Origin of the sequence: Eubacterium sp. MSJ-13, assembly GCF_018918235.1 — a bacterium.
Taxonomy (GTDB): Bacteria; Bacillota; Clostridia; order Lachnospirales; family Lachnospiraceae; genus Butyribacter.
In genome coordinates this window covers 1-45,851 of the sequence record NZ_JAHLQE010000031.1, presented here as the reverse complement: position 1 = coordinate 45,851, position 45,851 = coordinate 1, and the positions used below count along the sequence as shown (strand labels likewise).

Below are 45,851 nucleotides of genomic sequence, written 5' to 3'. Positions count from 1 at the left end.
TGTGCTATCGAAAGTGCAGGCTTGTTCAATGTATCAATTATTAATTATTCATTGTACTAGATTTTCAAATCCACAATCACAATATTTTTATCATAATACATCAACAAACTATACTTTTATACATGGCTTCTTCAACTATTTTCTCCATATATATTTATAACTGTATTAATATCCACAAACTTACAAGCGAAACTGTCGATAACCTACGCTAATGTTACATCGTATAATAAATAATGTAAGCAGGCATTCTTGTCGCCGTCAGTACTTAAGGGTGGTTTTTTCACCCTTTATGTACTGCTACGAGCGACATATAGCGAGAGCGTGCCTGCGTTATTATTTATTATACGATGTAACATTTCACAGCCTACAACAGTTTCGCCCACACAACTTACGCAAACTGACTATTATAAAGATTATAATAAAATCCTTTTTTCTGCAGCAGTTCATCATGATCACCCTGCTCTATTATATTTCCATCTTTCATTACAAGTATGATATCCGCATTCTGTATCGTCGAAAGCCTGTGTGCAACTATAAAACTTGTTCTTCCCTCCATCAGCTTTCCAAATGCGTTCTGTATCTTTATCTCAGTTCTCGTATCTATTGACGATGTTGCCTCATCAAGTATGAGCATTGGCGGTTTTAAGAGCATTACTCTTGTGATACAGAGAAGCTGCTTTTGTCCCTGCGACAATGTATCTCCGTCCTCTTTTATCACTGTGTCATAACCATTTGCAAGTCTTTTTATAAAGCTGTGTGCGTGGGTTGCTTTTGCCGCCGCTATTACTTCCTCTTTTGTCGCATCCGGTTTTCCCATCACGATATTTTCAAATATAGTACCGTCTTTAAGCCATGTCTCCTGAAGCACCATTCCTATATTTTTCCTGAGACTTGCCCTTGTTAAGTGTCTTATGTCTGTTCCGTCTACTTTTATGCTTCCCTCATTTACATCATAAAATCTCATTAAAAGATTTATAAGCGTTGTTTTTCCACAACCCGTAGGTCCTACTATGGCAACTCTCTGTCCCGGTTTTACATCAAGGTTAAAGTCGGTGATGAGTTTTTTATCCTCGACATATGAAAAGTAAACCCCTGAAAGCTCCACCTCTCCTTTTACTCCGGTAAGTTCCACGGCATCATCATCTTCCGGTACCTGAGGTTCTTCATCGATAAGTTCAAGAACTCTCGCCGCACACGCAATGGCATTCTGAAGTTCCGTTACTACGCCTGAAATCTCATTGAACGGCTTTGTATACTGGTTAGCATAACCTAAAAAGCATGATAACATTCCTACTGAAAGATATCCGTTTAATGCGAAAAATGCTCCAGTCACTCCTACTCCTGCATACACGATATTGTTTACAAATCTTGTTGCCGGATTTGTTATTGATGAGAAGAATGTTGCCTGAAGTGAATATTTTTGAAGTCTCTTATTTATATCGTCAAATTTATCAAGTGCTTCTTTCTCATGTCCGTATGCCTGTACGACTTTCTGATTTCCTACCATCTCATCTATAAGTGCTGTCTGCTCTCCTCTTGTTGCCGATTGCAATTTAAACATAGTGTATGTCTTTCTCGCGATAAAACTTGCAACAAAAAATGATAACGGTGTTACAAGTACAACGACAAGTGTTATCCATACATTGAGGCTTAACATAAAGATAAGCGTTCCAAGTATCGTAAGCACTCCCGTAAATGCCTGTGTAAATCCCATAAGAAGTCCGTCTGCAAACTGGTCGGCATCTGCGATAACCCTGCTCACCACATCGCCTGACGGGTGTCCGTCAATATATTTTAATGGAAGTATCTGAATTTTTTCAAATGCATCTTTTCTTATATCCCTTACAACATTGTAAGTTATCTTGTTGTTGCAGATGTTCATAAGCCACTGTGCAAGTGCCGTAAATGCTATTATAACTACCATTCTCTTTAAAATAGCCATAAGTCCCGTAAATTTGACAGCACCTTTTCCGAGCATCAGGTCAACGGCATTACCCGTAAGTATAGGAAGATAGAGTGTAAGCACTACCGTTACCGCTGCGAGTATCAGTGAAAAAGCTATATAGATGTTGTATTTCTTTGTGTATTTCAAAACGCGTTTTATCGTTTCCCACTGTGATTTTTTCTTTTCCATTATGCTGACACCTCCCTATCTGCTTTTTTATCTTTAAACTGTGACATATATATTTCATGGTAAACTTCACAATTTTCAAGAAGTTCGTCATGAGTTCCTTTTCCAACAACTTTTCCGTCATCAAGTACAAGTATCATATCAGCGTGCTTTATTGATGATGTTCTCTGCGATACAATAAATGTTGTCGGCTCATAGCCAAGCTGTTTAAGCGATTTTCTGAGTTTCGCATCAGTTGCAAAATCAAGTGCCGAAGCACTGTCATCTAATATAAGAACTTTTGGCCGTCTTACAAGTGCTCTTGCAATCGTGAATCTCTGTCTTTGTCCGCCTGAAAGATTGCGTCCGCTCTGCTCTATCATATAGTCAAGACCGCCCTCTTTGCCTGCGACTATCTCTGCTGCCTGTGCATTTTCAAGTGCAAAATTTATCTCGTCATCGGTTGCCTTATCATTTCCCCACTTCATGTTTTCTCTTATGCTGCCCTTAAATAACACTGCTTTCTGCATAACGATACCGACAAGATTTCTTACCTCCGACACTTTATAATCTTTTACATTTTTTCCATCAATAAGAACTTTTCCTGCGGTCGCATCGTAAAATCTAGGTATAAGATTTACAAGTGAAGATTTTCCGGAGCCTGTTCCGCCTATAATACCTATAGTCGAGCCAGCCGGAGCCGTAAACGATATGTTCTCAAGTGACTTATCTCCGGCACCTTTATATATCAGGTCTACATTATCAAATACAACCTCCGCACCTTTCACACTGCTATCTGCTGCTCTATTATCTAAATCTTTTACCGAACCTAAGACATTTTTTTCATCATTGTTCACATTATCAGTTGAATTTCCATTCACAATACTATCTGATTTTTCGATGACTTCATTATCCGATACAAAATCATCCGTAATCGACGGTTTCATCTCAAACACTTTCTGTATTCTGTTTCCGCAGGCAACAGCTTTTGTTGAAACAACGATGGTATTAGCAAGTTTTATAAGCTCTACAAGAATCTGTGACATATAATTAACGAGTGCAATGACTTTTCCCTGTGTGAGAATTCCTCCGTCAACTCTTATCGCACCGACATATAAAAGTACGACAAGTGCGACATTTAAAAAGATATACGTCACCGGATTTGTAAGTGCTGATATTTTTCCGACAAGAAGCTGAAGATTTGTAAGCATCTGGTTTTCATTGTTGAAATCTTCTTTCTCCGCTTCCTCTTTGTCAAATGCCCTGATAACTCGCACACCGGTAAGATTTTGTCTTGTCCTGCCAAGTATCTTATCAAGACCAGCCTGAACTTTTCTGTAAAGCGGCATACTGATAGCCATTATTCCAAGTACAACAACGGCAAGGATTGGGATAACAACTGCAAACACTATTGCAGCTTTCACATCAACCGTAAATGCCATGACCGCCGCGCCGAACACTATAAATGGTGAACGCAGGAACAGTCTAAGTGCCATATTTACACCTGACTGCATCTGGTTTATATCACTTGTCATTCTAGTGATAAGAGTTGAGATACCGACCGTATCCATCTCCGTAAATGAGAGTGATTCAATATGTTTAAAAAGTCCATGTCTTAAATTTGTGGCAAATCCGACTGCCGCCTTAGCCGCAAAATACTGTGCCGTTATCGAACTTAAAAGTCCAACTGCCGCTAAAAGTATCAGGACACCCCCGTACACAAGTATAAAATGAGAATCACTCTTTGCAATTCCATCATCGATTATCTTAGCCATCACGATAGGCACCGTAAGGTCAAAACAAGCCTCTAACAGCTTGAATAAAGGACCGAGGACACACTCTTTTTTGTAGTCCTTTATATACTTTAGTAACTCCTTCATATTTTCCTCCATCTTTAAAGTTTTGTGGATTGCTGTATTGCTACGCAATTTATTTATTGTCGCACAGGCTGACAGATTATGTCAAGTTTGTGTGTGCCGGTAAACAATATCTATTATAAGGATTAAGCCAATCTATTCGCTAATTTCTCCCATCTTATAAGTAATATATCCGTTACTGCTCACACCTTACGGTGCAATCAGCAACGATTTCAGCCCATATAAAATGCATCTTCGATGCATGGGGCTGAAATTCTGTAAAATTCAATTATTAGCGCATAGCTTGACAGCTTGTGTCAAGCTTGCGATTGAATAATAACTATATCCTTCATAATAATAACTATTGTCAATACCCTTCATATAAACATCCCTATCATTTATTTTATCCGTCAAGGCATTCTTCAATATATACTTTATCTCTATATCCTTTATCGGACTTCTCTCCATTGCAAGAAGATAATCGTCTTTATCTACACGGCTACAGTCGATTACCTGACCAAGTTCTGTTTTTAATATATTATCAAGCCATATTCTTGTGCTTCGCCCATTTCCATCCCTAAAAGGATGTGCTATGTTCATCTCAACATATTTTTCTATTATCTCATCAAAATTACTCTGTGGCATTTTTTCAATATTTTTCAATGCCTCGTCAAGATACATGAGCGGTGCAAATCTGAAATTTCCTTTTGCTAGATTTACATCCCGTACTTTTCCTGCAAATTCATATATATCTTCAAAAAGATACCTGTGAATGGCTGCAAGTGCCGAGAAAGAACCTGCTTTTAAACTGTCGAAAAAATCTGTTTCAAACATCATAAGAGCTTTTTTCTTGCTTATTTTTTCTTCCTGCCTTGCAAGCTCTGCCGAATCTGTCATGCCTAATTTATTTTCTAATGCCATAAAAATCTCCTCTAATTGTTACTATAATACTCAAAAATTCCATTCCGAAAGTAACCGTTACACCTAAAAACAATATTTTAGGGAACTTCTCTTTAATAAAGTTCCCTAACCCGTTTAATTTTATATACTTTTCTCCCTATTCTCATTATGTCTTCTCGGCGGCTTCGGTCCCATATACTGATAAAAATATGTTTTCATCATGCCGTTATATATCTTGCGGTTTTTATCCGCTTTCCTGCCGATGTATTTTTCAGCCTGCTCATAAGCTGTTATAAGATACATTGACCATGAGTCGAGACTTCTGTAGACATTTCCTATCTCTTTATAAAGTGATGGCATCTCGTCCGGCTCATCAAGTCGTCTTCCGTATGGCGGATTTGTTATGATAAAACCGTACTTCTTGCGGTGGCTTGTCTGGTTTAACGGCCGTCTCTGGAAATGCACAAGATGGTCTACCTCCGCATTTCTCGCATTTTCCATTGCAGCTTTTATCGCATTTTCACTTATGTCATAGCCCTGTATATCCATCTCTATATCTCTCATTATCATATCCTCAGCTTCGTTGATGGCATCATACCACTCTTTTTTAGGAATAATATGTGTCCATTCCTCTGATATAAATGAACGGTTCATGCCCGGTGCGATATTTGCCCCTATCATTGCCGCCTCAATAGGGAAAGTACCACTTCCGCAGAACGGGTCGAGCAGTATGCGGTCTTTATTCCACGGTGTGAGCATTATAAGTGCCGCCGCAAGTGTTTCAGTGATTGGTGCTTTTACAGTAGCAAGACGATAACCTCTCTTGTGAAGCGACTCCCCTGATGTGTCAAGTCCCACTACAACTTCATCTTTCATTATCGTTACTCGCACCGGATAACTTGCCCCGTCCTCCTGAAACCAGCTTACATTATATTTGGATTTAAGTCTGTCAACCATAGCCTTTTTCATAATTGACTGTATGTCTGACGGACTAAATAACTTACTTTTTATCGATGTAGCTTTTGTAACCCAGAACTTTCCATTCTCCGGAATGTAATCCTCCCACGGCAGAGCCTTTGTTCCCTCAAAGAGTTCATCAAATGTCGTTGCCTTAAAGCTTCCTATCTTAAGCAGTATTCTTTCTGTTGTTCTTAAAAATATATTTGCACGGCAGATTGCATCCGAATCTCCCGTAAATGTCACTTTTCCATCTTCTACTTTTACTATTTCATAGCCAAGTTTTATTATCTCTTTCTTTAAAACCGCCTCAAGTCCAAAATGACACGGTGCGATAAATTCATATTTTCCCACGATTATCTCCATTTCTGTACAATTTTTTGTACATACTAAATTTGCGTAAAACAACTTTTAAATATTTATTTTTTAAAACATATCTTCATCTGAAATCGAATAAAGATAATCAACTATCTGCTTTATAGACTCAACAGTTTCTCTCTGGTAAACCGTCTCTCTCTCCAGTTCATGCGATACATTGTTTACTTCAAATGAGGTATTGAGCAATTGATTAAGAATATCTTCTACTCCCTTAAATGCTTCCTGCTTCTTTTCTTCATCGTCTGATTTAAGCACAGTAAGAAGTTCTCTTGCATCACTTAGCAATGTCACTATATGATCGGTTATATTTATCGAATCATATGACATCTGCTCAAGGTTCAGCATTGTATTTTCCATTCTTTCCAAAACAACTTCTGTGGTATTTTCAGTCTCTTTTAACCCCATCTACATTACCTCCAACAATTCATATATACTCTTAACTCCGACAAGTTTCATCCCTTTTAACTGTTCCTTATCAATACTTAAACTATCACGATTTACCTTCGGCATAATACATCTGTCAAATCCCAGCTTCGCCGCTTCAAGCACTCTTTGTTCGGCGTGGTTTACGGCTCTTACCTCACCTACAAGTCCCACCTCACCAAAACATATAGTTTTGCTGTCGATAGCTATATTTTTATAACTTGAAAGTACCGCAAGAACTATTCCCATATCAAGTGCGGGTTCATTTATCCTCATACCTCCCGCAACATTTATATAGGCATCACAATCACCAAGATGCAGCCCTATCCTTTTTTCTATTACCGCCATAAGAAGATTTACTCTATTATAATCAGTACCCGCTGACGTCCTTCTCGGCATATTAAAATTGGTACGGCAGACAAGTGCCTGCACCTCCACGAGTATCGGTCTTGTCCCTTCGATCGAACATGCTACGACTGAGCCTGCTTCATTCTCCGGCTTTCCCTGAAGCATATATTCAGAAGGATTTAAAACTTCTCTCAGTCCATCAGAACGCATTTCAAAAACACCTATCTCATTAGTCGAACCAAATCTGTTCTTTACGCCTCTTAAAAATCTGAATGACGCACCGCCATCACCTTCAAAATAAAGAACTGTATCTACCATATGTTCAAGCACTCTTGGTCCTGCCACGACACCTTCTTTTGTCACATGACCGACAATAAATACAGATATATGAAGTCCTTTTGCTATTCTCATGAGAATACTGGTAGCTTCCCTTACCTGGCTTACACTTCCCGGTGCCGAACCGACATCTTCTCTGTACATTGTCTGTATTGAATCTATAATTACAACATCCGGCATCATTTTACTTATACTTTCAGATATAATATCAAGATTTGTTTCACACAAAATGGACAGATCCCTTGTAAATTTCCCAAGTCGTTCTGCCCTCATCTTAATCTGACGAAGCGATTCTTCACCAGAAACATAAAGAACACTTTTTCCTTCATCTGAAAGATTCTTACACATCTGAAGCAAAAGTGTCGATTTTCCTATACCGGGATCTCCACCGACAAGTATAAGTGAACCGACAACTATACCTCCACCTAATACTCTGTCCATCTCCGATATTTTCGTACTTATCCTGTTTTCATCATCTGTGGTAACTTTGGAAAGCAATGTTGGAACTACCTCTTTTTTAGTAGAAGAGACGGCACCGGAAACTACTCCCGGTACCGCCCTTGCAACGGTTTCTTCAACAAACGAATCCCACTCGTGACAAGCCGGACACTGTCCAAGCCACTTTGATGATTCATATCCACACTGCTTACAGAAAAAAACCGTTTTATTTTTAGATTTTGCCATACTTATAACTTAATAACCTTAACCTCTGATTTCTTTTCAGGCTCTATTTCTATACTTATATTTATCTTGCCTGCAAGATTTGTTTTCATCTTACCGATATTTGTACCATCAACAAATACTTTATACTCTGTATCAGGCTCAAGTTCCACTGTAATAGAACAGTCTTCCCAGCCCTCTACAAAAAAGCTCATCTCATTTTCTGTGTTTTTCATCTCGGTAACAGTAGTTCCCGGTACTGACTCATAAACAAACATTCCATTTTTTTCAAGCTTTGTAATCTCTTTAAAAGTCTTTACTTTATACAGATCTCCTTCGTACTCAAAATCAGATAATTTCTGCTTTGTGTCAAACTCATAATTTCCAAAGCTTAATGTTCCGTCACTTTCTTTGCGAATCAATTCCTTTATAACTGCCATGATTTTTCCTCCTATGTCCTTTTATAATTTGACGAAGTATCCCGCCCACTATTCGATACTTTTAAGCAGGACTTTATTATTATTGTTCACGACTGCAGTGTGAACAGTAATCTTTTATTTGTCATTAGAATATCACATTTTGTCGTATTTTGCAAAAAATAAGTAAACTTTTTAAACATTTTTTAGTAATTTTTTTAACAATAATTACGATTTTAGTAAATAAATAATACCTGATGACATTATTCATCTATTTAGCAGCTATCGTAATTTTTTTTACCTCACTGTCATAGTCAACAGCTACATTATCTCCGGCTTTTATCTCATCCGCAAGGAGTTTGTCTGCAAGAAGATCCTCTATCTCTGTCTGTATCGCTCTCCTTATAGGTCTTGCCCCATAATTCTTATCAAAACCACTCTCTGCTATGTGATCTACGGCAGCCTGTGATACATCCAGATTTATATGCATCTGTGCTTCCGTTCTCTTGTTGAGATTTTTCAAAAGTATTCCCACTATTTCCTTCAGATTTTCCTTAGTGAGCATATGGAATACAAGAACCTCATCTATCCTGTTGATAAATTCAGGCTTGAATATCCTCTTTACCTCTTCCATAACACCATCTTTCATCTTCTTGTAATCTGCTTCTTCACTCTCATCAGTTCCAAAACCGAGATGCTTTGGTGCAACGATACTCTGTGCACCTGCGTTTGATGTCATTATTATGATAGTATTCTTAAAACTTATCTTCCTTCCCTGTGCGTCAGTCACATGGCCGTCCTCAAGAATCTGAAGCAGGATATTGAATACATCAGGATGTGCTTTCTCTATCTCATCAAAAAGTATTACTGAATAAGGATGTCTCCTTACTTTTTCACTAAGCTGACCGCCTTCTTCATATCCTACATATCCCGGTGGTGAGCCAATCATTTTTGACACACTATGTTTCTCCATGTACTCAGACATGTCAACCCTTATTATCTCATTTTCCTTGCCAAAGACGGCCTCCGCAAGGGCTTTTGAAAGTTCTGTTTTTCCGACTCCGGTAGGACCTAAGAACAGGAATGAACCTATAGGTCTGTTAGGATCTTTAAGTCCTACTCTTCCTCTTCTTACAGCCTTAGAAACTGCTTCTACTGCTTCTTTCTGACCTACAACCCTCTCATGCAATATCTGTTCGAGTTTTTTAAGTCTCTCCGTTTCTGCCTCCTGAAGCTTCTGAACCGGAATCTTTGTCCAGTCAGCTATAACTGCCGCAATATCATTATCATCAACGCAGATGCTTTGTTTTTTACGCTCATTATCAATCTTTTGATGTAGCTTTTCAAGTTTTTCAGAAGCCTTTGCCTGTTTTCGCTTTAACTCTCCGGCAAGTTTATAATCTTCACTGCGTATTGCATCTTCCTTTTCTTTTTCCCATTTTAATATATTCTCTTCAAGTTCTCTGAGTTCAGGAGTAGAAAGATACTGACTTAAACTGACTCTTGCACATGCCTCATCAATAACATCTATTGCTTTATCAGGAAGGAATCTATCATTGACATATCTCTCCGACATCTTAACTGCCGACACAATTGCACTTTCACTTATCTCTACTCCATGATGCTCTTCATATTTCTCTTTAAGTCCTGACAAAATAGCTATAGTTTCCTCTGTATCAGGTTCATTTACATCAACAGGCTGAAAACGTCTTTCCAAAGCGGCATCTTTCTCTATATACTTACGATACTCATCCAGCGTTGTTGCACCTATAAGCTGCAGTTCACCTCTGGCAAGTGATGGTTTCAAAATATTCGCTGCATCAAGTGCCCCCTCTGCTCCGCCTGCTCCTATGATAGTGTGAATCTCATCAATGAAAAGAAGGATATTTCCCGACTGCGTGACTTCTCTTATTGCTCTCTTTATCCTCTCCTCAAACTCACCTCTGTATTTTGAACCTGCTACCATACCCGAAAGGTCAAGTGTAAGTACCTTTTTATCTTTTATTATATCAGGAACATCACCAACCGCTATCTTCTGAGCAAGTCCCTCAACAACCGCCGTTTTACCTACTCCGGGTTCACCCACAAGACAAGGATTATTTTTTGTTCTTCTGCTGAGTATCTCTATAAGCCTTGTAATTTCACGGTCTCTGCCTATAACGGGATCTAACTTTCCTTCTTTTGCATATTCGGTAAGATTTCTGCTGTACTGGTCAAGCACAGGCGTTGCAGACTTTCCTCTTCTGCCTTTCTGCATCATATATTCATTTTTGGCACTGTTTACATCCTGACCTGTTGCTGTGAGAAGATCCACATAAAGCTTCTGAACATTTATTCCTCTTGTATTAAGCAGCCTTACACCAAGACAGTCTGTCTCTTTTAATAATGCTATAAGTATATGCTCTGTTCCTGCTTTACTCGAACCCAGTCTTTCAGCTTCGCTTATGCTATTCTCAATAATCTTTTTTGCTCTCGGTGTATACTGCGGTCTGTCTGCAACAACGACATTGCCTTCTGACTCAAGCATCTCCTCTATAAGAATCTCAAGTTTTTCTTCTTCAACACCATTTTCACGCATCACCTCTGCCGCAACGCCCTTAGTTTTCACAAGGGCTATGAGCAGATGTTCTGTTCCAATATAATTATGTCCGAATGATTTCGCAACATTTAACGAATTGTCAAGAGCTTTTAAAGCACTCTTTGTAAATTTATTTCGCATATGGTTAAAAATCCTCCATTTTATTAGTATGTACTCTCAGAATCTTCTGAACGAAGAATTCTGAGAATACATTAGTCTCTTTTCCAATAATGAACAACATTTCTGTTATCTTCTATGATAACACTTTCATCCTTCACACTTTCGCTTTCAAAATTTTCTTCATATGAAGGCTCATGCTCATCTGTTTTTTTATTATCCTGTGTCAATTCATCTTCTGCTTTTGTATATGATTTTTCTTCTTCAAAATCATCATGTACATCTATAATATTATTATTTTCACGATAATGCAAATAGATTGTCAACATACCTATAAGCATCAGCAGACAAATTATGACCATTATAGCTACAATATATTTCATAGTCTTTATTTTAGTCTCATATATGGAATCCGAGCCGACAACTGCATTGCCTACTGCACCTTTATACCATGATTTTACCTTATCGTAAGGCATAAAACTGTCATTTTCTGTATCATAAAGATAAAACTGTGGTTCCTGCCTGCCCCTTTTACAATATATCAGTACATATGTATGTTCTATATCATTCTCCGTTGCATATGCCGTTATCACATGACCACTTAACACAATTTCTGTTTTCCCAAATCCGGCTGGAATATCTTTTTCATTCTCTACATCAGTCACTGTGTACTCATCATAAAAATGAATCTTTGTAATACCATTCTGATATGTAGCCGTAACACTGTCACTCGTTTTCTTTTCTTCGATATCATATGTCTTGCCACTGCTTTTTTTATTATTCTTGTCTTTTTTATCTTTTTTGGGTGTAGCAGACGGCTCTGGTGTTTCTGTTATATCAGGTTCTGCTGTCGGTATTTTTGTATCCTCCGGTTGTTTATCTTCTGGTCTTGCAGACACTTTGATTTCTGCACTATCAGCCTTTTTCACGGAATCTGCCACTGTGATATTCAATGTATCGGAAGATAGTGACATTTTAGATGAATCCTCTGAACTATAGACAACACTTGGCTGTTTAAGTTCTATCGAAGTAGTTCCTGTTTTTCTTGCAACAAATTTTACTGAATACCTTAATGTACTTACACCGCTTTCTCTCCCGGTATCCGATATCTGAAACTTATCATCATTGCCATTTGTAACATTTCCTCCCGTAATGTACTGGAGCACTCTGCTGTCATATGAAAAATATCCCTCAAATCCACTCATTGTATCAGAAGAGCTTACTGTAATTATAACATATACAATGTCTCCTTTTACAACCTGTTTTTCCGATGATTGAATAGATACTTCTGCACTTGCCGCATTTACATTATAACTTCTGAGTCCGCACAAAAATATCAGCGTAAAAGTGAGACATAAATATTTCAAAATACTGCTTAAATTACAACTCTTCTGCACTTTTCTTTCCCCCTTTGCAACTATATACCAAACAGAATACATTTAATGTTCCCATTCTATAAACATTAACCCGATATAACTATTTTCTTGTAACAATAATCTTATATTTTCTTGTTTTTCCACTTTCAGACTTCACCTTTACATAAAAAGTATTTTCTCCTACCTGAAGATTTTTTACTCCTGTGCCTGTCATTGTAGAATACTTACTTACTTTTGTGGCACATATCTTTACACTTGCAACACTGTTATTTACTGTAAGCGTATATGTTTTAGTACCATTGTCACCAAGAACAAATTTAGAATCAAATGCATAATCTTTTATATAAAGTGTCTTAAGATAATTATTAGGATTCTTTCCACCAGATGGCACATCACATGGCTTGTCAGGCATATCCTCATATATCGGAATCGAAAATACCATTGGCATATTTTTATCTATTGCTCCATATGCTGCCACGGTTTTTGTAGCCTCATTATTTGGTGCTTCTATATTTCCCATATACTGATGATTATATCTGTTCTTTGATGTTACATTAAACTTCTCAAGGTATAATGTATTCTGGCCAATATTTATATAATTCTTTCCAATATATTGTGCACCGCCAACGATGGATTTATATCTGTTATTCCACGGACGCAGATATGTATTTCCTGTCTTTGCCCATCTCAAACCGTTTGCAACAGCCCCGCCTGCGACAACACTATTATTCGCACCGATATTGTAGAAATTATATATTCCCTTATAACCTGATACCGTACCTGACACTGAACTACTCATCTTAACCGCACTTATAACTACCTCCTGCTTGACTCTCGATGCAAGATGATACGGACTTACTTTTGACTTTTTAGCCGCAGTCATAAATGTCTTAGAATATTTAACACTCACGGTTTTTCCGTCACTTGTATATGTGTACTTTTTATTATGCATAGGTGTATTATTCAAAATATTTTCAACACCGCTCTGTGTCTGGCTGTCACTCTGATACTCCAGACTCTCAAACTGGAAAATACCTCTTTCATCAAGGAAATTTCTCGGGTCCATATAATATTTTACTGCTTTTTGTGATGCTGTCACCCATGTACTCCCATCATATGGTATATATTTATCGGTTTTCCAGTCATAAGCCTTTGCAGCCGTAGACTTCCATGCATACGATTTATTTATACTTAGCAGGTTAAGACCAACTTTTGATTCATTCTTTATAACATCTGACCATTTAAGGCCTGTCTTATATGGTTTAAACTGCCAATATGGATATTTTTCATGCAGCTTTAAAAGCTCCGTTATATAATCATCTGGAAATCCATTCTTCTCAAGATCTTTTTTAAACTCTGCCGCCGTTTCCGGCTCACTTGTGCCCGCAGGTTTCTCAGTCTCTGCCGGCTTCTCAGTAGGTTCTGGTGTAGCTGTAGGTTTTGCGGTCTCCTCTGGCTTTGCTGTAGCCGCAGCCTTTTCATCTCTTACAAGCTGAAAATAAACATTATCGGCAAGTACATAACCTTTATATGTAACATTTGAAGAAATGACTTTTATACAAAAATATTTTTTCTCATCAAAAAACTTCTGCTCTGTTATGACAAACTGTGCTCCTTTTTGTACAAGCACATTTTTTCCTGATGCATTTGTAACAGTCGTCTTTTTTGAAGGATCTTTATACAAAGTAAGTGCCGTACTGCTCTTTGACATTCCCGGAAGTCCCGTTCCATAAGTGACCTCTATTTCATCAGCCTCAACATATCCCTTATAAGATGTTCCTTCATATACAAACTCAGCATAATACCATCTTTTCTTCTCTGAATATTTTTCCGAATATATCCTTACCTTTTTCTTTACAGGAAGTTTAATCTTCTCATTGTCATGTGTAAGATATACCTTTGAAGTATCCATATTCTTTCTGACATTTATTTCAGACACAGTATAACCGACTATAGATGAATATGTTTTTCCTGTTTTAAATTTAAGATAACTGCTTTTTACATATCCATTTAAACTTTTGCTGTTCTGTGTAAATTTCACATGATACCAGCCCCCGTTCTTTCCTATAACCGTAACCCTCTGCCCGTCAGAAAGCACAACTCCCGTACCACCGGATTTAAGCTTAGAATAGTATGTTCCGGGACCTGTCCTTACATTGAGATACCCCTTTACGCTTACTACTCCTATCCCTTCTGCCTGCAATGTTTCATGCCTGCCTGTAATTCCTGACATTAGCAAAACACAAAATACCGTAACTATAATAAATACATATCTTTTCTTCTTCAAAGGCATATAAACTTTATCTCCTTTTTAACGTTTTTTGTGTATCATAATGCACCAATGTGTCATTTCCTTGCTTAGTGAACTATTATTATTTTAAATCTATTGGCATACAGCCTGACACCATATGCCTGTCATATATTTATACGGTAACCTCCATTACTTCATAAGAGCCTTCAGCTGCTCCGTATCAAATTTATAATGTGAACCGCAGAACTGACAATTTACCTCGACAGGCTCACCGTCATCTATCATTTCCTGCAAATCTTTCTTTCCAATACTTGCTATCGCCTTTGACACTCTCTCCACCGAACAATTACATTTATACTGTGTAGGAACTGTCTCAAGTATCTCCACATCCATACCATCAAGCACATAATTTAAGATGTCCTCAGGAGTCATACCTTTATCGAGCATCTCCGTAACAGAATGAACTTCGCTAAGCCTTGCCTCAAGTTTGTCAATAACCTCATCATCGGTATCTGGCATAACCTGAATTATAAACCCACCTGCCTGACGCACATGGTTGTCCTTATCCATCAGAACTCCAAGACCTACAGAAGAAGGAACCTGCTCAGATGTTGCAAAATAGTATGTCAAGTCCTCCGCAATCTCTCCTGATACAAGATGTGTCTGTCCGTTGTAAGGCTCTCTAAGACCTATATCTTTTATAACATTCAAAAATCCTGGTCCGAGTGCACCAGAAACATCAAGTTTCCCTTGTGCATTTGGAGGGAGTATGACATTCGGATTGTTTACATATCCCTTTACATCTGCATTTGAATCTGCCGTAACAGTTATCCCACCGATAGGACCGCCACACTCTATCTGAAGTGTAAGCACATCTTTCTCGCCCTTCATCATGCTCCCCATCATAGAAGCTGCTGTAAGAAGCCTGCCTATAGCCGCTGTTGCAACAGGACTTGTATTGTGAATAGCTCTTGCTTTCTCAACAATATCCTTACTTGTAACCGCAAATGCTCTAAGCTGATGGTCTGCCGCCGTTGCTCTAACTATATAATCTTTATATTCACTCATCGTTAATCTCCGTTTCTTTTTATATTTATTTTAATTGTAACAATTCAGCCATAAAAAGATAATTAGCAGTACAATGAGCCTGTTCATTTATGCCAAACTCTCTTTTTATGGTATCACAGTTTATAACTTTTCAGACATATCAGGCCGCTGTGCCACAAAATAAATCCTCTCGCTATCCTCTTTTGCCGCATTTTCCGTAAAAGCATCATAAACCTCAAGACATGAAAACCCCGCCTTTTCAAGACAATCTCTCACCAGCTTAACATCATATGCCCTCTGGTGATGTATCTCTTCCGACCTCTCAAAAAGATCGTTATCATCATCAACAAGACTGTATATCGTAAGCAGATACTCATTAATACCCGTATCACTATGAAATTCATTCTCCCAGATAAAACTTGCGTCCTCCCTGTTTTCCGCTATCGTCCTGTTGCCAAGTATATCTTCATAAAAATGTCTCGTTTTCATGTCAAAAATAAAAATTCCTCCAAAATCAAGAAAAATCTTCACCTTTTCAAAAACCCTAAGCAGATCATTTTCATCTGTTATATAATTCATCCCGTCACAGACACACACCATAGCAGCAGCAGTACCATAAAGGTCAAGCTCACGCATATCCTGATTTAAGAACAGAATCCCACTTTTATCTTCACTCACTTGTGCAGATTCTCGAGAATACTCTGAAAAATCTTTTAAATCATCAGACTTATCTTCATTTTCATCTGCCATTTCATCAGAACTCTGACAACAATACTTCTGTCTTGCCACCTCAAGCATCTCATATGACATATCGACACCTATCATATCATACCCGTCATCCGCAAGCATTTTTGTCATCGTGCCAGTACCACAGGCAAGGTCTGCCACTATACCATCTTTAACACCATATTTTATCAATAATCTATGAAGATAATCATGCCACTGTCCATATGGAATGTTGTCCATGAACTCATCATAGACATAGGCAAATTCTCCATATATCTCATCCTGTTCCATAATATACCTCATTTTCCCTGTTTTCATGAAACTTTTTTCACATCAGAAGATATGCTCTGCATAAATCCGTTGTCTGTCCACAACGCAGATGTAAACAGTAACTTAAATCCTGATGCTTTAATAATGCTTTTATATGTTAGCACAACATGACATTATGTGCAAACGCAAACATTACATTTAAATATATACACAAAAAAATAAAAAGCTAAAAGAATATGATAACATTTTTCTTTTAGCTTTTTCTTACTCAATCATTCAATCAGACGGCATTTCTGTTCATATTTTTCCAAAAATTCCTGTTTTCCAATAGTATGTATTTCCTTATATAAAAACCCCTTAAATTTTTCCAATCCAAACAATATCCTTGTTTCTGTGTCTATCTTTGCCAACTCTCCTATCTTATTTTTAAATTTTGAAAAACCTTTACTAGGATTTTCTTTATTTTCATCACTTATAACATCATCATTATAAACTACGAACAATATAGCTTTGCTCTTCAATTCATCAATCGAATACTTTTGATTCAGAAAAAAATAAGCAGTATACATACTATCATACGCTTTGGGTGGCAAAGATTTTTTGGGTAATTGCGATTTTCTTGCATTTTTGAACTCAATAAACCAAAAATCACCATCATCCGATAAAGCAAATGCATCTACAGAACTTAGACTCTTTTTACTTCTATATTCTTTACAAACATCTTCCGTATAAGCATCAAAATCGTAAACTTTTACTTCACTTTCTATAAAATCTATGTTCTCATCACTTTTTGATGTTTCTTTTATTGTACTTTCATATTCTTTCATATATCAAAATGTCCTCATATTCTATAAGTAATCTAATGGTTTATACAACAATTCATAAACTTTATCAGTATTTTTCGTAACATCCTCCGTAGAAAAATAACCGTTTGCATCCTCGTTCATAACATAAAATCTCCCTTTTTCTTTAAGAGAATAATTTGCCAATGAAACTTCAATAGCTCTCATAAAATACGGACTGTGTGAATTTATGACTATTTTTATATTTAATTCTTTATTTAGCAAGACTAATATTTCCGCAAATTTCACCTGCCATTCTGGATGTAAATTAGATTCAGGTTCATCAATAAGCAAAATACTGTTTCTATTTAGAGAACCGTTTTGCAATAATTTTTGGATTACAAGCATATTTTTCATTCCAGATGCCACATTTTTAATATCAAAACTTGTATGTGCTTTTTCATCTTTATACAACAAGCCATTCCCTGACTCCCCGGTAATCAATTCACCATGTAATATTTCTTTTAAAATATTAGTAAAAGTATCTGTGTTTTCCTCAATATCACTAAACAGCTCATAAGAAATATCCATGCCAACTTCTTTATACAACGCTTTTCTAAGTTCACTGTAAAGTAACGATGATACTTTTTTGTCATTAATTATATCCGTAAAATGACAGGTATCAAGATACCATATTGAGTTTACAAAATTAGGATAACTTTTATATGAAATCAGTCTGTTATCATTAAACTCCGCAAAAACTTCATTTATATCAAACTCAATGCTTACACTTCCCTTTTTGTGACAGCCAAACGAATTAATATTTCCTTTAAAAATATTCTGAAAGTTTCTGGAAAATATAAAACGGACATATTCTGAATCATTTCTTTTTAAAATTGTTACTATTTGTTCATATAACGGTTTAAATCGTATTTCTTTTGATGTATTAGCTGTATCACCAAATTCATCAAATCCATATAAGTAATCTATATTCAACCCCTTTTCTCTAACTACTTTTTCAATAACTTTGTTTAACTGTTCAAGTGTTAAACTCTGTTCTTTATCAAATATTTCCTTTACCTGCCGCCAAATTCTAGTGTCAGGCACGACATTTTCAAAAGATTCTGGAACGCCATATAAATTCTCAATAGTTTGAACATAACTTTTTTCCTTTTCTTCCTCAATTTTTTTCTTTATATCTGAATTTGAATATAAAAGAGAATATATCGCTTTTAAAATCGTGCTTTTGCCGCTGCAATTATAGCCGCCAATGACAGTTATTCCATCCAATTCAATATCGGCACGATTTATCAGACCTATGTTATTTACAGATATTTTCATAATTGACTCCTATCCTATATTGCTTCACATAATCAGATATATTATAATTGACTCAAATATAATCGTCAATCACCTTTCCATTTTCGGTTCAATTCAACATAACAGTTCAGCCTTTCATTTCTTACTTTCATAAACCTGCAAACACGCTGTCAACCGCTTCCGCATAGCTTATCCTCAATTCAACTCATCCAGCGTCTTTTCATACTCCGGCACAAACTCCTCGCAGAAAATCTCAGCCTCCCTGCATTCAAGTTCTCTTATCGCCTTAAAAGTTGACTCTTTCGCATGATTAAATTCCCTGTTTCCTGTCTTTTCTTCCTCTATGCACTTTATAAGTGCTGATATCTTATCTGCTGCCTTAACAAGTTTCATAACTGACGCATCCTCTTTAGGCAGCAGATACTTTTCATACTCCGAAGCCATATCCTCAGGAAGCCTTGACAGAAGATTTTTCGCCGCATTAGTCTCAATCTCCTTGTATGCATCCTTTATATCAGCATTGTAATATTTAACGGGAGTCGGCATATCTCCGGTGATGATCTCCGTACAGTCATGATACAGTGCAAGCAATGCAATATGCTCGGCATCATAATCCATACCAAACCTGCAATTTCCTATAACAGCGAGAGCATGGGCAACGACCGCTGTTTCGAGAGAATGTTCGCAGACATTCTCCCTGAGTGAATTACGCATCAGTGCCCATCTCTCGATATATTTCATCCTCGACAGCATGGCAAAGAACGAGTTGTCATTTTTCTTATCCATAAAACCGCCCCTTTCATTTTTTCATCAGCGTACTTTGCTGACTTAGCACTATTAAGAGTGACTGGCAGCGAAAGCGTTCCTGCGTTAGCATTGGTTATAGCAAACAGCAAACATATAATCTGTTTCGCAATCACCTCTCAAGCATCTTCTTTATAAACGCCCCCGTATAAGACTTCTTACTTTTTGCTACCTTTTCAGGCGTGCCCTTAGCTATGACTGTTCCGCCGTTTGCTCCACCCTCAGGTCCTAAGTCGATTATATAGTCCGCTGTTTTTATAACATCGAGATTATGCTCTATCACGATGACTGTATTGCCATTCTCGGTAAGTCTCCTCAATATATCAACGAGCTTGTGTACATCTGCAAAATGAAGTCCTGTTGTCGGCTCATCAAGTACATACACCGTTTTGCCCGTACTTCTCTTGCTGAGTTCTGTTGCAAGTTTGATTCGCTGTGCTTCTCCACCTGAAAGCGTGGTTGACGGCTGACCGAGTTTTATATAGGAAAGTCCTACCTCATAAAGCGTTTCTATCTTTCTTCTGATAGTCGGTACTGCCTCAAAGAATGTGAGTGCTTCTTCCACTGTCATGTCAAGTACATCATATATACTCTTGCCCTTATATTTTACATCTAAAGTTTCCCTGTTGTATCTCTTTCCACCGCATACTTCACAAGGCACATATACATCCGGCAGGAAGTTCATCTCTATCTTTATGATTCCGTCACCGTGGCAGTTTTCACATCTGCCGCCTTTCACATTAAAACTGAAACGGCCTTTTTTATATCCTTTCGCTTTCGCATCAGGTGTGGCTGCAAACAAATCCCTTATCATATCAAACACACCCGTATAAGTCGCAGGATTTGAGCGTGGTGTTCTTCCTATCGGTGACTGGTCTATATTGATAACCTTGTCAAGCTGCTCAAGTCCCTCAACACCGCTACAGAGTCCCGGAATAGTTCTCGCCCTGTTTAACTGCTTTGCCATTGACTTGTAAAGTATCTCATTTACAAGTGAACTTTTTCCCGAACCGGAAACTCCTGTAACGCAGGTCATAACTCCCGTTGGAAACTCTACATTGATATTTTTGAGATTGTTTTCTTTTGCCCCTTTTACCTTTATCCAGCCTGTAGGCTCTTTTCTCACCTCCGGAACAGGTATCTTTTTTCTGCCACTTAAGTAATCACCTGTTATTGACTCCTTGCATGCCATGATATCCTCTGCCGTTCCTGTCGCTATCACCCTGCCGCCATGCGAACCTGCCCCCGGCCCTATGTCAACTATATAGTCAGCCGCAAGCATCGTATCCTCGTCATGTTCAACAACTATAAGTGTGTTTCCGAGATTTTTTAACTTCATCAACGCACCTAGAAGTTTATCATTGTCTCTCTGGTGAAGTCCTATGCTCGGCTCATCAAGTATATAGGCAACTCCAACAAGTCCCGAACCTATCTGTGTCGCAAGTCTGATACGCTGTGCTTCACCACCCGAAAGACTCGCCGTATATCTTGAAAGCGAGAGATATTCAAGACCTACCTCGACAAGAAATCCTACCCTTGCTTTTATCTCTTTGAGTACAACCCTTCCTATATTTAACTGGTTCTTTGTAAGTTCAAGGTTATCAAGATAATTTTTAAGGTCGATTATCGAAAGCTCTGTTATCTGTGCGATATTTTTATCTCCGACCGTAACGGCAAGTGCTTCAGGGCGGAGTCTTTTTCCTTTACAAGCCTTACAAGGAGTTATCCTCATAAAACTCTCATACTCTTTTTTTGTGCTCTCTGATGCAGTCTCCCTGTATCTCCTCTCAACATTTTTGATAACTCCCTCAAAAACGACATCATATACACCAACGCCACGCTGTCCTCTGTAATGCACCTGAACACTTCTGCCGTCAGTTCCATGCATAAGCATATGTCTGATATCCTCAGGCAGATCTTTATAAGGAGTGTTAAGGTCAAATCCATATTCCTCGGCAAGTGCATCAAGGACACATCTCGCATAGCTTGTCTTATTTGTAACAGACTGCCATCCATTTACGACAAGTGCTCCGTCTGCGATACTTAACGATGTATCAGGTATCATAAGCTCCTCTGCAAATTCCATCTTATATCCGATACCGTGACATACCTCACACGCACCAAAAGGATTGTTAAATGAAAATGTCCTTGGCTCTATCTCATCAATACTTATACCGCAGTCAGCACAAGAAAAACTCTGGCTGAACCTAAGCTGTTCTTTCCCAGGAATATCTACTATAAGAAGTCCGTCAGAAAGTCTCATGACATTTTCAATCGAATCGCTAAGCCTCTTTTCTATGCCGTCCCTGACAACAAGCCTGTCAACCATTATCTCTATGTCATGCTTTTTATTTTTCTCTAACTTTATATCCTCTGACAGGTCATAAATGTGACCGTCAACGACAACCCTTACATAACCGCTCTTTCTGGCACTTTCAAATACCTTGACATGTTCACCCTTTCTTCCCCTGACAACAGGTGCAAGAAGCTGCAATCTCGTACCTTTTTCAAGTTTCATAATCTCATCACATATCTGGTCTACCGTCTGCCTTTTTATCTCTTTTCCACACTTAGGACAATGCGGTATGCCAACCCTCGCATAAAGAAGTCTGAAATAGTCGTAAATCTCCGTCACAGTACCGACTGTAGAACGTGGATTTCTGTTTGTAGACTTCTGGTCGATTGAAATAGCAGGTGGAAGTCCCTCTATCTTCTCAACATTCGGCTTTTCCATAAGCCCAAGAAACTGTCTTGCATAAGAAGACAACGACTCCATATATCTTCTCTGCCCCTCCGCATAAATAGTATCAAACGCAAGAGATGACTTTCCCGAACCACTAAGTCCCGTAAGAACCACAAACTCATCCCTTGGAATATCAACATCAATATCTTTAAGATTGTGCTCTGCTGCCTTTCTTATCTTTATATACTTCTTAACTTCCTCATGTTTTGCCATAAAAAACCTCATTTCTAAGCAGATTATCAAAACTTTGTAAAACTGTCCGCCTTTGCTCAGAGACAGACAGAAATGTAATACCAGTGATAATACATATTTTTCGCACATAATATGTCGAACATGTATGCGTTCATCATATCATCAATCAGCCAGAATTTCAAGTACATATGTTCGTTTTTCTATATCTTCAAACTACGCGTACTCTCTCAATGAAAAATCCATCTATTTGTTACATAATATCCATCTGCCCCAAAAACATATTACTGTTCATATCTACAATGCAATCAGCAGCAATTACAACTCATCCATTCTAAATATATTGTTGCAGTTCTCCCATTTTTTTATTATAATAATGTTATATTTTACGTGATGATATTATTCAGAAAGGTCGTGAATAATGCTTAAATTTAAAAACCGTGTAATCGCCATATGCTGTGCAGCTATTGACAGTGATTACAATGAACACTATATGAGATATTTTGTTGAATTTTCAAAAAAACATGATTTTAAACTTTTATTTTTCCGTTCCTTCAGCGATCTTTACCGTGCAAGAAGCGGAGGAAAACATGATGAAGGTGAAAGTTACATTTTCAACCTTATAAACCATGAACTTATCGACGCTATGATAATCCTTTCCGAAACGGTTAAATGTCCTATAGTCCGTGATGAGATTATATCAGAGGCACTTAAGAAACATATACCTGTCATTTCGATAGACCGCCCTATTGATGGCTGTTACAATATAAGATATGATTATCAGTCTGCATTAGAAAAGATATTATGCCATCTTATCGAGGATCATCATTATACAACAATAAACTTTATTGCCGGTATCAAGGGTAATTATTACTCGGAAGAGCGCATTGAAATATATAAAAAAGTACTGACCGAACATGGTATTCCTATTGAAGAGGAACGTATAGGCTATGGAAGTTTTTGGACTACACCTACGGAACATGTCATAAAACAGTTCTTAAATAGTGACCTCCCTATGCCACAGGCTATCGCATGTGCCAATGATGTCATGGCTATAACTGCTTTTCATTTACTTACCGATGCCGGATATGATATTCCTCAAGATATTGCCATCACCGGCTTTGACGGTATAACTCCGGCTATTGACCATTTTCCGCCTATTACAACAGCACAACATGATTTTAAAAATGCCGTAAAATTATCTTTTGACTTATTAAATGACCTGTTTACTGGAAAAGAAATTCCTAAAGATAATGTAATTCCGTCAAAGGTTATTATAGGTGGTTCCTGCGGATGCAATCAGAAAAACTTAAAACAATACAGTAATCTGTCATACAAACTAAACAACAAATTTAACAACCAGATATATTTTAATGATCATCAGATAAATATGTCTGCTGATTTAACTGATAACAACTCTTTTCAAGGTGTTTTTGATACACTTACACGATATGAGAGATTTTTCTGCAGTCATAGATTCTGGCTCTGTATCGTTGATAACTTTTTGACTGAGGAGGAAGAGCTTTCTGACATTCTTGATGAGCAGACATACTCTCATTCAGGATACTCCAATCATATGGATGTTGTTTTATCAAAGCATGATACTGTCTGGCAGGGTATGACTGATTTTGAAACAGTTAATCTTCTTCCAAATCTTGAGCAGGTTCTTGAAGAAGAGGATAATATCATGTTTGTTCCATTGCATGTGTTAAGCCATACGATAGGGTATGTAGCATTTGTATATGAGCCTGACAGGATAAACATGGAACAGCTTTATCAGTTTCTCATGAATGTCAGCAATTCACTTGAAACAATGAAAGTTCACCAGAGGCAGCAGAATATCATATCAAACCTTGAAAATAAATATATACATGACCCACTTACTGGTCTTTTAAACAGACGCGGATTTTATCAGAAAGTACTTCCACAATTTAAACTCTGTATTACTGAACAGAAACATTTTATTGCAATATCAGTTGACCTTAATGGACTAAAAAAGATAAATGATACCTATGGTCACTCTGATGGAGATATTGCAATCTCGGCAATAGGAAATATACTTATAAAATCAAGTATCAGAGATGAAACATGTGCAAGATTCGGTGGTGATGAATTTGTCATGGCCGGTCCATTGGCAGACGGACTCGATACCAATGATTTTTTAGATAAAATTCACCAGAATATTAATATTTTCAACAAAACGCATAACTATCCTTACAATGTCAGTGCAAGTATTGGTGTTATAACCGGTGTACCTACAACTGATATTTCACTTGATGATTTTATAAAAGCTGCCGATGAAGAAATGTATAAAGATAAAGTTCTTCATCATCAGCTTAGAGAATAACAAAAAGAGACAGTGCATAAAAAACATTGTCTCTTTTTGTTATTCTCTGTGATTATCGTTAAGCGGATATTCTCAATCCGCTCTATTACTTTCTTGATAATGCTAAATACTGTTATTTACATACTCTCTTATTGCATTGTCATCCTCAGGCATCTGACAGCCTACAATATACATTCCATCATTTTCAGAGCAGCGGATAACCCTACCTTCAAGTACATTATGTTTCGGAAGATCAAAATCTTCAATTTCAATCTTTATCTTAGCATTTTTATTTTCTTTAAAATATGAATCTTTTGTCAGCAGAGCAAAACCATTTGCACTTATATTGTCAAGTCTTGCATCTATTACTTTTCCCGACTCCTGTAATATTATCTTACACTTATTATTTATATCCATACGAGGATACTTTCTTCTGTTCTTTATCGTCGGTCTTGATGTTACCGTAATCTCAAATGTATGTGCACCTTCCGACTGAATTTGTTTAATGCCTGCACTCTTCCACATATACAATACATTTCCAACAGTTATCTGCAACTGACATTCTGACTCTTTATATGTTTCTTTTGCCTTTGGAAGATTTACGATAACCTTATCATCAATCTGTTTTATAACATCTCCATGAAGTATCTCAACAGAATCCTCTAAATCTGCTTTCTTTATGGAAACCTGAACTTTCATTCCAGGCTGTATATCCTCGATTCCCATAAATCCACCGATACCAAGTTCACACATAAGAGCCTCAACAACCTTTTCAATATCATTTATATTAGTCATAGACTCTTCATACTTACTAAGCATACGGTTGCTTATCTCATTTGAATATGATATGCATCCTGTCATGTCAGATACGATTCCAGATACATTATCCATATTATCAACAAGCTGACGATTTGAGTTTTCAACCTCTTTCATAGCTGTATCAATCTCCTGGATATGACTTTCAAGCTGTTTTGAGTCATCATTTATCTTTCCAACATTCTTTCCGGTTTTTGTAACCTTTTTAAATGTCTCCTGGACAAGCTTTATCGTTTCCTCCATCGATGCAGTCATCTTATCCGATGTCTGCTGAAGTCTTATAAGAGCATCTTCTATCTGACCTGATGAAGACTGTGTCTCTGTACTAAGTGAGCTTATCTGCTGAGCAACAACCCCAAATCCTCTGCCCGCTTCCCCAGCTCTTGCAGCTTCAATAGAAGCATTCAACGCAAGAAGTGTCGTCTGCTCCGTAATCTCTTCGATTTTACCGGTCTCAAGCTTAACCCTTTCAAATTCCTCCCTGAAGTTTTCAAGTATCTTTCCCATTTCAGAAGCAAGATTCGTCATTAAATGTGTAGTCTCAACAAGACTTTTAAGATCATCTGAACTATTTTTTGCATGTTCTCCTGATTCAACAGTTAAACTTACCATCTGTTCTATCATTTCTGCAACATGCTGTACCTGTGAATTAATATCCGTAGTCATATTTACAGATGATGAAGTTGTCTCTTCAAGTCTGCCATTATTATCTTTAAGTGTTACCATACCATCAACAACTACATTAGCACTGTGAGTATTTTCAACAGAAATCTCTCTTACTACAGATACACCACTCATAATTGAATTACTCGCTGTTTTAACCTTTTCAACCGTTGTGATAACACGTTTAAGATCAGCTTTTATGCTATTTGTCATTGCGCCATCAGACTCATTAAGGTGATGAATCGACATTACATAACAAATGTAACAGAGAATTATAGCAGACAATTCAAGCTGATAATTTTTCATATCTGCTTCTGAATTATATCCACACATTACATGATAAACAGAACTTATTATGATAATAATCGAGTTTACGATACCACAGTAAACCATAAACTTACGATTTTTATACAGTACAAGAAGACTTGTAACTGGAAGAATATATGTAAATGCTATTGGTGATTCAGTTGTACTTATAACAAATGTATAAAAAATCCCATAACCAATTACAAGGTTGTATTTATACAAATCTGTTTCCCATCCTTTAACTCTCAAAAGGATTTCTCCTGAAACTATCGGAATCCAGCAAAGTGCTAGAAATACAGCATAATAAGATGCCGTATTAAGCCCGTTAGCTACATCAGAACCATAATTTGCTGAAAGAAGTATCGCAAATATGAACCATATGCGCCTTGCTTTTCTGTTTGCCTTTTCCTTAAAAACATTTTCATCGTAATTCATAAAACCTCACCTCCACATATTTAGATCAGGTAAATTCACTATCCCTTATCTGATTGAACTATCTTTTACAGTGCATAAAAAATTTTGATATCTCCCTGATAGTTTCACCACTCTCTTTAAGTTCCGGCTCAAAAACACTGAATGCATGTGTCAATTCAGGCTTCTTTTCAAAATTTATCAATTTATGGTATTTATTATTTTTTTTGAGTGCTTTTACAAAATTAATGGTGTAATGTTTTAAATTATCATTCTCGCTTGTCACAAGAAAACACGGCGGAAGTGCATTTATCAATTCCGTATTTTCAGGGTTGACATACTTCGCAAAACTTTCTTTTTTGTAATTCTTTCCATAAAGATATTTTGGAAGGAACAACCCCAGTTTATCAAACTTATTTGTATAGAACATACCACTTATAAGCCCAAGCGCTTTTATGTTTATCTTTGATGCCTTAACCTTCGCCGCCGCAGCCATCTTTTTGTTTGTTATCATAGCTGTTGTATATGTTAGGAGACATGCTCCACCACTGTCACCTACCGCGAAGATTTCCTTCTCATCTCCATTATATTTTGAAATATTTTTGTCAATATAGTCAAATGCTCTCGATAAGTCTTCACACTGGTCAAAAAACATGCAGTCCGGCACAAGACGATATTCAACACTAAATATAACATATCCAAGTTTACACATTTTCGCACAAAAATATCTGTTAAACTCCTTACTTCCAAGAATAAGACCTCCGCCATGAACATTTATGATGACCGGAAGCTTTTTACTGCCCGCTTCTTTAGGTCTGTAAACATCCAATCTGTGTGCCTTATCTCCATCATCAAGGTATGCTATGTTTTTATATTCCTCAACATCATCTGGGAATGTCATTCTTTTTTCTCTTTCCTTTTGTTCTTTAAAAAAATCAGCCCGCTGTTTGTAAAAAATATCTGTAATACTATGGCTCATATATATTCCTGCCTCTTTATCTTAATTTATAGTTATAATTAAGGCGGGTATCATCCTAATCCGATGACCTCCCCGCCCTAATATTATTTTAGCTTAAAAGTGCTTTATCATTTGAGAATTCCTCGCCGCTTACCTCTTCAAATTTCTGAAGCAGGTCCTCAACTGTAAGTTTCTTTTTTTCTTCACCCTTGATATCAAGTATAACCTGTCCCTCATTCATCATGATAAGACGATTTCCATGCACTATCGCATCTCTCATATTGTGTGTAACCATCATTGCCGTAAGATTATTTTCTGCAATAATCTTATCTGACAGTTCAAGAACTTTTGCCGCTGTCTTAGGATCGAGAGCCGCTGTATGTTCATCAAGTAAAAGAAGTTTTGGCTTTTTGATCGTAGCCATAAGAAGTGTAAGTGCCTGTCTCTGTCCTCCTGATAAAAGACCAACCTTTGAAGTCATTCTGTCCTCAAGACCAAGATCAAGTTTGGCAAGCAGCTCCCTGTACTTCTTCTTTTCTGACTTTGTAACGCCCCATCTCAAACCTCTTCTCTGACCTCTCCTGGCAGCAAGTGCGAGATTTTCTATGATTTCCATAGTAGATGCAGTTCCATTCATAGGATCCTGAAACACTCTTCCGAGATACGGAGCTCTCTTATGCTCTGAAAGCCCTGTCATATCAACTCCATCAATTACAATACTTCCTTTATCTATAGGCCATACTCCTGCAACAGCATTGAGTGTGGTAGACTTTCCTGCACCGTTTCCACCAATTACAGTAACGAAATCACCGTCTTCGAGTTTTAAGTTGACACCATTTAAAGCTTTCTTCTCATTTATCGTACCAAGATTAAATGTTTTATGCACATTGTTTAGTTCTAACATTTTCAGGCACCTCCCTTTGCAGCTTTTCTATATGAATTCTTAGCTTTTCCTCTGAGATATGGTACTGCAAGGAATATGGCAACAACCATAGCCGAGAACATCTTCATATCAATAGTAGGAAGACCAAGCCACAATACAAACTGAATAACTATATAGTAGATTATGCTTCCGACTGCAACAAATGCGAGTCTCGCACTGAAATTGAGTTTCTTTCCAAAGATTGCCTCTCCAAGCACCTCACCAATGATAACTGATGCAAGACCGATAACGATAGAACCTCTACCCATGTTTACATCAAAGTTACCCTGATACTGCGAAAGAAGACCACCTGCAAATCCTACAAGACCATTAGAAAATACAAGTGCGATAACCTTTGCAACATTTGTATTTATACCTTGTGCCCTTGACATGTTAGGATTACAGCCTGTCGCTCTGATCGTAAAACCGAGTTCCGTTCCAAAAAACCAGTACATAAGACCTATGACTATCGCAAGTATGACAAGCACTGCAACTATGGTGGCAGGATTATCACGACCTGTGACAACTAGCTTATACATGTCTACATTTACAGCCTGATTTGCCTTTCCCTCTGATATGTTCAGATTTATCGAATATAATGAAAGCTGTGTAAGAATACCCGCCAGTATATCAGGAATTCCAAGAACAGTATGTAACACACCAGTAATAAGTCCTGCAAGCATACCTGCAACAAATGCAGCCACAACCGCGGCTATCGGACTCCATCCTTTCAAAATAAGCATGACAGTGACAACACCACCCGTTGCCATCGTTCCATCAACCGTAAGATCGGCAAAATCAAGTATCTTAAAAGTCAAGAATACTCCTATCGCCATGATTCCCCAGATAAGTCCCTGGGCTACAGAACCGGGTAATGCGCGAACAAGTGCTGTGATATCCTGTGCACATACCACTGGAATTAAACTGTACATTTTTCTCCTCCGTTCCGTCGGTTTTTAACTCCCGACACTTTATATTACATTTGGGTATTCGACTTTTTCTTCCAAAAACCCTTAATAGATGTATTATATTATAATTATTATTATAAAAGCAATGAAAATGTATATTTATTATTTATTTTTTGTAGTTTTTCTCGAGTTATTTTTTTTATCTTCATTGTCTTTTTTTATCGTATCACCTTCTGAAATCTTTGTTCCTTTCTTCACACTGCCTATGCTCGCACCGCCAACATAATAATCTTCCTGCGGCTTAGGTGATACAGTTTCCTGTACATCTGCACTATAGGCACTTTCAAGCCCCAATTTACCATGCCTTTCCACAATAAAATAATGAACGACCATAGCAAATGCAAGAACAATCATGACAGCAATGACCGTTTTCCTTCCACGGCCATGCATCCACTCTCTTATTTTTCCCATAGATTTTTAACCCATGCTTTCTATATCTTTTATTATCATTCCTGACATCGGAGGACACTCAACATGAATGTTTCCGTTTACAACAGGATAGACCTTAGCCTCATCAGAATAACCTTCCCTGCTGCTTATCATAAGCCTTGCCATACGCGTCTCCTGAATGACGCCAAGTCTCCACACCGGTATATCTGCCTCACGAACCTCATCACTGCTGTTTATCATGACAACTATCTTATCGTTCTCGTCAAATCTTCCATAACCTATCAGTTTATACTGACCTTTTAAAAAGAGAATCGAACCTGTCTTAAATACCTGATAATCCTTGTGTATCCTTATAAGCTGTCTGTGATATTCAATCAGTTCCTGATCTTCTCTTCCCCAAGGATATGTCCTTCTGTTGTCAGGGTCAGTCCAGCCGCAAAGTCCTGCCTCATCACCATAATATATAGTCGGTGCTCCCGGCCATGTCATCTGTATCATGACACCAAGTCTGAAAAGAGCCTTATCTATTCCCTCATCTGCCGCCTGAGGTCCCACACTCGCTGTTCTTCCGACCCTGTGATTTGTTCTCGTCATAAACCTTGAATGGTCATGGTTTGAAAGTTCATTCATGGCAACCTGAAGCGACTGTGTGTTAAATCTTGTCATATAATTTCGCATAGAGCCAAAGAACGCATCAGCATTGCCAAGAAGATCCTCCCTGTACTCATCACTATGCTTTTCAACTCCTGTCAAAAACCATGTTATAGGCTCCATAAACGCATCATAGTTCATAACTGTATCCCACTGGTCACCGCGAAGCCAGCTCGTAGGATCACCATAATGCTCTGCAAGCACGATTGCATCAGGATTTGCCTCCTTGACATTTCTCCTGAATTCTTTCCAGAAATAATGATTGTATTCCTGTGACTGTCCGAGGTCTGCCGCAACATCAAGTCTCCATCCGTCAACATTGTACGGAGGTGAAACCCATTTTCTCGCTATATGCATGATATAGTCAAAAAGAAGCGGTGAATCCTCATAATTGAGTTTAGGAAGTGTATCGTGTCCCCACCATCCGTCATAGTGATAATTGTATGGCCACATATCTTCGTTAAACTTAAAGAATGTCCTGTACGGACTCTCACTAGATACATACGCACCCTTTTCGTAGCCTTCTGCATCCTCATATATACACTCTCTGTCAAGCCATTTATTGAAAGAACCACAGTGATTGAAAACACCATCAAGAATAACTTTCATGCCTCTTCTGTGAACTTCCTCAACAAATTTTGCAAAAAACTCATTGCTCGCCTCAAGATTTTCCTTATCAGTCACCCTGCACACATACTTTGTCGCATATTTATTAGGATAAGTTCCATCACACATAAGGTTTCCCTGTTCATCCCTGTGTAAGACTTCGCCCTCATCTTTAACTATCTTTCCAAAATGGGGGTCGATATAATCATAATCCTGAATATCATATTTATGATTTGATGGTGATACAAAAAGCGGATTAAAATATATCGCGTCAACACCAAGTCCCTGCAGATAATCAAGTTTCTGCCAGACACCCGCTATATCACCACCATAAAATTCCCTGACACCCATCGAAGCCGGATATTTAAACCAGTCATTCACCTTGTCAGTTCCCTCACCGATATAGACATACTCATCTTTCTCAACATCATTTGACCTGTCACCGTTACAAAAACGGTCAACATATATCTGATAAAACACTGCACCTTTCGCCCAGTCCGGTGTACTAAACGAAGGTGTTATCGTAAAGTTGTAATAAGGTTCAACTCCACTGCATACTCCAACACTGTTGTAATAACATACCACACTTCCGCTTGTAACTTCAAAATAATAATCTATCATTTTATCTGTAAGTTCAACGGTGCTCTCATAGTAATCAAACATTCTGTCATTATACACTTTTTCCATCTCTATACGTGTATCGGTACAGACTACAAGAACTACTTTATCAATATTCTCTCTGCCCGTTCTGAATCTTATCTTAACATTCTCATTTATCTCAGGTTCAGGTGGGATACGGTATCTCGCCGTACCATCACTAAAAAGTGCCTGAGGGTTAAATATAGTTGTAAGATTGTCGATAAAAAGCTGTGTTTTCATAGCTTTTGTCATCTTTCCAAGCCTTACATTCAAATCCATAACATCACTCCTATAAAATAAACTCATGCCTCATTCAGGCATGGGACTGTAATCCTGTAAAATCCCATCATTGACACATAGCCTGACAGTTAGTGCCATGCCCTTCATATGAACAGTAACATTTTACTACAATTACTGACTGTCCTCAACAGATTTTCCCTATACATCCATATTTTTTGCATAAATAATATATCATCCACTTTGAGCCTGCAGACTACATCCTTTCAGATATAAAAAATACCATCCACAACTACAGCGTGACCAGCATAAATAAAACTGCTATATATCAAGCGTTTTCAGATATCCCAATAAATTTTCCTTTGTGTTAGCCTCAGGTTCATCCAGAACTTTATCAAGCATATTCTTCAAAATATCACCCATTTTGGGTCCCGGCTTTACCCCTGCCGCTATCAGATCAGAACCAGTTACCGCCAGATCTTTCACAGACAGTGGCTGTGCATTTTCAACGATATATTCAAACCTTTTAACCCCGGAATTTATCTTTGAAAGTTTTTCATCAAGCATCTTATCACTCTGCGATAACACATCAGCATACTCGACAAGAAAAAGCATATTCATGATATCTGCACCTATCTTTGACACTGCACACCTGAAAGCCCTGTTTGTGTCTTCCATACGGTAATCATGAAATTTTATGAGCCTGCATGTCTTTGATATCGAATCATTGTCAAAGGTAAGTCTTCTCATGATCTTCTTCGCCATCTTCTCACCTTCCTGCGGGTGTCCGTAAAAATGACCGATACCATCTTTGTCAACAGTCATTACTACAGGTTTTGCGATATCATGCAAAAGCATCGCCATGCAGAGTACCGTCTGCTGTTTTTTATCCATCTCTGCAGTAAGCCTTTTGGCTGTGTCCAATACATCTTCTGGTATATTATCATATATCTTCTTATCTGAAGTAACTCCAAAGAAACAGTTCATTATCTCAACACAATGTATACTATGCTCTCCAACTGTATATATATGATGCGGATTTTTCTGCTCTGTCACGATAGCTATATCAAGTTCAGGCAGAAAATACTTTGTCATTCCAGTATCATAAGCGTCCCTTATCCTTCCTGCATCTTTTGAGACAAGCAGTTTTGTAAGTTCAACTCTTATCCTCTCTGCACTTATGTTTTCAAGATGAGCCGCTCTCTCAACGATAGCTTTTCTTGTCTTTTCCTCAATCTCAAATCCAAGCTGGCCCGCAAATCTTACAGCCCGAAGCATCCTTAGTGCGTCCTCATCAAATCTCTGTCCGGCATCACCCACACATCTTATTATACCATCTTTGAGGTCTTTAATACCGCCAAATTCGTCTACAATCCCCCTATTCTCGTTGTAAGCCATCGCATTTATCGTGAAATCACGGCGTTCGAGGTCAAGTTTGAGATTGTCGGTAAACTCCACCTGTTTTGGATGTCTGTTATCCTCGTACTCACCATCTATCCTGTATGTCGTAACTTCATAGCCGATATGATCAAGCATAACTGTAACTGTACCATGCTGTATACCTGTATCGATTGTTTTTTTGAAAAGCTTTTTTATCTCAGGTGGCTTTGCAGATGTGGTAATGTCCCAGTCCTGCGGCTTTCTGCCAAGCAGTGTGTCCCTGACACATCCCCCTACTGCGTAGGCTTCATATCCTGCCTGTTCAAGTTTACTAATAATATATGAAACATGTTTCGGTAATATCATCTTCAATTTTCTTTCACCTCACCAAAATATAATAATATAATAACCTGAAATGTACTGGTTTGACAAATGTTTATTTTTTTGTCGGGGTGATAAACGGACGCCGAGAATGGTGGTTATGATTCTGCGCTCAGGAACGCTTTCGCTCGAAGAACTGCGTAACGGTACATAAGCGGGCAAAACACGCCCGCTAAATGCCGACACAGTTCTAACGTCCTTCGGTCAGGAATCATAACCACCATTCTCGGCTGGGGAGCGATATGTGGATGGATAATTAAGTGGATTTTAATTAGCTTTAACTAGATAAAAAGTGTGTCAGGTCTGGTTTTTGAGACTGACACACTTTTTGTTGAAATTTATATTGTTTATCTGCTATTTAATACTATAAAAATTATAAATACTTCTTCAATACATCAACCCTATCAAGCTGTTCCCAAGGGAGGTTAAGTGCATTATGTCCGAAGTGACCATATGCTGCTGTCTGCTTGTAGATTGGTCTTCTAAGGTCAAGCATCTTTATGATTCCTGCCGGACGAAGGTCAAAGTTTTCTCTGATTATCTCAACAAGTTTCTCATCTGAAAGTTTTCCTGTTCCAAATGTATCTACCATAATAGATGTAGGCTGTGCAACACCAATAGCATATGAAAGCTGAATCTCACATTTGTCTGCAAGTCCTGCTGCCACAATGTTTTTTGCAACATAACGTGCTGCGTATGCTGCTGAACGGTCAACTTTTGTACAGTCTTTTCCAGAGAATGCTCCGCCGCCATGACGAGCATATCCGCCGTATGTGTCTACGATTATCTTACGGCCTGTAAGTCCACTGTCTCCGTTTGGTCCACCTATTACAAAACGTCCTGTAGGATTGATGAAATATTTTGTTCTTTCATCTGTGAGCTCCTGCGGAACTACAGGATCTATCACATATTTACGGATATCTTCATGAATCTGTTTCTGTGAAACATCTTCTGCATGCTGTGATGAGATAACTACTGCATTTACATGAACCGGTTTTCCGTTTTCATCATATTCAACAGTAACCTGACTCTTTCCGTCTGCACGAAGATAAGGAAGTGTCCCGTCTTTGCGTACTTCTGTGAGCTTCTTTGTAAGTTTATGTGCAAGTGCAATCGGATAAGGCATGTATTCCTCTGTCTCATTTGTCGCATAACCAAACATCATACCCTGGTCACCTGCTCCAATTGCCTCAAGCTCCTCGTCAGTCATCTGATTTTCTTTTGCTTCAAGTGCCTTGTCAACACCCATTGCAATATCTGCTGACTGTGAATCAAGAAGTACATTTACCTTACATGTATCGCAGTTAAATCCCTTCTCATCAGCATCATATCCAATCTCTCTGATTGTCTCTCTTGCAATCTTCTCATAATCAACTTTTGCCTTTGTTGTAATCTCACCCATGATAAGTACATAATCTGTTGTTATAGCTGTCTCACATGCAACACGGCTCATTGGATCCTGTTCCATAAGTGCGTCAAGAATCGCATCTGATATATTGTCGCTTATTTTGTCAGGATGTCCTTCAGTTACTGATTCAGATGTAAATAATCTTTTCTCCATCGTATCCTCTTTTCTGCACTGCTCTGTACATTTCAGTCCGTATCAGGCAGTGCAAAGATACCAACTGTACTCTTATCTTTGAGGAAAAAAGCGACATATCACTAAAAGAATAAAATTCTTAATATCATAATAAAAAGTCCACCGACACAACTCGATGGACTTGATATATCTCAACTCCTCTTATTGTTCGATTTCTCGCTTAGATTGGCACCTTCCTTTATGGGGTTGCCGTGGTTTCACAGAGCCTTCACTCTCCGCCACTCTGAATAAGAGTATTCTATTTATTTTTTACAAACACATATAAGATACACCCTATATATTAGTTTGTCAACAATTATTTTATTTTTTTTGCTAAAATTTTTATTTATAGCAATAGCAAGTTATACAGCAGTAAAATTGTACATATTTTTATATATTATTTGTATTGCTTTTGTATATTTTTTTGATTTTTTTATTGAAATATGGTATACTCTCTTTCAAAATCATTTTTTATTCAGGAGGTTATTATGCGAAAAGGACTATTTTCAAAAAACGGATTATGTAAGATCCTTGTCACAAGTACTGTTTTTGCTTTAGTTACTGTAACATTTCCAAGTCATATCAGTTCTCTGTCAGTAGTTCATGCAAATAGTAATATTTCAGTCAACTCTGTTACAGTTCAGGATATTGATACGGCTGCAGACACATCCGATGATGATTCTGTTGCTACAGACGATAATACATCAAACGATGGTTCTGATTCAGTTTCCGACAAAGACAGTGTTGATAGTACAGATAGTACAAATAATAAAAAAACAGACACCGTTAAAAAACCAAAAAAAGAACATACCAACAAAAAAACTTCATCTTCTGACAGCAGCAAAAAAAATACAAATTCCCAAAAAACAGTTTCAAAAAAATCCGATAAAAAGGACAAAAAGAAAACTAAGAATAAAGAGCCAAAACATTTTAAACCTATTATCGGAAAAACAGTTACCGTTACTATGGAACATGTTCAGAAAAAATTAAACCGTATTTCTTCTGATATCAAGGAAACACAGTATAAGGCATACCGCACAAAAAGAGTTATCACTTCCAAAAGAAAGCAGCTTTCATCGATAAATACACTGACAAAAGACAGTAAAAATGAAACAAACATTGTTACTGTCTCAAGTGTTTTTGAACCTTCACAATCCCTTAAATCATACGCTAAGCAATATGACTCATCTCTCAGCGTATATCTGACACAGGAAGTTTCATCATCACAGCCTGCTGTTACTGCTTCCGGTTCATCCATCCTGCCAGATTTTGAAAAGATATCTTCTCTGATGGATACCGTTTCGATAAAACACAATATCACACATTCAAGGAGAGCTATCAAGTCTGATATCATCAAAAATAAGGCTAAGATCAAAAGCATACATAGAAAGATCAAAAGTCAGAAAAAGGTGCAGCAGACTACTGCCAAATATGTTGTTGTTTCTATCAACACAAAAAATATATTTGAACCTTCAAATGTAAGCACAAAAACTTTACAGAAAGCACTTGAGGGTACTGCCCTTGAGGAACTTGCTCCTGCATTTGTCAGAGCAGAAAAAAAATATGGTATAAATGCGATTGCAATGACCTCTATCGCTGCTCTTGAATCGGGCTGGGGCAAGAGCAAACGTGCAGTCAATGATAACAATCTTACAGGCCTTGGTGTTTACAGCGATTCAGCCAAAGGCATCAATGCAAACACTAAAGAAAAAAATATTCTTATGACAGCCGAACGACTTGCTACCCATTACAGCAAACCGGGCCAGATGTATTATAATGGAACAGGTTTTGACGGAGTTAACCGAAAATATTCCGCTTCAAAAACATGGGGATGGAAATGCGAAAATATCGCTTTCCGTATTATGAATAAGATAGCAAATCCTTCTATCGAATCACTTGCATAACAAAAAAACGCTCAGATTTTTTAATCTGGGCGTTTTTCATCACAGAAAGTCATTTTCCATTTTTGTAAATGTTTAATTGCAATATAATCAATTTCAAATTATACTATATCTAACAATAACAGTAATGCTGCATATACACATATGAAACGACTAACGACATACACTACCAGCACCACTTAAATCTAGTTTTATATGCAGCCACCTGCACAGTCAGAAAAATGCGAGGAGAGATATGAAAATACTTAAAAAACTTATATGGCTTGCTCTTGCTCTTGAGATAATCGTTCTCTTGGTCGTTGTTGCTAATTCAAATGTTGACAATATGACTCTTTCAAAGGGCGAGATTTATGATTTCAATTCGGGATGGACTATTACAAGAGAGGACGGTTCTTCCAAAAAGATAAAATCACTTCCATACAGTGAAAAATCAAAAGCCGGTGAAAAGATAATACTAAGCAATACCATTCCTAAAAAATACAGTGGTATGACCATGTCCTTTTTGTCTGCCGACAAACAGTTCCGTGTGACGATAGACGGTAAACAGATATATGAGTTCGGTGTAAATGATTCAAGACCTTTTGGCAAAACTCCCGGCAGTGTCACCAATTTTATTGATATTCCTGAAAATCTGTCTGAGGGAAAGATTGAGATTGAAATGATATCACCTTACGATAATTACGCTTCAAATATCACAAGTATAACTATATCAAGAAGAGATACATCAATCTTAAACCTTCTCAAATCAAATCTTGGTAATTTTGCCATGTGCATTATTATACTTGCCTGCGGTATTACCCTGTTTATGCTCGCTTTTATTCAGGCATTTTCAAGGCAGACAAAAGACGGTATAAGTTATCTTGGTTTTATGTGTGTGTTTGGAACTATCTATTTTTCCATTGAGACAAAATCACTAAGTATATTTTACGGAAACCAGACGCTTTACTCAAACCTTGTATTTCTTGTGCTTATGCTCTGGCCTGTTTTTATGCAGATGTATTATATAAACAATCTTGAGGAAAAGTTTCAGAAAATCTTCTATGTATTACTTTTCCTTACCCTCACAAATGTGGCATGTCAGCTTACATTGCAGATTCTTGGAATATTTGATTTTATGAATATGGCTTTTGTATCACATATTCTTATATTTATATCAGGAATGGCTATCCTCTTTTCACTGATATGCACTGTCTGTAAGACAAGGGACAAACTGCTTATCATAGAATTTCTCGGAATGTCAGCTTTTATAATCGGAAGTGCTGCAGACCTTATCCGTACATATACTATCCATATCGGTGATTTTGGCAAGTACAGCCGCTTTGGAATGACTATCTTTTCACTTCTTATGGTATTTGTACATATATTAAAAGTCATACGCGGTTACAGTGCCAGCATTGCTGAAAATGCACGACATATGGAGATGGAGGTTCAGGTCATTGAGGAAAAGAATCAGGAACTTACCATTGCAAATGAGGAAGCCGAAAAAGCTAAGGCTGAGGCAATAGCTGCTGCCAATGCAAAAAGTGTCTTTCTTGCCAATATGTCACATGAGATAAGAACTCCGATAAACGCAATACTCGGTATGGATACTATGATACTGCGTGAAAGCACCGATAAAGATATACTCGAATATGCCGGCAATATTCAATCGGCAAGCCAGACACTTTTGTCACTTATAAATGATATCCTCGACTTTTCAAAAATAGAAACAGGAAAACTTGAACTTGTACAAGGTGACTATGCCCTCTCCTCTCTTATCAATGATGTTTATCATATGCTTCTTGGAAAAGCAAAAGAAAAAGGTCTGGCACTTAATGTCGAGAGCGATAAAAATCTACCTGCCAAACTGTATGGCGACGAAGTGCGGATACGTCAGATAATCGTCAATATATTAAATAATGCCATAAAATATACTGAGAAAGGCTCTGTCACATTAAAGGTTGGTATGTCCGAACAGACAACTACTGCTGCCATAACTAGTAATAAAGCAACTACAGCAGCTATCGATATCGAAAACGAATCTAACCTTTATAACAATAATACACCCGACTCACAAGCTACTAAAAACATAATAATAACATTTACCATAACCGATACAGGAATAGGCATTAAACAGGAAAATATACCACACCTTTTCGACTCATTTTCACGATTTGATGAAAACAAGAACAAACATATCGAGGGCACAGGTCTCGGTCTTGCAATAACCAAACAGCTTACTGAACTTATGAGTGGCAGGATAAAAGTTACAAGCGAATACGGTAAGGGTTCCGTTTTTGAAGTAAGTATTCCTCAGAAAGTCGTTTCCGACCTAAAGATTGGTGACATTTCAGAAAAATATAATGCAGCCCCCGACAAAAAGAAGAAAAAGGCTTTGTTCACTGCACCTGACGCCAAAGTCCTTGTCGTTGATGATGTGAAAATGAACATAAATGTATTTAAAGCACTTTTAAAACGCACTGAAATATCGGTTGCCTCTGCAATGTCAGGTCCTGAGGCTCTTGAAATGATAAAAGAAAATAAATACGATATCATTTTCTTAGACCATATGATGCCTGATATGGATGGTATTGAGACTTATAAACATATGAAGGAACTTGAACAAAATCCTAACAAAGATACAACTGTTATTATGCTTACAGCAAATGCCATTATGGGTGCAAAAGAAGAATACATCGGCATCGGATTTAGTGACTATCTTAGTAAACCCGTACAAGCACCAAAACTTGAAGCAATGATACTCAAATATCTGCCTGAAGAACTTGTCACAAAGACCGATAAATGACAGCACCTCTCAATTATAAATTATGGTGATACAATAACACCAATGAATGGAGATATGTATGAAAAACAACAGCAGATTTCACAAAAAACTTTGTACAACATGGGGACAGAATATTGATAAAGATAATGTTTTAAGCGAATACCCACGACCTCTTTTAAAGCGTGGCACTGACAGCTATATAAACTTAAACGGTATCTGGAAATATGCTTTTACAGCCTCAAATAAAAAACCTGTGCGTTTTGACGGTGATATTCTCGTTCCCTTCTCACCTGAAGCACCACTTTCAGGTGTCAACAGACAGCTTAAACCTGATGAATATTTATGGTATGAAAGAACTGTCACTTTTGACATAAACAGACTTTCAGATGGTTCACGCTTTATACTCCATTTTGGAGCTGTTGACCAGATATGCAGCGTATATATAAACGGGATAAAAGTCTGTTCCCACTCAGGAGGTTATCTTCCATTTGAAACAGATATAACCGATATTTTAAAAAGAACTGAAACAAAATCTTCTTTCAGACTTAATGTGCGTGTAAAAGACCTTTCAGACACTTCCTATCACGCAAGAGGTAAACAGTCACTTAAACCAAAAGGAATGTTTTACACTGCACAAAGCGGTATATGGCAGACTGTATGGCTTGAATATGTACCTGAAACCTATATCAAAAAAATTATTGCCAAACCAGACCTTGACAAAAAAGTGCTGCGTATTAAAATTGTCACAAACTTAGATGATACAGAAAATTATCCTTATCATATATCAGAAACACCAAAAAATCATAATAAATGTCAGCTTAGAAAAAACGATACGAAAATATCAGGTGATAAGACAGCTTTTTACAGACACAGCTTAACAAAAACAAATGAAATCAAGGTCTGTATCAACAATCCTGATATATATACAGATATATCTGACAATAAAACACAAACTAACAGTACACAAAAAAACGACAACATAAAAATATATGATATTACAAAAAACACCGACAGCTTAAAAGTATCTGATACTACAAAAAACACCCAAAACTTTAAAGTATCTGATATTACTAAAATAACCAACAATAGAAAAACAACTGGCAGTCACAACGAATTATATAAAGATAGTCCCCACGCTCCGTTTATATATTACGGAATCAGTGACACTTTCATTGAAATACCACTTAACGGACTTGATATAAAAACATGGACTCCCGACACTCCATACCTCTACACCTTTTCAATCAGCATGGGAAAAGATTATGCTGAAAGCTACTTTGCACTACGCACTTTTACGATAGAAAGAGATAAGTCTGACATTCCACGCATATGCCTGAACCACAAACCTATCTTTCAAAAAGGTGTCTTAGATCAGGGCTACTGGCCTGACGGACTTTATACTGCCCCTTGTGACAGAGCACTTATATACGATATCAAGACGATGAAATCTCTCGGTTTCAATATGCTTAGAAAACATATTAAAATAGAAAGTGACCGCTGGTACTATCACTGCGACAGACTCGGCATGATAGTGTGGCAGGATATGGTCAATGGCGGTTCTAAATACAAATCTTGGTTTGTGACTTACCTCGCGACTCTTATGAGTTTTTTTGATACTTCCTGCATAGATAAATTTACCTATCTTTTTTCAAGGGACTCTAAAAAAGGCAGAAAAGAATTTATAAGAGAAACTTTGCAGACGATACATGCTCTCTCAGGCCATCCGTCAATCGCAGCATGGGTTATATTTAACGAAGGCTGGGGACAGTTTGATACAAACCGAATTACAAAACTTGTAAGAAGAACCGACAGTACAAGACTTATCGACCAGGCAAGCGGCTGGTTCGACCAAGGCGGCGGTGACATAAAAAGCATACATAACTACTTTTTCCCACTCCGTCTTTTTAAGAAAGATAAGCGTGCATATGCCCTTACCGAATACGGCGGTTATACACAGACAATAAAGCACCATAACGCCGCATACAGATGTTACGGTTATGGTGCCTGTAAGAATTATAGTGAATTAAAAAAACGATATGAAAAGAGAGAAAAAGAAATTTCTGCCCTTATCCCACAAGGACTTTGTGCAAGCATTTACACACAGCTCTCCGATGTCGAAAACGAACTAAACGGTATCCTCACTTACGACAGGGCTGTTAATAAATTTGACAAGTCTAAATTTGATAAGCACTGACGCAAACATTGATACAAGAGGTACTGTAAGGATAATGCCTATACTTCCCGCTATTCCCCTCATCAGTTCTATACCTATCGTATACGAATTTATGATCTGGAGATACGGGAGGTTATATGCATAATCCAGCAAAAGCTCACTAAGCGAACCGCCAGCAAATGCAAGTATAAGCGTATTTGCCATCGTACCCATCATATCTTTTCCTACATTCATTCCCCTCTTAAACAATTCTTTTACATTTAATTCAGGATTTACATCATGTATTTCAGTTATGGTAGATGCAACAGATAAACCAACATCCATAACCGCTCCAAGTGATGATATCAAAATGCCCGCAAACAACAGGTCTCCTATCTTTATGTTAGTACAGTTTGCAACAGATACAAGACTGTCTATATTGCTTACATTGTATCCTGATATACCCGATATCTTTCCAAAAAGCCATGCAGCAATTCCTGAGATTACAACCCCTGATACCGTTCCTAAAATAGCTGCAAGCGATTTTTTTGTATAACCTGTAAGTACAAATATCGTTATTATCGTAGTAAGTATTACCGTTATCACTGCAGCATTTACCGGACTCATCCCCCTGTATATTGCCGGGAACAAAAACAATAATACAAGTATGAATGTGATAACCAGACCCACCACAGCTTTAACACCGTTTTTTCCTCCTACGATACACAGCAATAAGAAAAACAAACCAATAAATCCATATATATATGGCTCTCTGTTAAAACTGTATACGGATGTAACTGTCACTTCCCCTGACTGATTTGTAAGTGTAACAACTTTCATCCCCTCATAACATGTCGCTCCGTAAAGACTGCCGTTCGTACTCACAGCTTTAACAACCTGACCTTTTCTCTTTCCACTCAAAAACCTGACCTTTACCTCCTGATTTCCAACCCTGCTTCCGTCCTCCTGAAGATTGTCCGTTATAACCTCAGTAACAACTGCTTTTTCAAATTCCTGAGATTTATTTGACACAAGATCAACTTTATCAACATCGCTCCATTTTATAAGAAATATGCCAAGTGCAATAATAAAAAGTACAGGTACTATATATTTTATTAAATCTAATGGTTTCAATTTCATCTGCTATATGCCTCCGGGCAGACCATCTTCCACTAGTGAAAGATGATTTTTTCTAATCTGCCTGCCTATTCTAATCTTTTTTTATTTTACGGTAATCTTACAGCTTGCCTTTTTCGTGCCTGCTTTTGCCGTAATAGTTGCTTTGCCTGCTTTCTTTGCAGTTACAACACCTTTTGAATAAACCACAGCAACTTTTTTATCTGATGATGAGAATGTCACTTTTTTATCTGTCGCATCCGAAGGTGTGACTGTAGCTTTAAGTGTAATCTTGTCACCTTTGTTTAAAGTTGCTTTTGTCTTATTAAGTTTAATGCTTTTTACCGTGTTATTATTGTTAGTTTCCTTTTTCTTAGTGATAGTAAATGAATTGTCAATCTTATCACCTGTATTTACATCATAAGTATTTATTGTAAATGAATCCTTTGTAATATTCACTACTGAATATGTCGGTGTCCATGTCTGGCTTCTATCGGCGATATAATCCTGCTGGGTAGAGATAAGATTGTAATACTTACTTCCTGTTGCAGAGTTTGCTTCCATGTAAAGTACACCTTCAGGATTATTTATCGTACCCTGTGTTTTGTCTACTATCTTATAGCAGAGGTTCTGATTAAGATAATCCTGTTTAGACTCAAGTGCGGCAGTGTCATCTGTCTTTCCGTCTTTTACATTGAGATATTCATTCTTTACATTTTCCTTTGTGTATGCCGTATGTGCTTTTCCATCACTCGTAAGCATATAACTTCTTGAATATGTATGGTCATGTCCCTGAAGTACAACATCTATATCATATTTGTCAAGAAGTGTGGTAAGCTGGGTACGAAGCACTATACCGTCCGAATCTGAATGGTCATAACCTGAACCATAGATATCATGATGGAATGTCACTATCTTCCACCTTGCATCAGGAGCGGCTGCTTCTGCTTTTTTGATAAGAGCTTCATGGTCTGCACAATTGTAATTATTTGTGTTTAAAACGATAAATAATGCATCGCCATATGTGTAGTAATAATCATTTCCGGCAGGTGTTGCATCTTTTTCTTCCGTATATGCATTTGGCACATTGAAATGATTCTGATAATTTGCAAATTTTGAATCATGATTACCGATAGTCGGTGCAACCGGAACATTTACAAGCACATCTGCTGAAAGGAATCCTGCGTATTCATATTCCTGTCCATTATCATCACCTGTATTGTTTATCTGGTCTCCGGCTGACACGATAAAGTCAATATCTGAATGGTCACTTATCGCCGCTGTAAGAGTCTTATTCCAGCTAAACGCATCATTTCTCGCTGCAATACTTTCTGACTGTGCCTCTGAACCCTCTGTCGGTGTCTGTCCTTTAGATGCTCCAATCTGTGGATCACCAACATAAAGGAAACTAAAATCTGAAGTATCTCCTGTTCTAAATTTCTTTGCTGCTGTCCATTTTCCATCAACAAGACACTGATAGTAATATGTAGTATTTTCTTTTAAATCAGTTATCGTAACTTTATTTGCATAGTATGTCACATCATCAATCTTTTTATATTCCTTTGATGTTCCTGTAAATTCTTTATAATTTTCTGAATATGTATTACTTCCATCTTTCTCTGTTGTCTTTGACATATCCGGATTTGTTGAAACACGGACTTTTGCTTCATCTTGTGTTTTGGAGTACCATCCATAATTCATCTTTGTTGCATCTGCACCGGGTACCATTGAAACTTTTTCATAATCTGTCTTTATGGTCTCCCACTTTGTTTTCCACTGTGACCACTCATCCGAGATTGCTTTCTTTCCTGAATTATCATTCCAATGCTCTGTTGCTGCAAAACCTGTCACCGCCATTGTACCTGCAAGACAGGCTGCGGCTGCTGACATAAATAATCTTGATTTTCTCATGATTTTCTTTCCTCCCTGTGTTATGTTTCTCATGTATTTCCTGTACAAAACAGATATTAACACAAGGTTGTAAATCACAAATCATAATACGGTAAAATGAATGTAAAAGATTTTAAGACAAAATTTCTGCATAGTCAAGCGGATATTCGCAATCCGCTTTGCTACTTGCTCATAACACTATTAGCTG

30 protein-coding genes and 1 riboswitch are annotated in these 45,851 nt (G+C 37.5%); of the genes, 4 read left to right on the top strand and 26 right to left on the bottom strand.

What is annotated here, in order from left to right; translation table 11 throughout:
- Window positions 1–388: 388 nt before the first annotated feature.
- The 16 genes from KQI69_RS02035 to uvrA form a co-directional block, all read right to left on the bottom strand.
- Window positions 389–2,134 carry an ABC transporter ATP-binding protein gene (locus KQI69_RS02035; protein WP_216563618.1) on the bottom strand — a complete coding sequence of 582 codons (1,746 nt, stop codon included), beginning with the start codon at window positions 2,132–2,134 and terminating at the stop codon, window positions 389–391.
- Window positions 2,134–3,990 (bottom strand): ABC transporter ATP-binding protein, encoded by a 1,857-nt coding sequence (locus tag KQI69_RS02030; RefSeq protein WP_216563617.1) that lies wholly within the window; start codon window positions 3,988–3,990, stop codon window positions 2,134–2,136. Before KQI69_RS02030 ends, KQI69_RS02035 begins: the two co-directional genes overlap by 1 nt.
- Window positions 3,991–4,251: 261 nt before the next feature.
- A complete protein-coding gene (fic, locus tag KQI69_RS02025) occupies window positions 4,252–4,887 on the bottom strand; it encodes a protein adenylyltransferase Fic (protein ID WP_216563616.1) in 636 nt (211 codons plus the stop codon).
- Between the two features lie 120 nt (window positions 4,888–5,007).
- Entirely contained in the window at window positions 5,008–6,177 is a 1,170-nt protein-coding gene (locus KQI69_RS02020) for a class I SAM-dependent RNA methyltransferase (RefSeq protein WP_216563615.1), read from the bottom strand.
- A gap of 72 nt (window positions 6,178–6,249) precedes the next feature.
- A complete protein-coding gene (locus tag KQI69_RS02015; RefSeq protein ID WP_216563614.1) occupies window positions 6,250–6,606 on the bottom strand; it encodes a hypothetical protein in 357 nt (118 codons plus the stop codon).
- Window positions 6,607–7,992: a DNA repair protein RadA gene (gene radA, locus KQI69_RS02010; RefSeq protein ID WP_216563613.1), complete on the bottom strand. Its 1,386-nt coding sequence runs from the start codon at window positions 7,990–7,992 to the stop codon at window positions 6,607–6,609.
- A gap of 2 nt (window positions 7,993–7,994) precedes the next feature.
- The gene (locus tag KQI69_RS02005) at window positions 7,995–8,408 is read right to left on the bottom strand and encodes an endosialidase (RefSeq protein ID WP_216563612.1); all 414 of its coding nucleotides are present in this window, start codon (window positions 8,406–8,408) and stop codon (window positions 7,995–7,997) included.
- 247 nt (window positions 8,409–8,655) lie between these two features.
- Window positions 8,656–11,103, bottom strand: coding sequence for an ATP-dependent Clp protease ATP-binding subunit (locus KQI69_RS02000; protein WP_216563611.1), 2,448 nt, complete (start codon window positions 11,101–11,103; stop codon window positions 8,656–8,658).
- Between the two features lie 71 nt (window positions 11,104–11,174).
- Entirely contained in the window at window positions 11,175–12,476 is a 1,302-nt protein-coding gene (locus KQI69_RS01995) for a cohesin domain-containing protein (protein ID WP_216563610.1), read from the bottom strand.
- A gap of 79 nt (window positions 12,477–12,555) precedes the next feature.
- Window positions 12,556–14,748 (bottom strand): cadherin-like beta sandwich domain-containing protein, encoded by a 2,193-nt coding sequence (locus KQI69_RS01990; protein WP_216563609.1) that lies wholly within the window; start codon window positions 14,746–14,748, stop codon window positions 12,556–12,558.
- 147 nt (window positions 14,749–14,895) lie between these two features.
- The gene (gene hslO / locus KQI69_RS01985; protein ID WP_216563608.1) at window positions 14,896–15,774 is read right to left on the bottom strand and encodes an Hsp33 family molecular chaperone HslO; all 879 of its coding nucleotides are present in this window, start codon (window positions 15,772–15,774) and stop codon (window positions 14,896–14,898) included.
- Window positions 15,775–15,894: 120 nt separating this feature from the next.
- Complete coding sequence (locus tag KQI69_RS01980; protein WP_216563607.1) at window positions 15,895–16,770, bottom strand: class I SAM-dependent methyltransferase; 876 nt, start codon at window positions 16,768–16,770, stop codon at window positions 15,895–15,897.
- A gap of 251 nt (window positions 16,771–17,021) precedes the next feature.
- Window positions 17,022–17,576: a hypothetical protein gene (locus KQI69_RS01975; RefSeq protein ID WP_216563606.1), complete on the bottom strand. Its 555-nt coding sequence runs from the start codon at window positions 17,574–17,576 to the stop codon at window positions 17,022–17,024.
- Between the two features lie 21 nt (window positions 17,577–17,597).
- Complete coding sequence (locus KQI69_RS01970) at window positions 17,598–18,872, bottom strand: AAA family ATPase (protein WP_216563605.1); 1,275 nt, start codon at window positions 18,870–18,872, stop codon at window positions 17,598–17,600.
- Between the two features lie 174 nt (window positions 18,873–19,046).
- The gene (gene yfbR / locus KQI69_RS01965) at window positions 19,047–19,637 is read right to left on the bottom strand and encodes a 5'-deoxynucleotidase (RefSeq protein ID WP_216563604.1); all 591 of its coding nucleotides are present in this window, start codon (window positions 19,635–19,637) and stop codon (window positions 19,047–19,049) included.
- A gap of 130 nt (window positions 19,638–19,767) precedes the next feature.
- Window positions 19,768–22,611, bottom strand: coding sequence for an excinuclease ABC subunit UvrA (gene uvrA, locus KQI69_RS01960; protein ID WP_216563603.1), 2,844 nt, complete (start codon window positions 22,609–22,611; stop codon window positions 19,768–19,770).
- Between the two features lie 397 nt (window positions 22,612–23,008).
- On the opposite strand from uvrA, the gene KQI69_RS01955 reads away from it, so the two are divergent.
- On the top strand, window positions 23,009–24,934 hold the full coding sequence (locus tag KQI69_RS01955) for a diguanylate cyclase (protein ID WP_216563602.1): 1,926 nt from the start codon (window positions 23,009–23,011) through the stop codon (window positions 24,932–24,934).
- Between the two features lie 102 nt (window positions 24,935–25,036).
- On the opposite strand, the gene KQI69_RS01950 is transcribed toward KQI69_RS01955, so the two are convergent.
- From KQI69_RS01950 to metK, 8 genes are all read right to left on the bottom strand, one after another.
- Window positions 25,037–27,133 (bottom strand): methyl-accepting chemotaxis protein, encoded by a 2,097-nt coding sequence (locus KQI69_RS01950; protein WP_216563601.1) that lies wholly within the window; start codon window positions 27,131–27,133, stop codon window positions 25,037–25,039.
- A 58-nt stretch (window positions 27,134–27,191) separates the two neighbouring features.
- Window positions 27,192–28,088 (bottom strand): alpha/beta hydrolase, encoded by an 897-nt coding sequence (locus KQI69_RS01945; protein WP_216563600.1) that lies wholly within the window; start codon window positions 28,086–28,088, stop codon window positions 27,192–27,194.
- Window positions 28,089–28,176: 88 nt separating this feature from the next.
- Window positions 28,177–28,971, bottom strand: a complete 795-nt coding sequence (locus tag KQI69_RS01940; protein WP_216563599.1) for an ABC transporter ATP-binding protein — start codon at window positions 28,969–28,971, stop codon at window positions 28,177–28,179.
- Window positions 28,972–28,973: 2 nt separating this feature from the next.
- On the bottom strand, window positions 28,974–29,921 hold the full coding sequence (locus KQI69_RS01935; protein WP_216563598.1) for an ABC transporter permease: 948 nt from the start codon (window positions 29,919–29,921) through the stop codon (window positions 28,974–28,976).
- A gap of 138 nt (window positions 29,922–30,059) precedes the next feature.
- The gene (locus KQI69_RS01930; protein ID WP_216563597.1) at window positions 30,060–30,368 is read right to left on the bottom strand and encodes a hypothetical protein; all 309 of its coding nucleotides are present in this window, start codon (window positions 30,366–30,368) and stop codon (window positions 30,060–30,062) included.
- Between the two features lie 6 nt (window positions 30,369–30,374).
- A complete protein-coding gene (locus KQI69_RS01925) occupies window positions 30,375–32,522 on the bottom strand; it encodes a glycoside hydrolase family 13 protein (RefSeq protein WP_371818698.1) in 2,148 nt (715 codons plus the stop codon).
- A 279-nt stretch (window positions 32,523–32,801) separates the two neighbouring features.
- The gene (locus tag KQI69_RS01920; protein WP_371818701.1) at window positions 32,802–34,226 is read right to left on the bottom strand and encodes a CCA tRNA nucleotidyltransferase; all 1,425 of its coding nucleotides are present in this window, start codon (window positions 34,224–34,226) and stop codon (window positions 32,802–32,804) included.
- Between the two features lie 388 nt (window positions 34,227–34,614).
- Entirely contained in the window at window positions 34,615–35,802 is a 1,188-nt protein-coding gene (gene metK / locus KQI69_RS01915) for a methionine adenosyltransferase (protein ID WP_216563595.1), read from the bottom strand.
- Between the two features lie 177 nt (window positions 35,803–35,979).
- A riboswitch (SAM riboswitch) is annotated at window positions 35,980–36,075 on the bottom strand.
- 233 nt (window positions 36,076–36,308) lie between these two features.
- Here metK and KQI69_RS01910 point away from each other — a divergent pair.
- The 3 genes from KQI69_RS01910 to KQI69_RS01900 all read left to right on the top strand — a co-directional run bounded on the left by KQI69_RS01910 (window position 36,309) and on the right by KQI69_RS01900 (window position 42,679).
- The gene (locus KQI69_RS01910) at window positions 36,309–37,724 is read left to right on the top strand and encodes a glucosaminidase domain-containing protein (protein ID WP_216563594.1); all 1,416 of its coding nucleotides are present in this window, start codon (window positions 36,309–36,311) and stop codon (window positions 37,722–37,724) included.
- A 232-nt stretch (window positions 37,725–37,956) separates the two neighbouring features.
- Window positions 37,957–40,506 carry a response regulator gene (locus KQI69_RS01905; RefSeq protein WP_216563593.1) on the top strand — a complete coding sequence of 850 codons (2,550 nt, stop codon included), beginning with the start codon at window positions 37,957–37,959 and terminating at the stop codon, window positions 40,504–40,506.
- A gap of 58 nt (window positions 40,507–40,564) precedes the next feature.
- Window positions 40,565–42,679 (top strand): glycoside hydrolase family 2 protein, encoded by a 2,115-nt coding sequence (locus KQI69_RS01900; RefSeq protein WP_253288955.1) that lies wholly within the window; start codon window positions 40,565–40,567, stop codon window positions 42,677–42,679.
- Here KQI69_RS01900 and KQI69_RS01895 read toward each other — a convergent pair.
- Window positions 42,611–43,777, bottom strand: coding sequence for a YibE/F family protein (locus KQI69_RS01895; RefSeq protein ID WP_216563592.1), 1,167 nt, complete (start codon window positions 43,775–43,777; stop codon window positions 42,611–42,613). The genes KQI69_RS01900 and KQI69_RS01895 overlap by 69 nt on opposite strands.
- An 81-nt stretch (window positions 43,778–43,858) precedes the next feature.
- Window positions 43,859–45,664 carry a metallophosphoesterase gene (locus tag KQI69_RS01890; RefSeq protein WP_253288954.1) on the bottom strand — a complete coding sequence of 602 codons (1,806 nt, stop codon included), beginning with the start codon at window positions 45,662–45,664 and terminating at the stop codon, window positions 43,859–43,861.
- Between the last annotated feature and the right edge of the window lie 187 nt (window positions 45,665–45,851).

Excerpts from the sequence above, each read along its gene's own strand:
- KQI69_RS01950 (WP_216563601.1), bottom strand. The coding sequence starts at position 27,133 with ATGAATTACGATGAAAATGTTTTTAAGGAAAAGGCAAACAGAAAAGCA.
- KQI69_RS01935 (WP_216563598.1), bottom strand. The coding sequence starts at position 29,921 with ATGTACAGTTTAATTCCAGTGGTATGTGCACAGGATATCACAGCACTT.
- metK (WP_216563595.1), bottom strand. The coding sequence starts at position 35,802 with ATGGAGAAAAGATTATTTACATCTGAATCAGTAACTGAAGGACATCCT.
- KQI69_RS01900 (WP_253288955.1), top strand. The coding sequence starts at position 40,565 with ATGAAAAACAACAGCAGATTTCACAAAAAACTTTGTACAACATGGGGA.
- KQI69_RS01920 (WP_371818701.1), bottom strand. The coding sequence starts at position 34,226 with ATGATATTACCGAAACATGTTTCATATATTATTAGTAAACTTGAACAG.
- KQI69_RS02035 (WP_216563618.1), bottom strand. The coding sequence starts at position 2,134 with ATGGAAAAGAAAAAATCACAGTGGGAAACGATAAAACGCGTTTTGAAA.
- KQI69_RS02005 (WP_216563612.1), bottom strand. The coding sequence starts at position 8,408 with ATGGCAGTTATAAAGGAATTGATTCGCAAAGAAAGTGACGGAACATTA.
- KQI69_RS01955 (WP_216563602.1), top strand. The coding sequence starts at position 23,009 with ATGCTTAAATTTAAAAACCGTGTAATCGCCATATGCTGTGCAGCTATT.
- KQI69_RS02000 (WP_216563611.1), bottom strand. The coding sequence starts at position 11,103 with ATGCGAAATAAATTTACAAAGAGTGCTTTAAAAGCTCTTGACAATTCG.
- KQI69_RS01890 (WP_253288954.1), bottom strand. The coding sequence starts at position 45,664 with ATGAGAAAATCAAGATTATTTATGTCAGCAGCCGCAGCCTGTCTTGCA.
- KQI69_RS01930 (WP_216563597.1), bottom strand. The coding sequence starts at position 30,368 with ATGGGAAAAATAAGAGAGTGGATGCATGGCCGTGGAAGGAAAACGGTC.
- radA (WP_216563613.1), bottom strand. The coding sequence starts at position 7,992 with ATGGCAAAATCTAAAAATAAAACGGTTTTTTTCTGTAAGCAGTGTGGA.
- KQI69_RS01905 (WP_216563593.1), top strand. The coding sequence starts at position 37,957 with ATGAAAATACTTAAAAAACTTATATGGCTTGCTCTTGCTCTTGAGATA.
- uvrA (WP_216563603.1), bottom strand. The coding sequence starts at position 22,611 with ATGGCAAAACATGAGGAAGTTAAGAAGTATATAAAGATAAGAAAGGCA.
- yfbR (WP_216563604.1), bottom strand. The coding sequence starts at position 19,637 with ATGGATAAGAAAAATGACAACTCGTTCTTTGCCATGCTGTCGAGGATG.
- KQI69_RS02015 (WP_216563614.1), bottom strand. The coding sequence starts at position 6,606 with ATGGGGTTAAAAGAGACTGAAAATACCACAGAAGTTGTTTTGGAAAGA.
- KQI69_RS01895 (WP_216563592.1), bottom strand. The coding sequence starts at position 43,777 with ATGAAATTGAAACCATTAGATTTAATAAAATATATAGTACCTGTACTT.
- KQI69_RS01975 (WP_216563606.1), bottom strand. The coding sequence starts at position 17,576 with ATGAAAGAATATGAAAGTACAATAAAAGAAACATCAAAAAGTGATGAG.
- KQI69_RS01970 (WP_216563605.1), bottom strand. The coding sequence starts at position 18,872 with ATGAAAATATCTGTAAATAACATAGGTCTGATAAATCGTGCCGATATT.
- KQI69_RS01910 (WP_216563594.1), top strand. The coding sequence starts at position 36,309 with ATGCGAAAAGGACTATTTTCAAAAAACGGATTATGTAAGATCCTTGTC.
- fic (WP_216563616.1), bottom strand. The coding sequence starts at position 4,887 with ATGGCATTAGAAAATAAATTAGGCATGACAGATTCGGCAGAGCTTGCA.
- KQI69_RS01980 (WP_216563607.1), bottom strand. The coding sequence starts at position 16,770 with ATGGAACAGGATGAGATATATGGAGAATTTGCCTATGTCTATGATGAG.
- hslO (WP_216563608.1), bottom strand. The coding sequence starts at position 15,774 with ATGAGTGAATATAAAGATTATATAGTTAGAGCAACGGCGGCAGACCAT.
- KQI69_RS01945 (WP_216563600.1), bottom strand. The coding sequence starts at position 28,088 with ATGAGCCATAGTATTACAGATATTTTTTACAAACAGCGGGCTGATTTT.
- KQI69_RS01990 (WP_216563609.1), bottom strand. The coding sequence starts at position 14,748 with ATGCCTTTGAAGAAGAAAAGATATGTATTTATTATAGTTACGGTATTT.
- KQI69_RS02030 (WP_216563617.1), bottom strand. The coding sequence starts at position 3,990 with ATGAAGGAGTTACTAAAGTATATAAAGGACTACAAAAAAGAGTGTGTC.
- KQI69_RS01925 (WP_371818698.1), bottom strand. The coding sequence starts at position 32,522 with ATGGATTTGAATGTAAGGCTTGGAAAGATGACAAAAGCTATGAAAACA.
- KQI69_RS01940 (WP_216563599.1), bottom strand. The coding sequence starts at position 28,971 with ATGTTAGAACTAAACAATGTGCATAAAACATTTAATCTTGGTACGATA.